Source organism: Pseudomonas sp. 14P_8.1_Bac3 (genome assembly GCF_025466085.1).
GTDB lineage: Bacteria > Pseudomonadota > Gammaproteobacteria > Pseudomonadales > Pseudomonadaceae > Aquipseudomonas.
The window spans coordinates 1-47642 of sequence record NZ_JANLOD010000073.1 but is presented as its reverse complement, the minus strand read 5'-3'; the positions used below and the strand labels follow the sequence as shown (position 1 = coordinate 47642).

At 60.7% G+C, this 47642-nt stretch carries 41 protein-coding genes, 4 tRNA genes and 1 pseudogene; 33 read left to right on the top strand and 13 right to left on the bottom strand.

Annotated elements, in window-relative coordinates:
• The 9 genes from NTD84_RS26605 to NTD84_RS26565 all read left to right on the top strand — a co-directional run.
• Nucleotides 1–706: electron transfer flavoprotein subunit alpha/FixB family protein (locus NTD84_RS26605; RefSeq protein WP_262171898.1), on the top strand; the 706-nt coding region annotated here is incomplete at its 5' end.
• Nucleotides 707–887: 181 nt separating this feature from the next.
• Nucleotides 888–1715: a substrate-binding periplasmic protein gene (locus NTD84_RS26600; RefSeq protein ID WP_262171896.1), complete on the top strand. Its 828-nt coding sequence runs from the start codon at nucleotides 888–890 to the stop codon at nucleotides 1713–1715.
• Between the two features lie 9 nt (nucleotides 1716–1724).
• Nucleotides 1725–2081 carry a DUF4398 domain-containing protein gene (locus NTD84_RS26595; protein WP_262171893.1) on the top strand — a complete coding sequence of 119 codons (357 nt, stop codon included), beginning with the start codon at nucleotides 1725–1727 and terminating at the stop codon, nucleotides 2079–2081.
• On the top strand, nucleotides 2078–2890 hold the full coding sequence (locus tag NTD84_RS26590; RefSeq protein WP_262171890.1) for an OmpA family protein: 813 nt from the start codon (nucleotides 2078–2080) through the stop codon (nucleotides 2888–2890). The genes NTD84_RS26595 and NTD84_RS26590 overlap by 4 nt, the downstream gene beginning before the upstream one ends.
• 212 nt (nucleotides 2891–3102) lie before the next feature.
• On the top strand, nucleotides 3103–4542 hold the full coding sequence (locus tag NTD84_RS26585; RefSeq protein WP_262171887.1) for a PLP-dependent aminotransferase family protein: 1440 nt from the start codon (nucleotides 3103–3105) through the stop codon (nucleotides 4540–4542).
• Nucleotides 4543–4640: 98 nt separating this feature from the next.
• Complete coding sequence (locus NTD84_RS26580) at nucleotides 4641–5111, top strand: translation initiation factor 2 (protein ID WP_262171885.1); 471 nt, start codon at nucleotides 4641–4643, stop codon at nucleotides 5109–5111.
• 164 nt (nucleotides 5112–5275) lie between these two features.
• Nucleotides 5276–5530, top strand: coding sequence for a YkgJ family cysteine cluster protein (locus tag NTD84_RS26575; protein ID WP_262171883.1), 255 nt, complete (start codon nucleotides 5276–5278; stop codon nucleotides 5528–5530).
• A 41-nt stretch (nucleotides 5531–5571) separates the two neighbouring features.
• Entirely contained in the window at nucleotides 5572–6177 is a 606-nt protein-coding gene (locus NTD84_RS26570; RefSeq protein ID WP_262171881.1) for an START domain-containing protein, read from the top strand.
• 337 nt (nucleotides 6178–6514) lie between these two features.
• On the top strand, nucleotides 6515–8608 hold the full coding sequence (locus NTD84_RS26565) for an LTA synthase family protein (protein ID WP_262171878.1): 2094 nt from the start codon (nucleotides 6515–6517) through the stop codon (nucleotides 8606–8608).
• Between the two features lie 58 nt (nucleotides 8609–8666).
• On the opposite strand, the gene NTD84_RS26560 is transcribed toward NTD84_RS26565, so the two are convergent.
• On the bottom strand, nucleotides 8667–8825 hold the full coding sequence (locus tag NTD84_RS26560; RefSeq protein WP_174602692.1) for a DUF3309 family protein: 159 nt from the start codon (nucleotides 8823–8825) through the stop codon (nucleotides 8667–8669).
• Nucleotides 8826–9104: 279 nt separating this feature from the next.
• On the opposite strand from NTD84_RS26560, the gene NTD84_RS26555 reads away from it, so the two are divergent.
• The 3 genes from NTD84_RS26555 to csrA all read left to right on the top strand — a co-directional run bounded on the left by NTD84_RS26555 (nucleotide 9105) and on the right by csrA (nucleotide 10647).
• On the top strand, nucleotides 9105–9920 hold the full coding sequence (locus NTD84_RS26555; RefSeq protein WP_262171875.1) for an SDR family oxidoreductase: 816 nt from the start codon (nucleotides 9105–9107) through the stop codon (nucleotides 9918–9920).
• A 65-nt stretch (nucleotides 9921–9985) separates the two neighbouring features.
• Entirely contained in the window at nucleotides 9986–10318 is a 333-nt protein-coding gene (locus NTD84_RS26550; RefSeq protein WP_262171872.1) for a YnfA family protein, read from the top strand.
• A gap of 143 nt (nucleotides 10319–10461) precedes the next feature.
• Nucleotides 10462–10647 (top strand): carbon storage regulator CsrA, encoded by a 186-nt coding sequence (csrA, locus tag NTD84_RS26545; protein WP_262171869.1) that lies wholly within the window; start codon nucleotides 10462–10464, stop codon nucleotides 10645–10647.
• Between the two features lie 5 nt (nucleotides 10648–10652).
• Here the strand turns inward: csrA and NTD84_RS26540 are convergent, their stop codons facing one another.
• The 4 genes from NTD84_RS26540 to NTD84_RS26525 all read right to left on the bottom strand — a co-directional run bounded on the left by NTD84_RS26540 (nucleotide 10653) and on the right by NTD84_RS26525 (nucleotide 15960).
• Nucleotides 10653–10880, bottom strand: a complete 228-nt coding sequence (locus tag NTD84_RS26540) for a YheU family protein (RefSeq protein ID WP_010461751.1) — start codon at nucleotides 10878–10880, stop codon at nucleotides 10653–10655.
• Nucleotides 10881–11085: 205 nt separating this feature from the next.
• Nucleotides 11086–12276, bottom strand: coding sequence for an osmoprotectant NAGGN system M42 family peptidase (locus NTD84_RS26535; RefSeq protein WP_084323728.1), 1191 nt, complete (start codon nucleotides 12274–12276; stop codon nucleotides 11086–11088).
• Between the two features lie 159 nt (nucleotides 12277–12435).
• On the bottom strand, nucleotides 12436–14184 hold the full coding sequence (gene ngg / locus NTD84_RS26530) for an N-acetylglutaminylglutamine synthetase (protein WP_262171862.1): 1749 nt from the start codon (nucleotides 14182–14184) through the stop codon (nucleotides 12436–12438).
• 3 nt (nucleotides 14185–14187) lie between these two features.
• Nucleotides 14188–15960: an N-acetylglutaminylglutamine amidotransferase gene (locus NTD84_RS26525; protein ID WP_262171860.1), complete on the bottom strand. Its 1773-nt coding sequence runs from the start codon at nucleotides 15958–15960 to the stop codon at nucleotides 14188–14190.
• A gap of 296 nt (nucleotides 15961–16256) precedes the next feature.
• Between NTD84_RS26525 and NTD84_RS26520 the strand changes: the two genes are divergently transcribed.
• The gene (locus NTD84_RS26520; protein WP_262171857.1) at nucleotides 16257–21080 is read left to right on the top strand and encodes an NEL-type E3 ubiquitin ligase domain-containing protein; all 4824 of its coding nucleotides are present in this window, start codon (nucleotides 16257–16259) and stop codon (nucleotides 21078–21080) included.
• 150 nt (nucleotides 21081–21230) lie between these two features.
• Here NTD84_RS26520 and mnmC read toward each other — a convergent pair whose 3' ends face one another.
• Nucleotides 21231–23213: a bifunctional tRNA (5-methylaminomethyl-2-thiouridine)(34)-methyltransferase MnmD/FAD-dependent 5-carboxymethylaminomethyl-2-thiouridine(34) oxidoreductase MnmC gene (gene mnmC, locus NTD84_RS26515; protein ID WP_262171854.1), complete on the bottom strand. Its 1983-nt coding sequence runs from the start codon at nucleotides 23211–23213 to the stop codon at nucleotides 21231–21233.
• 285 nt (nucleotides 23214–23498) lie between these two features.
• Between mnmC and pap the strand changes: the two genes are divergently transcribed.
• Both pap and NTD84_RS26505 read left to right on the top strand, forming a co-directional pair.
• A complete protein-coding gene (pap, locus tag NTD84_RS26510) occupies nucleotides 23499–25022 on the top strand; it encodes a polyphosphate:AMP phosphotransferase (RefSeq protein WP_262171851.1) in 1524 nt (507 codons plus the stop codon).
• 101 nt (nucleotides 25023–25123) lie between these two features.
• A complete protein-coding gene (locus NTD84_RS26505; RefSeq protein ID WP_262171848.1) occupies nucleotides 25124–26308 on the top strand; it encodes a thiolase family protein in 1185 nt (394 codons plus the stop codon).
• Nucleotides 26309–26418: 110 nt separating this feature from the next.
• On the opposite strand, the gene NTD84_RS26500 is transcribed toward NTD84_RS26505, so the two are convergent.
• Nucleotides 26419–26613, bottom strand: a complete 195-nt coding sequence (locus tag NTD84_RS26500; RefSeq protein ID WP_262171845.1) for a DUF6316 family protein — start codon at nucleotides 26611–26613, stop codon at nucleotides 26419–26421.
• A 201-nt stretch (nucleotides 26614–26814) separates the two neighbouring features.
• On the opposite strand from NTD84_RS26500, the gene NTD84_RS26495 reads away from it, so the two are divergent.
• A complete protein-coding gene (locus tag NTD84_RS26495) occupies nucleotides 26815–27774 on the top strand; it encodes a DMT family transporter (protein ID WP_262171842.1) in 960 nt (319 codons plus the stop codon).
• 122 nt (nucleotides 27775–27896) lie between these two features.
• On the opposite strand, the gene NTD84_RS26490 is transcribed toward NTD84_RS26495, so the two are convergent.
• Nucleotides 27897–29291, bottom strand: a complete 1395-nt coding sequence (locus NTD84_RS26490; protein ID WP_262171839.1) for a class II fumarate hydratase — start codon at nucleotides 29289–29291, stop codon at nucleotides 27897–27899.
• A 192-nt stretch (nucleotides 29292–29483) separates the two neighbouring features.
• Here NTD84_RS26490 and NTD84_RS26485 point away from each other — a divergent pair, with 192 nt between their 5' ends.
• The 7 genes from NTD84_RS26485 to NTD84_RS26455 all read left to right on the top strand — a co-directional run bounded on the left by NTD84_RS26485 (nucleotide 29484) and on the right by NTD84_RS26455 (nucleotide 37243).
• The gene (locus tag NTD84_RS26485) at nucleotides 29484–30014 is read left to right on the top strand and encodes a DUF2059 domain-containing protein (RefSeq protein ID WP_262171837.1); all 531 of its coding nucleotides are present in this window, start codon (nucleotides 29484–29486) and stop codon (nucleotides 30012–30014) included.
• A gap of 12 nt (nucleotides 30015–30026) precedes the next feature.
• Entirely contained in the window at nucleotides 30027–30326 is a 300-nt protein-coding gene (locus tag NTD84_RS26480; protein ID WP_262171834.1) for a BolA family protein, read from the top strand.
• Nucleotides 30327–30428: 102 nt separating this feature from the next.
• Nucleotides 30429–31370, top strand: coding sequence for a rhodanese-related sulfurtransferase (locus NTD84_RS26475; RefSeq protein WP_262171831.1), 942 nt, complete (start codon nucleotides 30429–30431; stop codon nucleotides 31368–31370).
• Between the two features lie 3 nt (nucleotides 31371–31373).
• On the top strand, nucleotides 31374–32012 hold the full coding sequence (locus NTD84_RS26470) for a DsbA family protein (protein ID WP_262171828.1): 639 nt from the start codon (nucleotides 31374–31376) through the stop codon (nucleotides 32010–32012).
• Complete coding sequence (locus NTD84_RS26465; protein ID WP_262171825.1) at nucleotides 32005–33822, top strand: ABC transporter ATP-binding protein; 1818 nt, start codon at nucleotides 32005–32007, stop codon at nucleotides 33820–33822. The genes NTD84_RS26470 and NTD84_RS26465 overlap by 8 nt, the downstream gene beginning before the upstream one ends.
• A 121-nt stretch (nucleotides 33823–33943) precedes the next feature.
• Complete coding sequence (locus NTD84_RS26460; RefSeq protein WP_262171822.1) at nucleotides 33944–36403, top strand: EAL domain-containing protein; 2460 nt, start codon at nucleotides 33944–33946, stop codon at nucleotides 36401–36403.
• 78 nt (nucleotides 36404–36481) lie between these two features.
• Nucleotides 36482–37243 carry a TenA family transcriptional regulator gene (locus NTD84_RS26455; protein ID WP_410017381.1) on the top strand — a complete coding sequence of 254 codons (762 nt, stop codon included), beginning with the start codon at nucleotides 36482–36484 and terminating at the stop codon, nucleotides 37241–37243.
• An 83-nt stretch (nucleotides 37244–37326) separates the two neighbouring features.
• On the opposite strand, the gene sugE is transcribed toward NTD84_RS26455, so the two are convergent.
• The 3 genes from sugE to rdgC all read right to left on the bottom strand — a co-directional run bounded on the left by sugE (nucleotide 37327) and on the right by rdgC (nucleotide 39795).
• Entirely contained in the window at nucleotides 37327–37641 is a 315-nt protein-coding gene (gene sugE, locus NTD84_RS26450) for a quaternary ammonium compound efflux SMR transporter SugE (protein ID WP_262171817.1), read from the bottom strand.
• A gap of 118 nt (nucleotides 37642–37759) precedes the next feature.
• A complete protein-coding gene (locus tag NTD84_RS26445; protein WP_262171815.1) occupies nucleotides 37760–38725 on the bottom strand; it encodes a bile acid:sodium symporter family protein in 966 nt (321 codons plus the stop codon).
• Between the two features lie 149 nt (nucleotides 38726–38874).
• A complete protein-coding gene (rdgC, locus tag NTD84_RS26440) occupies nucleotides 38875–39795 on the bottom strand; it encodes a recombination-associated protein RdgC (RefSeq protein WP_262171812.1) in 921 nt (306 codons plus the stop codon).
• Nucleotides 39796–39955: 160 nt separating this feature from the next.
• Between rdgC and NTD84_RS26435 the strand changes: the two genes are divergently transcribed.
• The 4 genes from NTD84_RS26435 (at nucleotide 39956) to NTD84_RS26420 (ending at nucleotide 40485) form a co-directional block, all read left to right on the top strand.
• Nucleotides 39956–40031: transfer RNA gene (locus tag NTD84_RS26435), tRNA-Val, on the top strand.
• 19 nt (nucleotides 40032–40050) lie between these two features.
• Nucleotides 40051–40127 (top strand) — tRNA-Asp (locus NTD84_RS26430).
• Between the two features lie 186 nt (nucleotides 40128–40313).
• Nucleotides 40314–40389 (top strand) — tRNA-Val (locus NTD84_RS26425).
• A gap of 19 nt (nucleotides 40390–40408) precedes the next feature.
• Nucleotides 40409–40485 (top strand) — tRNA-Asp (locus tag NTD84_RS26420).
• 225 nt (nucleotides 40486–40710) lie between these two features.
• On the opposite strand, the gene NTD84_RS26415 is transcribed toward NTD84_RS26420, so the two are convergent.
• Both NTD84_RS26415 and NTD84_RS26410 read right to left on the bottom strand, forming a co-directional pair.
• On the bottom strand, nucleotides 40711–41847 hold the full coding sequence (locus NTD84_RS26415; RefSeq protein ID WP_262171901.1) for a catalase family protein: 1137 nt from the start codon (nucleotides 41845–41847) through the stop codon (nucleotides 40711–40713).
• Nucleotides 41848–41876: 29 nt separating this feature from the next.
• Nucleotides 41877–43685 (bottom strand): cytochrome c, encoded by a 1809-nt coding sequence (locus NTD84_RS26410; RefSeq protein ID WP_262171810.1) that lies wholly within the window; start codon nucleotides 43683–43685, stop codon nucleotides 41877–41879.
• A 269-nt stretch (nucleotides 43686–43954) separates the two neighbouring features.
• On the opposite strand from NTD84_RS26410, the gene NTD84_RS26405 reads away from it, so the two are divergent.
• From NTD84_RS26405 to NTD84_RS26380, 6 genes and pseudogenes are all read left to right on the top strand, one after another.
• Complete coding sequence (locus tag NTD84_RS26405) at nucleotides 43955–44671, top strand: FKBP-type peptidyl-prolyl cis-trans isomerase (RefSeq protein WP_262171808.1); 717 nt, start codon at nucleotides 43955–43957, stop codon at nucleotides 44669–44671.
• 291 nt (nucleotides 44672–44962) lie between these two features.
• A complete protein-coding gene (locus NTD84_RS26400; protein ID WP_262171806.1) occupies nucleotides 44963–45418 on the top strand; it encodes a YkvA family protein in 456 nt (151 codons plus the stop codon).
• A 112-nt stretch (nucleotides 45419–45530) separates the two neighbouring features.
• Nucleotides 45531–45872 carry a helix-turn-helix domain-containing protein gene (locus NTD84_RS26395; RefSeq protein ID WP_262171803.1) on the top strand — a complete coding sequence of 114 codons (342 nt, stop codon included), beginning with the start codon at nucleotides 45531–45533 and terminating at the stop codon, nucleotides 45870–45872.
• The gene (locus tag NTD84_RS26390; protein ID WP_003223109.1) at nucleotides 45869–46240 is read left to right on the top strand and encodes a hypothetical protein; all 372 of its coding nucleotides are present in this window, start codon (nucleotides 45869–45871) and stop codon (nucleotides 46238–46240) included. The genes NTD84_RS26395 and NTD84_RS26390 overlap by 4 nt, the downstream gene beginning before the upstream one ends.
• Nucleotides 46241–46645, top strand: a complete 405-nt coding sequence (locus NTD84_RS26385; protein WP_262171800.1) for a sel1 repeat family protein — start codon at nucleotides 46241–46243, stop codon at nucleotides 46643–46645.
• A 240-nt stretch (nucleotides 46646–46885) separates the two neighbouring features.
• Nucleotides 46886–47642: pseudogene (locus NTD84_RS26380) on the top strand (type IV secretion protein Rhs); the annotation flags it as partial.

Here is a 47642-nt window from a genome sequence, read left to right as displayed (position 1 = left end):
CCTGGTCGCCGAGCTCGGAAAGGGCTACAGCCACATCCTGGCTGCCGCCACTTCCAACGGCAAAAACATCCTGCCGCGCGTTGCCGCTCAGCTGGACGTTGACCAGATCTCCGAGATCATCTCGGTAGAAAGCGCCGACACCTTCAAGCGCCCGATCTATGCCGGTAACGCCATCGCTACCGTTCAATCGAACGCTGCAGTCAAAGTGATCACCGTGCGTGCCACCGGTTTCGATCCGGTTGCCGCTGAAGGGGGTTCGGCTGCCGTTGAAGCGGTCGCTGCTGCTCACGATGCTGCCATTTCCAGCTTCGTCGGCGAAGAACTGGCCAAGTCCGATCGTCCGGAACTGACCGCTGCCAAGATCGTCGTTTCCGGCGGGCGCGGCATGCAGAACGGCGACAACTTCAAACACCTGTACGCCCTGGCCGACAAGCTGGGCGCTGCCGTCGGTGCTTCCCGCGCCGCGGTCGACGCAGGTTTCGTACCCAACGACATGCAGGTCGGTCAGACCGGCAAGATCGTTGCGCCACAGCTGTACATCGCGGTCGGTATCTCCGGCGCGATCCAGCACCTGGCCGGCATGAAAGACTCCAAGGTGATCGTCGCGATCAACAAGGACGAAGAAGCGCCGATCTTCCAGGTGGCCGATTACGGTCTGGTGGCGGACCTGTTCGAAGCCATCCCAGAGCTCGAGAAGCTGGTCTAATCCAGTCGCTTGACCTATAAAGAGCCCGGCCTTATGGCCGGGTTTTTTTTCGCTTTGCTTCCTGTAGGAGCGAGCTCGCTCGCGATGGACGTCAACGATGACGGGAGCTTGGATGAGCGCGGTGCATCTGAAACCATCGCGAGCGAGCTCGCTCCTACAGGGACACAACCGGAGTATTGCCATGGACCTGCGATTTGTCTGGATCCTGCTTGGTTTGACGATGTTGCCGGCGCTTACCCATGCAACCGGCAAGTGCGAACGTTTGGTCGTCACCGGCAGTCCGGATGCGCCGCCATACCTGTGGCAAGACCCGCAAAACCCCAGGCACCTGATCGGTGCCAGTGCCGATTTGTTGCAGCAAGTGGCGGGGCAGTTGGGGATCAAAGTAGAGTTGCTCTTCGCCGGCAAACGCTCCCAGGCCCTGGAGGAAGTGCGCAGCGGACGCATGGACATGCTGGCGGATGCGCCGTTGACGGTCAGCGAGCTGGAAACCCTCGATTACATTCATCCGCCACTGCTGGAAAACGATTACCTCGTTTGGACCCGAAAGGACTCGCCACTGATCTACAACGATGCCCTGGACCTCCATGGTCACCCCGGCGCCGTGTCGGAAAAATCTCGAATGACCGCGGCGTTTGGCCTGTTCGCCGAGCAGCAATTGACCCTCACGCGTACGCCAAACCTGACCCAGGCCTTTCAGAAGTTGATGCTGGGCGAAGTGGAATTCGTGCTCGCCGGACGTTATTCAGGCCTGGCCACCGCACAGACGCTGAGCATGGCCAACGACCTGGTGGCACGTTCGCAACCAATTGATAAACCTGGCCTGTTCCTCGCGGTTTCCCATAACTCCGCCTGCAACGATCCGTGGTTGCGCGGACAGCTGGCCAAAAAGATGACAGAATTGCCAGCGTCCGGACTGACGGAAGCCGTGCTGCAACGCAACATCGAGCGCTGGAAAGCGCAACAAATGCAGGCGCCGCAACAACCCGCCAGTACCCCAAAACAGTAGGGATTTTTAGTGAGTATTCGACCTCTTTTCGCTGCCCTGGCCGTTTTGGCTCTGGCGGGTTGTGCAGCCGATCCGGCGCCGAATGAACAGATACGCCTGACCGAACAGGCACTGATCCAAGCCAAAGCCGTCGGCGCCACCGCCGACGAAGTGCCGGAATTGAAACTGGCCGAAGACAAGTTCAGCCGCGCCCAGGGCGATATGGCCGATCAATCCTACAAGCATGCGCGGATGCGGGCTGAACAGGCCGAGCTGGATGCGCGTCTGGCCGAAGCCAAGGTGCTGACCCTCAAGAGCGAGGAACAGCTGAACGTGCTCAACACCCGCATCACGCGATTGCGCAAGCAACTGGGGGATGCCCAATGAGCCTCAAGTCCAGGATCGTTGGCGGCTTGATCCTCGCCGGTTGTGCCAGCCTCTACGGCTGCGCTGGCCAGCACAGCGAGTCCGCATTGCAAGATGCCAGTGCCGACTTCCAGAAGGTCAAGGAAGATTCCAACGTGCTGCGTATCGCGCCGAAAGACGTGATCCGCGCCGGCGAATCTCTGGCCCGTGCCGATCGACTGTCCACGTATTGGGGGAGCGGATCGGATGTGGTGCATTACGCCTACCTGAGCCAGCGTTACAGCGAAATCGCCCGGGAACACACCAGCCAGGTGCTCAATGAAGAGCGCGCGGCAAAGCTCGAGCTGGAGCGTCAACGCCTGCAACTGGCCTTGCGCGAATCCAAGTTGCTCAGCGTGCAACAGCAAGGCAAGTGGCTTGAAGAACAGATTCTCGCGCTCGCGACGATCCAGACCGACCGCGGCCTGGTCATGACCCTGGGTGATGTGCTGTTCGATACCGGTGAAGCGGAATTGAAAAGTTCGGCCAACCGCGTCGTGCTGAAAATCGTGCAGTTCCTGCAGCTCAACCCCAAGCGCGTCGTGCGCATCGAGGGGTATGCCGACAGTACCGGCGGCAAGCAGGAAAATCTCAAACTGTCCCGCGACCGTGCGCAATCGGTGGCGGATGTGCTGATGGACCTTGGCATTGACGACAAACGCATCCAGGTTGAAGGCTACGGCGACGAATACCCGGTAGACGCGAACGCCTCCGAACGTGGCCGAGCACAGAACCGTCGGGTGGAAATTGTGTTTTCCGACGAGAAAGGCCAACTCGGCGCCGCCCGCTAAGGATGGCGTCACTGGAAAACCCGGCCTGCCTGTCAGCGCCGGGTTTTTTTGTGCCTGCCAACGGCCTCACGTTCTTCAACAAAAGCAGTACAGTTTTTGCTGACACCGCACTGTACCGTCGACTATTGTGGCAACTGTCCCCGTACACTTCTAAACTGTTCCGGTATTGTTTTACACAAGAATAAAATGCCCGTGAAATCGAGTGCTGCGTCATGACCAATCTCCTGCTCTACCAGCGTATTGCCCAGCAACTGGCCGAGGACATCCGTCGCGGTGTCTATCAGCCGGGCGAGCGCGTGCCTTCGGTGCGCAAGATGAGTTCGCAGCTCAACGTCAGCCATGCCACGGTATTGCAGGCCTACGCCAACCTCGAGGATCAGGGGCTGATCCGCGCCCGGCCGCAGTCGGGTTATTACGTGCACCAGACGCCAGCGCTGACAGCACCGACTCCGGACATCGCCCGGGTCGAGCGTCCTGGCCTGGTCACCCGCAGCAGCATCATCCAACAAGTGCTGGTGGAATCCCGCCGCGAGGGCGTGTTTCCCTTGGGCGCGGCGGTGCCGAGCGTCGACTATTTGCCGGTGCGGGCGCTGCATCAGCAATTGGCCAAGGTCACCCGATTCCACAGCCCGCGGGCGTTCAGCTACATGTTCAGCCCCGGTTTCGAGCCGTTGCGCCGCCAGGTGGCGATTCGCATGCGCGATGCCGGCGTGGTGGTCGATCCGTCCGAAGTGGTGATCACCCACGGTTGCGTCGATGCCTTGCAGATGTCCCTGCGGGTATTGACCCGGCCGGGGGATCTGATCGCCGCCGAGTCGCCGACCTACTACGGTTTACTGCAACTGGCCGACCTGCTGGGCCTGAAAGTCATCGAGATCCCCAGCGACCCGGCCACCGGCATGAGCCTGGAAGCCCTGCAACTGGCGGCCAACCAATGGTCGATCAAGGCGCTGGTGCTGACTACGCGCCTGAGCAATCCGCTGGGCGGCACCATGCCCGAAGAGCGGCAGAAACAGTTGCTGCGCCTGGCCTCGGATTTCGATATTCAGATCATCGAAGACGATATCTACGGCGAACTGATGTTCGAACAGGGCCGCACCAAGGCACTCAAGGCCTACGACCGGCTGGATCGCGTGATCTACTGCTCGAGTTTTTCCAAAACCCTGTCCCCCGGTGTGCGGATCGGCTGGATGATCGCTGGCAAGTACCAGCAGGAAATCCAGCGGTTGCAGACCTTCAGCACGCATTCCGCCTGTAGCGTGACGCAGATGGGGATCGCGGCCTATCTGGAAAACGGCGGTTACGACCGGCATTTGCGCTTCATTCGTCAGGAATACCGCAAGAACCTCAGCGCCTTCCAGCTTGCGGTGCAGCAGTATTTCCCGGAAGGCACGCAGATGACCCGGCCCACCGGCGGCTTCATTCTATGGGTGAGCTTGCCAGGTCGGGTCAACACCCAGGAGTTGCACGTGCGCGCGTTGCAACAGGGCATCAGCATCGCGCCGGGGCTGATTTTCAGTAATACCGAGCAATTCAATCATTGCATCCGGCTCAATTGCGGTACGCCGTGGAACCGTGAAGCCGAGCGCGCCTTGATGACCCTGGGCATGCTCGCTACGCAACTTTGCCAGGAGATGGCAGGCGGCTTCTGATGGCACGGGCGGGTAATTCCTGCCCGAGCTTGTCATGTTGCGTCCAACAGGCGAGCATATGGCCCTCTGCCGATAGCGCCGTTAGCTCCGTTGGGTCCATGAAACCGATTTTTTCCTGTGTCTGGCTGTCGATCTGCCTGTTGATGACCTTTCAGGCGGAAAGCATCATGGCGGCTTCCGTTCAGGAAAAGCCCGCCGCGAGCACGACCGCGAAACAGACTGCTCCGGTCAAGAAAGCCGCGCCGAGCAAAAAGAACGTGGCCAAGACGAAAAAACGCCCGCCCATTGCCTCCAAGTCGAAACCCGCCAGTGAGGTCGTGAAGACCCAACTGCCTTCCGCCGATCTGGATTTGAGCCTGCCCCAGGGCATGGCCGAGGAATTGAAGCCGGTCGGTACAGTTCCGCTGCCGCGCCACGACGCAGTGTTGCCGCAAATGTTCGGCGACAAGGGCAGCTCGCCATTCCAGCTCAACGGGCGCCTGATCAGCAACGAAATGAAGCTGCAGCTGCGTAACGAGGAGCGCCGTGAAGTGGACGGCGCCGCACTGGAATTCGAATTCAAACGGTAACACCCGGCCATCGGTGACCCGCCCGCCAGACGCTTTGTCGGAGACTGCTCGGTCACGTTCGTTTCAACGTAAAAACCTGTCACCCGGTAATTTAAAACAACTGTTTTAGCGGTTACTCTGTGCCCCGTCTTTCATACATCGCCCGTCGCGAGGAGCTCGTCGTCATGAAGTGCCGTGAAGGCTGTGGCGCCTGTTGCATTGCCCCTTCCATCAGTTCGCCGATTCCCGGCATGCCCCACGGCAAAGCCGCCGGAGAACGTTGCGTACAACTCTCTGTCGAAAACCTGTGCAGCATTTTCGGCCAACCGGAACGTCCAGCCGTGTGTTCGGCGTTCGAGGCCGATGTCGACGTCTGCGGAAGCAGCAGCGACGAAGCGATCAGGTTGCTGGGCTGGTGGGAGCAAATGACCGCTGCGTGATGTGTTCAACGAACGGAACTTCAACAATAAGGAATAAGACTATGGGTTCGCTGCATCGTATGGCTGTGTTGTGTGGGTTGACGGTGGTGCTGGCGACGTCCGCCGCACAGGCCGAAGACTGGAAAGTGGCCAAGAATGAAGACGGCATCAAGGTGTCCTTGAGCGAAGTGGCCGGCTCTGACTACAAGGCTTATCAGGGCGTGACCCTGATGAAAACCACCATGGCCAAATTGCGCGCGCTCCAGGAAGACGTGGCCGGGGCTTGCAGCTGGATTCACGAGTGCAAGCTGCAAAAGCTGCTCAAGCACGAAGGCGATCAGAGCTGGACCTACACCCAGTTCAACACCCCATGGCCGGTGACGCCGCGTGATTCGGTGCTGCACGTCACCACGACCGAAGGTGCCGACGGTAGTCTGACCCGTAAACTTGAAGGTGTGCCGAAGTACGTGCCTGAAGAAAAGGGTTTCGTGCGGGTGGCCAAGGTTGAAGGGTTCTGGAAGTTCGTGCCCAAGGGTGACCAGATTGAAGTGACTTATCAGGTTCACACGGAGCCGGGTGGCAGCGTACCGTCGATGATTGCCAACAAGTTTGTGGTGGATGCGCCGTTCAATACGTTGAAAGCCCTGAAAGAACGCGCTGAGAAGTAGGCAGCCTGTTCGTCCGTTAGAAAACCCCGACGTGTTCGGGGTTTTTGCTATTCGGCGTTTGATTGATTCAGGTGCAATGTCAGGAACCGGGAACCACGCATAACCCCCATTCCAGGCTCTTTATTGTGTTTCCAGATATACGTTGCACAAAATTTTCACAAAGCCTCCAAGACAATTCGCCCGCGCCAGCCGTGCAGGTCACTAATCAATGGCAATGCCGCGATTGATCGTGCAACATTTGCGCACCGCGCAAACCCCGGGGCCGAGTATTGGCCGACAGAGGGCAGGGCGCAGCTGCATTTTTGAAACTTCAACCTCCAATGGGTCCTAAAACGACATGGCAATCCCGGACGCCCTGAATCAGCAGCGAGCTTCTAGTCGCCTGCTGCAACCGACCGTCAAATCGCATCTGGCCTACACGCTGTTGTGTGCCCTGGTCATGATGGTCATGTTCAGCCTGCTGCGCCTGGCGCTGCTGGTCTACAACCGCGAGATGATCCTCGACACGCCGGCCTCGACCTTTGTCGAAGCGTTCGCCAACGGCCTGCGCTTCGACTTGCGCCTGGTGGTCTACCTCAGCATTCCGCTGTTGTTGGCCCTGTTCAGCGCCCGGGCCATGGCTGCCCGCGGGTTCTTCCGTTTGTGGCTGACCATCGCCTCGAGCATCGCGCTGTTCCTCGGCCTGATGGAAATGGACTTCTACCGCGAATTCCACCAGCGCCTCAACGGCCTGGTCTTCCAGTACGTGAAGGAAGACCCGAAAACCGTGATGAGCATGCTCTGGTACGGTTTCCCGGTGGTGCGCTACCTGCTGGCGTGGGCCGTGGGCACCGTGATCCTGGCGTTTGCGTTCAAGGGCGCCGACCGTGCGACCCGTCCTCGCGGTCCGTTCAGCGGCGGCAGCATCAGCACGCGCCAGATCGCCCCGTGGTACGCGCGCATCGCGGTGTTCGTGGTCTGCCTGCTGATCTGCGTGGTCGCCGCGCGCGGCACCCTGCGTCAAGGCCCGCCACTGCGCTGGGGTGACGTCTACACCACCGATTCGAACTTCGCTAACCAGCTCGGCCTCAACGGCACCTTGTCGCTGATCGCCGCAGCGAAGAGCCGGATGTCCGAAGAACGCGACAACATCTGGAAAGCCACCCTCGCGCAACCGTTGGCCCAGCAGACCGTACGCGACATGCTGCTGACGCCGAGCGACAAACTGGTCGACCCGGAAACCGCCGCCGTTCGCCGCAACTACACCCCGAATGCCGACAAGACCCTGCCGATCAAGAATGTCGTCGTGATCCTGATGGAAAGCTTCGCCGGTCACTCGGTGGGCGCGCTGGGCCGTCCGGGCAACATCACGCCTGCTTTCGATAAATTGGCGAAGGAAGGCCTGTTGTTCGACCGTTTCTTCTCCAACGGCACCCACACCCACCAGGGCATGTTCGCCACGATGGCCTGCTTCCCGAACCTGCCAGGTTTCGAATACCTGATGCAGACCCCGGAAGGCAGCCACAAACTGTCCGGCCTGCCGCAATTGCTCAGCGCCCGTGACTACGACAACGTGTATGTCTACAACGGCGATTTCGCCTGGGACAACCAGTCGGGTTTCTTCAGCAACCAGGGCATGACCAACTTCATCGGGCGTAACGACTTCGTTAACCCGGTGTTCTCCGACCCGACCTGGGGCGTGTCCGACCAGGACATGTTCAACCGCGGCCTGGAAGAGTTGAAAGCCCGCGACGGCAAGGACAAGAAGCCGTTCTATGCCTTGTTGCAAACCCTGTCGAACCACACGCCGTACGCCTTGCCGACGCCATTGCCGGTCGAGCGCGTGACCGACCGTGGCAGCCTCAACGAACACTTGACCGCCATGCGTTACTCCGACTGGGCGCTGGGTCAATTCTTCGAGAAGGCGCGTAAAGAGCCGTACTTCAAGGAAACCCTGTTCGTGGTCGTCGGCGACCACGGCTTTGGCAACGAGCAGCAGATCACCGAAATGGACCTGGGCCGCTTCAACGTACCGATGCTGCTGATTGGGCCGGGCGTCCAGGACAAGTTCGGCCAGGTCGACCACACCGTGGGCACCCAGATCGACATCGTGCCGACCATCATGGGCCGGATCGGTGGCGACGTGGTTCACCAGTGCTGGGGCCGTGACTTGCTGAACCTGCCGGAAGGCGACAAGGGTTTCGGCGTGATCAAGCCTTCGGGCAGCGATCAGACCGTTGCGTTGCTGACGGCCGACCGCGTACTGGTGCTGCCGAAAGAGATGCCGCCAAAACTGTACCAATACGAACTGGGCGCGAATCCGAAAGGTGAAGTGATCCCGGAGTCGGCGGACGAAGCGGCCCTCAAGCAGAAACTTGAGTCGTTCATCCAGACCGCGACCAAGAGCCTGATCGACAACACCGCCGGTGTGGTTGACGGCAAGCCGGACTAAGTTTCGCGCAATAAAAAAGAGGCCCTTCAAGGGCCTCTTTTTTTTGCCTGTTATCGCGTTATATCTTGCCGAGTAACAGCAGGATCAACAGCACCACCAACACCACACCGATGATACCCGACGGACCATAACCCCAACTTCTAGAGTGTGGGAACACCGGCAGGCCGCCTACCAGCAGGAGGATCAGAATAATGATTAAGATTGTGCCCATGTCTATTTCCTTGTTGGAAGTGTTCTGAAATTACCTGGCCTTAACACTCAGCTGGAATGCAATAAACCCAAGCTGCTTACAAACTCCGACTCTCGCGACTGAAAGAAAATTCCATGTTTTTTTAACGTTTTTTGAAGACAGGCTTATTTCTTTTTTAATCGGATAAGTTGATGGAGGCGCGTCCGCGGTTTGTTCGGGCCATTCAGCAATCTGATGGAGCGTGGGTTGGGCGAGGTCCTTCGCTACACTCGGTGCATCTCTCCTGGAACCACAAGGCTGTTGGCTATGCAAAATCGCATGATGATCACTGGCGCAGGCTCGGGCCTGGGTCGCGAAATCGCGCTGCGCTGGGCGCGTGAAGGCTGGCAGTTGGCGTTGTCGGATGTCAGCGAACCCGGTCTGCAGGAAACCCTGAGACTGGTGCGCGAGGCCGGTGGTGACGGCTTTACCCAGCGTTGCGATGTGCGTGATTACAGTCAGCTGACGGCGTTCGCCCAGGCCTGTGAAGTGAAGCTCGGTGGCATCGATGTCATCGTCAATAACGCCGGCGTCGCGTCGGGCGGGTTCTTCAGCGAATTGTCCCTCGAGGACTGGGACTGGCAGATCGCGATCAACCTGATGGGCGTGGTCAAAGGGTGCAAGGCGTTCCTGCCGCTGCTGGAAAAAAGCAAAGGCAAGATCATCAACATCGCGTCGATGGCAGCGTTGATGCAAGGCCCGGCGATGAGCAACTACAACGTGGCCAAGGCCGGCGTGGTGGCGTTGTCCGAGAGCCTGCTGATCGAACTGGCGCAGCAGGAAGTGGGTGTGCACGTGGTGTGCCCGTCATTCTTCCAGACCAATCTGCTGGACTCTTTCCGTGGCCCGACCCCGGCCATGAAGGCTCAGGTCGGCAAACTGCTGGAAAGTTCGCCGATCACCGCCACTGACATTGCCGACTACATCTACCAGCAAGTGGCCGCCGGCGAATTCATGATTCTGCCTCACGAACAGGGGCGTATGGCCTGGGCTCTGAAGCAGAAGAACCCACAGTTGCTCTACAACGAAATGACCCTCATGGCCGATAAAATGCGCGCCAAGGCCAAGCAGACCGCAGGCTGAACTTGCCCGAAGGCAAACTCGTCGTTAGGGTGGCCGCCATCGGTCATCCTTGCGAGACGTCTGGCATGCTCAATTACCTGTGGTTCTTCCTCGCCGCGCTGTTCGAAATCGCCGGCTGCTTTGCCTTCTGGATGTGGCTGCGCCAGGGCAAAAGCGCCTGGTGGGTGGTGCCGGCGCTGCTCAGCCTGACCGTGTTCGCGCTGTTGCTGACCCGCGTTGAAGCGACTTACGCCGGACGCGCCTACGCCGCCTACGGTGGCATCTACATCATTGCGTCGATTGGCTGGCTGGCGGTGGTCGAGCGGATTCGTCCGCTGGGCTCGGACTGGATCGGCGTCGCGTTGTGCGTGATTGGCGCGAGCGTCATCCTGTTCGGACCACGTTTTTCCGCTTCCTGAGCCGTCGTGACTCTGGTTGTGGGACGTTTCCTAAGGGGTGTTCGTTTAGTGCTGTAGGGCGAGACTGTTTTGCTCGCGCCGCATTGAAGGCCTGTCACGCACCGGGCATCTTCAGGGTTCGATAACCCTGAAGGACGAATGCCATGCTAGTACTCAGCCGCGTTGTAGGTGAAATGATCTCCATCGGCGACACCATTTCCGTGCGCGTTATGAACGTCAACGGAAACACCGTGCGCTTCGGCATCGAGGCGCCACGCGCCATCGATGTGCACCGTGCCGAGGTCTATGAGCGCATCCAGGTCCAGCTGGAAAAAGCCAGGAAGGGTTGAAGGCGTCAGTCGAACAGATGCTTGGGCACGTCGTGCTTGAGCATCAACTGGCATTGCTCGCTGTCCGGATCGAAAACGATCAGCGCCTGGCCCTTGGTCAACGCCTGGCGTACCCGTAACACGCGGGTTTCCAGCGGCGTATCGTCGCCGTTGTCCGTGCCATCGCGGGTGACGAAATCTTCGATCAGGCGGGTGAGGGTGTCGACTTCAAGTTGGTCGTAGGGAATGAGCATAGGCACCTCGGGTAAACAATGGCGCGATGCTACGGCGAATGAGGGATTGCGGCTAGCCTTTGGGTTTTGGGTTGCCTGAGCGGACGCCTTCGCGGGCGAGCCCGCTCCAGGGTTTGGTGGCGCACACATAATTTGTGGACAACACCAAACCTGTGGGAGCGGGCTTGCCCGCGAAGGCGCCAGACAAGGCACCGTAAGCCCCGGATCAACTCTCCGACCGCTGCCCCACCAGGCTGTCCACCGACGGCACCCGCGTATCGCTTTCCATCTGCGTGTCATGTTCGATCTGGTGACTGAACCGGTCCAGTGAACCCTTGGCCGGTTGCGCATCGCTGGCGAACACCGGAGGGCTGAGGATGTAGGCACCGAGCAAGCGGCTCAGGGCCGCGAGGCTGTCGATGTGCGTGCGTTCGTAGCCGTGGGTCGCGTCGCAGCCGAAGGCGAGCAGGGCGGTGCGGATGTCGTGGCCGGCGGTCACCGCCGAATGTGCATCACTGAAGTAATAGCGGAACAGGTCGCGACGCACCGGCAGCTCGTTATCGCTGGCCAGCCGTAACAGGTGGCGGGACAAGTGATAGTCATAGGGCCCGCCCGAATCCTGCATCGCCACGCTGACCGCATGCTCACTGGAATGCTGGCCGGGGGCGACCGGCGCGATGTCGATACCGACGAATTCGCTGACGTCCCAAGGCAGGGCCGCCGCCGCGCCGCTGCCGGTTTCCTCGGTGATGGTGAACAGCGGATGACAGTCGATCATCAGTTCTTCGCCGCTGTCGACGATCGCTTTGAGCGCCGCCAGCAACGCCGCGACGCCGGCCTTGTCATCAAGGTGACGAGCGCTGATGTGGCCGCTTTCAGTGAACTCCGGCAGCGGATCGAAGGCGACGAAATCGCCGACGCTGATGCCCAGCGAATCGCAATCGGCGCGGGTCGCGCAGTAGGCATCGAGGCGCAGTTCGATGTGGTCCCAACTGATCGGCATCTCGTCCACGGCGGTGTTGAACGCATGCCCGGACGCCATCAGCGGCAATACGCTGCCACGGATCACGCCATTGTCGGTAAACAGGCTGACGCGGCTGCCTTCGGCAAAACGGCTTGACCAGCAGCCGACGGGAGCCAGGGTCAGGCGGCCATTGTCTTTCACGGCGCGCACGGCGGCACCGATGGTGTCGAGGTGGGCGGAGACGGCGCGGTCGGGGCTGTTTTTCTTGCCCTTGAGCGTGGCGCGAATCGTGCCGCGGCGGGTCATTTCAAACGGAATGCCCAGCTCTTCAAGTCGCTCGGCGACGTAGCGCACGATGGTGTCGGTGAAACCGGTCGGGCTGGGGATAGCGAGCATTTCCAGCAGGACTTTTTGCAGGTAATTGAGGTCCGGTTCGGGGATTTTACTGGTCATGGAAACTCCTGATGAGTTGAGCGCATCGATGGTTTCGATGAGGAGAATTGAGGGCTGCCTGTGAGGCCGCCATCGCGAGCAGGCTTGCTCCCACAGGGGAACGCAGTCATCTGTGGGAGCGAGCCCGCTCGCGAAGCGGTCAGTCCAGACACCACGTCATTAACAGCTCACTGCCTGACTGTGCGGAAACAGCAAATCCACAAACCGCTCCGCCGTCGGCTGCGGCTCATGATTGGCCAGACCGGCACGTTCATTGGCTTCGATAAACACATACTCCGGCTGATCCGCCGCCGACACCATCAGGTCGAGCCCGACCATCGGGATGTCCAGCGCCCGCGCCGCACGCACGGCAGCGTCTACCAGCGTCGGGTGCAGGATCGTCGTGACGTCTTCAAGAATGCCGCCGGTATGAAGATTCGCCGTACGCCTCACGAACAGGTGCTCGCCGGCCGGCAGAATGCTGTTGTAGTCGTAACCCGCCGCTTCCAGGGTTCGCTCGGTTTCAGGGTCCAGCGGGATCTTGCTTTCGCCGCCGGTAGCCGCTTGACGGCGTCGACTCTGGGCTTCGATCAGCGCGCGGATTGAATGTTGGCCATCGCCCACCACTTCCGCCGGCCGACGAATGGCCGCGGCGACCACTTCAAAACCGATCACCACAATCCGCAGGTCGAGGCCCTCGTGGAAGCTTTCGAGCAACACGCGGCTGTCGAACTGCCGGGCCGCTTCGATGGCGTGCTGCACCTCTTCGATGGTGCGCAAATCCACCGCGACGCCCTGACCCTGTTCGCCATCCAGCGGCTTGACCACCACCCGCTCGTGCTCGTCGAGAAACGCCAGATTGTCATCGGCATTCCCCGCCAGCTGCTGCGCGGGCAGGTTCAGGCCGGCATTTTTCAGCACCTTGTGCGTCAGGCTCTTGTCCTGGCACAAGGTCATGCTGATCGCGCTGGTCAGATCGCTCAGGGATTCGCGGCAGCGCACCCGTCGACTGCCATGCACCAAGGTGAACAGGCCGGCCTCGGCATCATCGACCTGCACTTCGATGCCACGCCGATGCGCCTCATCAACGATGATCCGCGCATACGGGTTGAATTCGGCTTCTGGACCAGGACCCAGGAACAGCGGCTGATTGATCCCGTTCTTGTGCTTGATCGCGAAGGTCGACAGGTTGCGAAAACCGAGCTTGGCGTAGAGGCTTTTCGCCTGGCGGTTGTCGTGCAGCACGGACAGATCGAGGTAGCTCAGCCCACGGCTCATGAAGTGCTCGATCAAATGCCGCACCAGCACTTCGCCGACACCGGGCCGCGAGCATTGAGGGTCGACGGCCAGGCACCAGAGGCTGCTGCCATTTTCCGGATCGTTGTAGGCCCTTTGGTGATTGAGGCCCATGACACTGCCGATGACCGCGCCGCTGTCCTCGTCCTCGGCCAGCCAATACACCGGACCGCCGAGATGACGCGGGGTCAGCAGGCTGGCGTCGATCGGCAACATGCCGCGCGCCTGGTACAGCTGATTGATCGCCCGCCAGTCCGCCTCGCTCTGCGCTCGCCGAATGCGAAAGCCGCGAAACACGCGGGTCGCTTGGCGGTAATCGCTGAACCACAGGCGCAAGGTGTCTGACGGATCGAGAAACAGCTGCGCCGGCTCCAGCCCCAACACTTGCTGGGGCGCGGCGACGTACAGGGCGATGTCGCGTTCGCCCGGCTGCTCGTTGAGCAATTCCCGGGCAAGGCTCGCCGGATCGGGGAACGTATGGCCGATCAGCAACCGGCCCCAGCCGCAGTGCACGGCAATCGGTGCGGGGCCCAGCTCGCTGCCGTCTTCGGCCAGACGCGCCTGCAAGCGTTCGTAGGAAGGTGCCTGACCGCGCAACAGGCGTTGGCTATACGCCGTGGCGTGAGTTTTCATCGATCAGATTCCTTGTTCACTGAGCCACAGGTTCAGGGCCGCCAGTTGCCACAGCTTGGAGCCGCGCAACGGGGTCAACTGGCCTTGTGGGTCGGTCAGCAGACGGTCGAGCATCGCCGGGTTGAACAGGCCACGGTCCTGGCTCGGATCCAGCAGCAGTTCGCGCACCCAGTTCAGCGTGTCACCTTGCAAATGCTTGAGGCCCGGCACCGGGAAGTACCCTTTCTTACGGTCGATGACCTCACTCGGAATCACCAGCCGCGCCGCTTCTTTCAACACTTGCTTGCCGCCGTCCGGCAATTTGAATTTGCCCGGCACACGGGCCGACAATTCCACCAGGCGATAGTCGAGAAACGGCGTACGCGCTTCCAGGCCCCAGGCCATGGTCATGTTGTCGACGCGTTTGACCGGGTCGTCCACCAGCATCACCGTGCTGTCCAGGCGCAGGGCCTTGTCCACGGCTGCATCGGCACCGGGCTGGGCGAAATGTTCTTTGACGAAGTCGCCGGCGGCGTCATTCGCCGTCAGCCATTTCGGCTGCACGGTGGCCGCGTAGTCCTCGTAGCTGCGGTCAAAAAACGCCTCGCGGTAAGCCGCGTACGGATCGGCTGCGCCATCGACCTGCGGGTACCAGTGATAACCGGCAAACAACTCGTCCGCACCCTGTCCGCTTTGCACCACTTTGCAATGCTTGGCCACTTCGCGGGACAACAGATAAAACGCGATGCAGTCATGGCTGACCATCGGTTCGCTCATGGCGCGGAACGCCGCCGGCAGTTGCTCGATGATTTCTTTTTCGTCGATACGCAACTGATGGTGCTGGGTGCCGTAGTGCTTGGCGATCAGGTCCGAATACTGGAACTCGTCGCCGCGCTCGCCGCCGGCGTCCTGGAAACCGATGGAGAAGGTCGACAGATTTTCCACGCCGACTTCGCGCAACAAACCGACCAGCAGACTCGAATCGACACCGCCGGAAAGCAGCACACCGACGTCCACCGCCGCCCGTTGGCGAATCGCCACGGCATCGCGGGTGCTGTCGAGCACGCGGTCGCGCCAGTCTTCGAGGGTCAGGTTGATTTCGTCGGCGTGAGGGCCGTAGGGCAGGGTCCACCAGGTTTTCTGCTCGGTGCTGCCGTCCGCTTCGATGCGCATCCAGGTCGCCGGCGGCAGTTTTTCAATGCCCGCCAGCAAGGTGCGCGGTGCCGGCACCACGGCGTGGAAATTCAGGTAGTGATTCAACGCCACCGGATCGAGGATCGGGTTGATGTCGCCACCCTTGAGCAACGCCGGCAGCGCCGAGGCAAAGCGCAAGCGCTGGCCGGTACGCGACAGGTACAGCGGTTTCACGCCGAGACGGTCGCGGGCGATGAACAGCCGTTTGGCGTCGCGCTCCCAGATGGCGAAGGCGAACATGCCGTTGAGCTTGGGCAGCAGCGCCTCGCCCCAGGCGTGATAGCCCTTGAGCAGCACTTCGGTGTCGCCGCCGGAATAGAAGGCATAGCCGAGGCCTTCCAGCTCGGTGCGCAGTTCCGGGAAGTTGTAGATCGCGCCGTTGAAAGCCAGGGACAGGCCCAGCTGGTTGTCGACCATCGGCTGCGCCGAGCCGTCCGACAGGTCCATGATTTTCAGGCGACGATGGCCCAGGGCAATCGGCCCCTGGCTGTGAAAGCCCCACGCGTCAGGGCCGCGTGGTGCCAGGTGATGGGTGATTCGTTCAACGGCTGCAAGGTCCGCAGGTTGATGATCAAAGCGTAACTCGCCAGCTAATCCGCACATAAAATCCTTACCGGTTTTTCCGTTGGGGAGGGTCAATCGGTATCCGCCAAAACGGCGGGTACTCAGAAACTGACCTGTGCAGATTTCAGGAGTTTTAGATCGATAAGTAATAAGCGGCAGTTGCCGGACGAGCGGTGCCGCTGCCAGAGAGGCCTTTCGGCGGGGTGGTAAATAGTGCTGGAACCCATGCGGGTAGTTGTTCAATTACCCGCCGATTCGACTCGATATTCGAATTATCCTTTTGCCGGGGCGGTCCCGTAGTCTGGCAGCACCTGAACGCAATAAGGACATTGCTCATGCCATCAACCCCCAATACGACGCCTGTCGTCGCGACTTTTACTGCTGCCCACCGCCTGGAAGCGTTGCTGGAACACACCGCCGACCTGGACAAGGCGCAAACCCTGCAAGCCGCCATTCCCGAGTGGTTGGCCAGCGCTGATCTGCCGGTGGTACAGGCGCTCAGAGCCGCGTTTCAGCAGAGTGACCTCGCTCACCGCAAGGCCGCTCAAGTGCTGGGCAGGCTCAAACCGCTGGACGTCTTCTGCAAAGAACAACTGACCCGGGTGCTCAAGGACAAGTGGGCGATCAATGTCGATGTCGAGCGCGACACACTCGAGATCGTCCGAAGATCGCTGCCGTCAACCACGGTGCCGCATGCCATCGGGACTATCGGTTTTGTAAACACCAGTTCGCGCAGTCTGCTCCACGCCGCCATGGAGAATTTCACCGAGGACGAAGCGCTTCCGGGAGGCCTTCCAGAAAGCTCCACGATAAAAATCAAAGAACAAGCGCAAAAAGGCAGCGTCATCACGGCGGCCCATTTCGCCAAGCTCGCTCGTGAGCTTGACCTTGGAGCGCTTTATCAACGGCATATCGACGAGGTATTTGCCTTGCCGGCCAAGCCCGGCGCTGGCGCGACCGTCGGTGATCGGGCCACCGCCGCTGATATCCGGCGACTGAAGTTGATCAATATGGAAGTCGCTGCGCACATCGCCTATCTGAAAAAAGACCTCAGTGACGCTGGGTACAAAATGTTGCTGAGTGTCATCGCGCAAGATTTGCCGGCTGCGCAAACCAAAGGCGCGGTGTTCGATGGCTCACCCGTGATGTGGCAAGGCTTGACGATCCATGACGCCTGCATCTGCGGCGCGCTGATATTCACCAAGACCTCCATCGATACCGCGCCTAAGGCGAAATGCGTGGTTTATCTGCCGAACGACCCCCGGCGTCCAGTGTATGAATACGCCTCGCTGGACGAGTTCAAGCTTTACCTGACGCTCAAGCTGCAATCCAAAAGTTACCGGGCCTTTTTCGCCAGGCAATTCCTTCACGGTCACGACAAGGCCGATTTTTTCGCCGAGTTCGATAAAGACAAGACCCTCGGTACGCTCACCGCCACCCCGGCCACTTGCCTGTCCGACTTCTTCTTCAGCGCCTTTGTCAGCAAGGCTCAGGAAGAGGCGCGCATCCTGGCGGTCCCGACCGAAGAGGTCGATGAAGAACAGCGGTTCAAGACTGTTCAACAGTTGTTCGACGGTGCCCTTATGCTATTGAACGTCGCCTCTTTTTTCGTGCCGGTGCTCGGGCTGGTGATGACGGCGGCAGCGGTGGTCGACATGGCCGGCGAGGTCTATGAAGGCGTGGAAGACTGGGCTCATGGCGAGCGAACCAAAGCGGTGTCGCATCTGTTGAATGTGGTTGAAAACGTGGCGCAGATGGCGGCGTTTGCAGTGGGCGGCAAGGTCGTGTCCAGAGCCTGGCGCCAAAGCCTGCAAGAGCACACGGCGTTTTTTGACGACTTCGAGGCGGTGACCCGCGCCGGTGGCAAACGACGGTTATGGAAGCCTGATCTTCAAGCGTACCGGCAGGCATCGCCTTTACCGAAAGGCTTGCGGCCCGATTCGAACGGTCTCTATAAACAGGGTGAGCGTACGTCGATCGTCATGGACGGCGCGGTTCATCAGGTGGTCCGGAACGAGGCGAACCAGAGGTGGCAGATCAAACATGCGCAGCGCCAGGATGCCTATGAGCCTGCTGTCGAACGCAACGTCGAAGGGGGCTGGCGTCATGTCCATGAGCATGCACATGAGTGGCCCGACAGTGCCTACGCGCTAAAGCGAACGGCGCCGCGCCTGAATAGCCTGACGCACAACGAATTGACGCAGCTCGCCGATATCACTGGCATGACTTGCGCAGAGCTTTACCGATTGCACGAAGGCGGTCTCCCGTTGCCGCCACGCCTGAGCGATTGCGCCGAGCGCATCGGCATGAACCGCAACATCACGGCGCTGGTGGCGGCGATCCAGCGGGATGACCTGGCCAGCACGGCGTTTTTACCGGAACAACTGCACGCATTGCCACAGCTGCCGGGCTGGCCGGAAAAACGTTTCATTGAAGTGCGCGATGCTCAAGACAAGGTCGTTGCGCGCTTCCCGCAGACGGCGCCGCTCAATGACGATGTCAACAGCGTCCATGTTTCCCAAGCGCAAATGAGCGCGGGGAAACTGCTTGACACCGTCATCAGCGGTCTCTATCCCCATGAGGTTGAACGCCTCATCGGCCCCGCGACGACGGGGTCAAAATCAAGGCTGCTGCTGAAAAAAATCGCCGCGTGGCTCCAGGCCGATCGCCGGCCATTGCTCGACGCACTCTACGAAAACTACGACGGCGCCGCGGCCGGGGAGTCGGCAACGTTGCACGAGCAGGCGCCCGATCTTCCAGTCAGAGTGAACGAGGCGTTGCTGGCCGATGCGTCGGCCAGGGACCGTCACTTGCTTCGCGAAAGCAAGATCCTCGGCGTGGACCTGGCCCGGCAGGTTGCGCAAGCACGGTTCGAGATCCGCCAGGACCGCGCGGTCACCGGTTTGTATGCCCCTGAAGTGGCCACCGCCGACACCGACACCTTGACCCTCGGGTTGATGGGTCGCGTCCAGGCCTGGGACGACGGCTACCGGCTGGAGCTACGGCAGGGATCATCGACAGGCGCCTTGCTGAACAGTGCGGGCAAAACGGATGCGCCGGCGCGCGGGATCATAGTCAAGACATCCAGAGGCTACGAGGTGACCCAGGGCAGCGGCAATGTGTCGTCCACCCTGGTGAGCGAAACGCTGCTCGGCTCGATACTGGATGTGTTGCCGGCCACCCAGCGCACCCGCATGGGGCTCGCGGGCGACGATGCGCTGGACGCCGTGACGCTGCGATCACGTCTCGCGCGTGCCGGCACCAGCGATCTGGAGCAGGCCGGGCGGGTGCTGCGGGGCGAGCGCAGCGAAGTAGCGAAACACCTTTCCGCTTGTGTCCAGGCAGACCCGCCGGTGGCGCATCCCTATGCACGAAGTCTGATTCGTAAAGTCCGCAAACTTTATCCGCTGTTCAGCGATGCCCAGGTGTCGTCGTTTCTCGACGAAGCGGGCAGCACCCAGATGATGCGGGTCAATCGCCTCAAGGAGCTCGGACAGCAACTGAAAAAACTGCAAGCGGTGCTGCTGGCCTGGCGCGAGGATGAGGCGGCGATGCGCAAGCTGCCGGGGCAGATCAACGATATTCGTATCAGTCGCCGGCAGGTCGCGGCGACCCTCGAAAAGTGCTGGCGCCGGGTCGCACCGCCACGTTGGCCGCAGAACCAGCCGTTCACCTCGCTGAGACTGGAGCGTAACCCGGTGGGCCCGCTGCCGACCTTGGCCGAGCACGATGTCGCCCATGTCCGCCACCTGTCCATCAAGGACATGCAGGCTGGCGATGAGCTGGCGTACTTCCTCAAACCCTTTAAAGGGCTGGTGAACCTGGAGTTGGACCGCAACCGCCTGACACGCTTGCCGGAAGTGCTATCGCACATGCCCGACCTTCGGCATTTGAGCCTGAACGACAATCAACTGGTCCTGACCGAACACACGTTACGCAAGCTGGCCGACCTGCGCGAATTGCGTACGTTGGGACTCAGCGGTAACCGGCTCGGCGCCTCGCCGGACGTCAGCAAGATGTCCCATTTGCAATCGTTGTTCCTGGCCAATACCTACGCCACGGAGTTGCCGGTGGGCCTGTCACGCCTGGGAGAACTGGACAGGGTGGACCTGCGCGGCAACCACATTCGTGATTTGCCGAGCTGGTTGTTCGACCTTCCGCGTCGCTTCGCCGACACGATCAACCTGCGGCATAACCCGTTGTCGGTGTCGAGCCTGGTGGCGCTGGGTAACTACCGTGGACGCACGGGCGCCGGCATGGGCTTTCTGGAAAACGATAATCGTGTGATCAACGAACAGGTTGCGCGCGACCTGTGGATGGACAACCCGGCTGAGGCCACCTACGCCGCTCGCAATCGCACCTGGCTCGCGCTGAAGAACGAACCGCACGCCACCGGCTTCTTTCAATTGCTGGCGGAGGTGGGAAGCTCGGCGGACAGTCACTATGTGCGGGAGGACATGACGCGCCGGGTGTGGCAGGTGATCGAGGCGACTCAATCCGATGCGGCGTTGCGCGATCAGTTGTTTTCAATGGCGGTGAAATCCAACTGCGCGGATTCGGCGGCGACGATTTTCAGTAATCTGGAGGTGGCGGTGAACATCGATGCGGTGGTTCGCCAGTCTGCCCACGCGCATGACCAGGCTGATCGACTGTTAAGCCTGGGGCGGCGGTTGTTCCGTCAGGATTACCTGGCCAAGATTGCTCGAGAGCGGGCGACCGCCGATCCAAAACTCGATCCGGTGGAAGTGGAGCTGGCCTACCGCGTCAATCTGGCCGAGCGGCTTGATCTGGTCGGGCAACCCAGGCACATGCGTTATTCATCGGCCAGCGGCGTGACGGTCAACGACCTCGAGGCGGCCTACAACCGGGTCGTCACTGCCGAGGTCTCCCCCGAACTGCTCAATTACCTGAGTCAGCGCACCTTCTGGATCGACTTTCTACGCCAGCACCACGGCAAGCAATTCATCGATCTTGCCGAGCCCTTTCACACGCGGATGGAGACAGCGTTCGACAATCAGGCCACCCTCGGCACGGACTACCGCGCGCAAGTCGATGGCATCGCCACCGAGCTGCAACAGGGCGAATCCCGCCTGCTGAAACGCTTGACCGAAGAGGCCATGAAGGCCGAGGAACTGAAGACCTGCTTTGTCCTGGACTGAGGCTGAGCCGGCATCACACAAACCCTGTAGGAGCCAGCTTGCTTGGCGATGCACGCGAGGGCGCCGCGTTTATCCAGGCCGCACGCGTCATCGTTAACAACCATCGCCAGCAACCTGGCTCCTGCAACCGTGTCACGCTGTCGGTTTGCCTCAGGCCTTGCCGCGAATCAATCGGCGTAGGACAAAACGGTTCGGGTGACAGGCTTCGGCTACCGACCTGGGCAGTGGCAGTGGCTCGCCCTCGAGCCAGGCGGCCAGCAACTCGCCGGACACCGGCGCGGTGATCAGTCCGCGTGAGCCGTGGCCGCTGTTGACGTGCAAACCGTCGAGCCAGGGACAGGGGATGTCCGGAATCTGTCGGGCGTCCTTGCTCAAGGCGCTGTAGGCGTCGACGAACGCCTCGGCGTCGGCCAGCGGGCCGACAATCGGCAGGTAATCCGGGCTGGTGCAGCGAAACGCCGCGCGACCTTCGAGGGTTTCCGGGTGCAACGTATCGACCCGCAGCCGGGTCACCAGGTCCGGCGAAATCTCTTCGAGCATCTGCAGATTGCCCGCGTGTTCCGCCGCTGTCGGGGTCAAATCTTCATTGTTGAAATCGAAACTGGCGCCGAGGGTGTGTTCACCCAGGCGTGCCGGGGCGACGTAGCCTTCTGCGCATACCACGGTGTTCAATGCCTGGCTTTCAATGGTTTGCGGCAGGCGGGTGATCTGGCCGCGAATGCGTTTCAGCGGCAGCTCGCTGCTGTAGGGGAAACGCTTGATCTCGGCGGCGCCGGCCAGGACCACCACGGGCGCATCGGCCAACAGCTTCTCGCCATCCCACGCCTGCCAGTGGTCGTCGGCTCGACGCAGTTCCAGCACATCGTGATGGAGCAGAATCCGGATGTGCGGGTGCGCCGCTTGCCATTGGCACAATGCCGGCGGATGCACCCAGCCGCCTTCGGGATAAAACAGCCCACCCGATGGCAACTCGATACCGGCACGGGCCTCGGCCTGGTCTTTATCGAGCGAATGCAGCAAGTCTTCGGTAAACGCCTGCGCCAGTTGCGCCTGACGCTCGGCTTCCTTGGCGTTGAAGGCCAGTTGCAGCACACCGCAACTGTCCCAGTCGACGCCGCGATGCAGGTGTTCCAGCACGCGTCGGGTGTAACCGAAACCGCTGACGATCAACTGCGACAACGCCGTGCCGTGGGCCGACAGCTTGAGGTAAAGCACGCCCTGAGGATTACCCGAAGCTTCCTGCGCCAGCGCGGCATGACGCTCCAGCAGACTGACCTGCCAACCCCGCGCGGCAAGGCTGGCGGCGGTGGCGCAACCGGCCAGGCCGGCGCCGATTACCAACGCATGGCGCTCGCCGGTCAGCGGCGCTGGACGGGCAAACCACGGTTTCGCCGTCGCGGGCGCCGGCGTTGCTTCTGGCCAGCCAAGGAAGGTGCCGCGCAGGATTTCCCATTTGTGGCCGATGCCCGGCGTGCGCTTCATCTTGAAGCCCGCGGCGTTCAGCAGGCGGCGCACCCAACCGGTGCTGGTAAACGTGCTGATGGTCGAACCGGGCGCGGCAAGACGGGCGAGTTCGGCGAACAGCTCTGCGGTCCACATGTCCGGGTTTTTCGCCGGGGCAAACCCGTCGAGAAACCAGGCGTCGACCTGCGCGTCCAGTTGCGGCAACTGTTCCAGCGCATCGCCGATCAACAGGGTCAGCGTCACACGACCGTGATCCAGCACCAGCCGCTGGAAGCCTGGGTGGATGGCCACGTACTGCGCCAGCAATTGATCTGAAAACGTCCTGAGCTCGGGCCATAACGCCAGCGCCCGTTGCAGGTCCGGCGCACTCAGCGGGTACTTTTCGACGCTGACAAAATGCAACCGCGCACCCGCCACCGCGTGCTGTTCGAACAACTGCCAGGCACAGAGGAAATTCAACCCGGTGCCAAAACCGGTCTCGCCAATCACCAGCCGGCCACCGTCCGGCAATGCGGCGAAGCGCTCACGCAGCGCGTTCTGTTCGAGGAAGACGTAGCGGGTTTCATCCAGCCCGGACAGGTCGGAAAAATACACATCGTCGAACACCCGCGAACGCGGGAGCCCTTGGTCGTCCCAGTCGAGCTGGGCGTGGGGCGTTACAGGTTTCATGGCAGGCTCGGCAACGGCAAGGCGGGCATTCTAGCTGATGGATGCCTGATCTACTGTAGGCGCGAGCTGGCTCGCCATGGATGTCAACGAAAACGCGGGCTGCCTGAATGCTCGCGTTGATCTTTCGTTCTTCGCGAGCAGGCTCGCTCCTACAGGGACGCGTTGTTCTTGCGTGCTTCGCATGTGTGCTCGTTCCCGAGGGGAGCGTGGCAGCGCTGGGGAATTTTCTCCGCCGACTCACTGCCCAATCCGCTAGTCTTGCTCAATCTGCAAAGGGAGCGCTCCATGTTCGAATCTGCCGAAATCGGTCACGTCATCGACAAAGAAACCTATGAAGCCGAAGTGCCGGCGCTGCGCGAAGCGTTGCTCGAAGCGCAGTTCGAACTTCAGCAGCAGAAGCGCTTCCCGGTGATCATTTTGATCAACGGCATCGAAGGCGCCGGCAAGGGCGAGACGGTGAAGCTGCTCAACGAATGGATGGACCCGCGGCTGATCGAGGTGCGCACGTTCGACCAGCAGACCGACGAAGAGCTGGCGCGCCCACCGGCCTGGCGATACTGGCGGATGCTCCCGGCCACGGGCCGCATGGGCATTTTCTTCGGTAACTGGTACAGCCAGATGTTGCAGGGCCGGGTCCACGGCGTGTTCAAGGATCCGCGGCTCGACCAGGGCATCAACGCGGCCGAACGCCTGGAGAAAATGCTCTGCGACGAAGGCGCGCTGATCTTCAAGTTCTGGTTCCACCTGTCCAAGAAACAGATGAAGGCGCGCCTCAAGGCCCTGGCCGACGACCCGCTGCACAGTTGGCGCATCAGCCCGCTGGACTGGCAGCAATCGAAGACCTACGACAAGTTCGTCAAATACGGCGAACGCATTCTGCGCCGCACCAGCCGCGACTATGCGCCGTGGCATGTGATCGCCGGCATGGACCCGCATTACCGCAGCCTGGCAGTTGGCAAGATTCTGCTCGAAGGCCTGCAGGCCGCGTTGCAACGACCGAAGATTCATCCGGATAAAGTCAGCGCTGCGCCCTTGGCCAGCAGCGTCGACCTGGTGAACCTGCTCGACAGCCTCGACCTTACCCTGCGCCTGGACAAGGACGATTATGAAGAACAGCTGATCACCGAACAGGCGCGATTCTCCGGGTTGATGCGCGACAAACGCATGCGCCGGCACGCCCTGATCGCCGTGTTCGAAGGCAACGACGCGGCGGGCAAGGGCGGAGCGATTCGCCGGGTGGCCGCGGCGCTCGATCCTCGGCAGTACAGCATCGTGCCGATCGCGGCCCCCACCGAAGAGGAGCGGGCACATCCGTACCTGTGGCGTTTCTGGCGACATATTCCGGCGCGGGGAAAATTCACCGTGTTCGACCGTTCCTGGTATGGCCGGGTGCTAGTGGAGCGGATCGAAGGCTTTTGCAGCCCGGCCGACTGGCTGCGCGCTTACGGTGAGATCAACGACTTCGAAGAGCAGCTCGCCGATGCCGGGGTGATCGTGGTCAAGTTCTGGCTGGCCATCGACAAGCAAACGCAAATGGAGCGCTTCGAGGCCCGCGAAGAGATCCCCTTCAAACGCTTCAAGATCACTGAAGATGACTGGCGCAATCGCGAAAAATGGGATGACTACCGCGCGGCGGTCGGCGACATGGTCGATCGCACCAGTACCGAAGTGTCGCCCTGGACGCTGGTGGAGGCCAACGACAAGCGCTGGGCGCGGGTCAAGGTGTTGCGCACGCTCAACGAAGCGCTGGAAGCGGCTTTCGAAAAGTCCGACAAACACGAGAAGAAGCTGAAAAAACTGAAGAGGTGAATCGATGGTGACGCATACGCCGGGTGAATGATTGTCGCGGTCGGGAAGGGCCGGACTTATGCTCGGTCCACTCTCAACCGACAACAATAATGAGGTATGCCATGCGTGAAGTGGTGATCGTCGACAGCGTGCGGACCGGCCTGGCCAAGTCCTTCCGCGGCAAGTTCAACCAGACCCGTCCGGACGACATGGCGGCCCATTGCGTCAATGCGCTGCTGACGCGCAACGGCATCGACCCGGCCAGCGTCGAGGATTGCATCGTCGGCGCCGGCTCCAACGAAGGCGCCCAGGGCTACAACATCGGGCGCAACGTCGCGGTGCTGTCGCAGCTGGGCACCGGCACCGCGGGCATGACCCTCAACCGGTTCTGCTCGTCGGGCTTGCAGGCCATTGCGATCGCCGCCAACCAGATCGCCTCCGGGTGCAGCGACATTATTGTGGCCGGTGGCGTCGAGTCCATCAGCCTGACGATGAAAAGCGTCAACACCGACAACCTGATCAACCCGCTGCTCAAAGAGCAGGTGCCAGGCATCTACTTTCCCATGGGCCAGACGGCCGAAATCGTCGCGCGTCGCTACAACGTCAGCCGCGAGGAACAGGACCTGTACGCCCTGCAAAGTCAGCAGCGCACCGCTCAAGCCCAGGCGGCCGGGTTGTTCGACGACGAAATCGTGCCGATGGCGGTGAAGTACCGCGTGGAAGACAAGGCGACCGGGCAAGTGCAGATCCTTGACGGCGTGGTCGACCGCGACGACTGCAATCGCCCGGACACCACCCTGGAAAGCCTGGCGGGGTTGAAACCGGTGTTCGCCGAAGACGGGTCGGTGACGGCGGGCAACTCATCGCAGTTGTCCGACGGTGCGTCGATGACCCTGGTGATGAGCCTGGAAAAAGCCCTGGAACTGGGCTTGAAGCCGAAGGCGTTTTTCCGGGGATTCACCGTCGCCGGTTGCGAGCCGGATGAAATGGGCATCGGCCCGGTGTTCTCGGTGCCGAAGTTGCTCAAGGCTAAGGGCTTGCAGGTGGCCGACATCGACTTGTGGGAGCTCAATGAGGCGTTCGCTTCGCAATGCCTGTACAGCCGCAACCGCTTGGGGATCGACAACGAGAAGTACAACGTCAATGGCGGCTCGATTTCCATTGGCCACCCGTTTGGCATGACGGGGTCGCGTCAGGTCGGGCATCTGGTGCGGGAGTTGCAGCGGCGGAATGTGCGTTACGGCATTGTCACGATGTGTGTGGGGGGCGGGATGGGGGCTACCGGGTTGTTTGAGGCGGTGCGTTAAGCCTCGGGATTTTTGGTGATTGTTACATCGTCTTCGCGAGCAAGCCCGCTCCCACAGGTCAGCACGATTCATTGTGGGAGCGAGCCTGCTCGCGATGGCAGCGCCGCGGTCTAATGCCCGGCACTCAACCGCTGCATCCGCTCGATATACGCTTCAATCTCCTTTACAGCCTTCTCCATGCTGTCAAACGGCCCCTCCAGGGTGTTTTCCCGGGTGCTGAAATACAACTCCCCGTTTACCCGGCACATCCGGTCGCTGCGAAAGTGGGTGGCGGGGGCGTTGTCCTGGGCGCGCATGCCATACATGGCGGGTCTCCTGAAGGTGGCGGGTCCGATGAGCTTATGCAAGAAGCGCTTACGGCGCCTGGCCAACCGATCGACGGCTGATCGCCAATTTCCTGCTGCGACCCGCACAGTTTCATTTGCGTCCGGTCGCCAACTGTCCCTGTGTGCCACGCGCCGCTGCGCCTAGAATGGCCACTCTTGCCATCTGGCCTTGGGGTTCGTATGCACATTTCATCCGGTCGCTGGGTTTACGGTCTGTTCCTGGCCTTGTTGACCGCGCTGTTGTGGGGAATCCTGCCGATCAAACTCAAGCAAGTGCTGCTGGTGATGGACCCGGTGACAGTGACCTGGTTTCGGCTGATGGTGTCCGGCAGTTGCCTGTTCATTTACCTCGCCGCGACCAAGCGCCTGCCAAGCCGTAAGGTGCTCGGGCCGCGTGGTGGCTGGCTGGTGCTGATGGCGGTGCTTGGCCTGGTCGGCAACTACGTGCTGTACCTGATGGGCCTGACCCTGCTCAGCCCCGGCACCGCGCAACTGGTGGTGCAGATGGGGCCGATCATGTTGCTGATCGCCAGTCTGTTTGTGTTCAAGGAGCGGTTCAGCATCGGGCAGGGGATTGGCCTGCTGGTGCTGTTGATCGGCTTCGGGCTGTTCTTCAATCAGCGCCTGGCCGAACTGCTCACCTCGCTGACCGACTACACCGCGGGCGTGCTGATGGTGTTGCTGGCGTCGACGGTGTGGACTTTCTATGCCTTGGGGCAGAAGCAACTGCTGACGGTATGGAATTCTTTGCAGGTGATGATGGTGATCTATTTGTCCTGCGGGTTGTTGCTGACGCCCTGGGTACATCCGCTGGAAGCGCTGCAGCTGAGTCCATTGCAGGGCTGGCTGTTGCTGGCGTGTTGCATGAATACCCTGATTGCCTATGGCGCGTTTGCAGAAGCGCTGGCCCATTGGGAAGCCTCGCGAGTGAGCGCAACCCTGGCGATCACGCCGTTGGTGACGTTTGCCGCGGTGGCCCTGGCGGCCTGGTGGTGGCCGGAGTATGTGCACGCCGAGACAATCAACGGCCTGGGTTATGGCGGTGCGGTGCTGGTGGTGCTCGGTTCGGCGCTGGTGGCACTGGGGCCGTCGTTGATTGCCGGGCTCAGGGCGCGGCGGGTGCGGGTGGCGGCGGGTTAGACCGCATTAGCGTTCATCGCGAGCAAGCTCGCTCCTACAGGTTTTTCGTCGACCACCGGGTCGACACATAACCTGCAGGAGCGAGCTTGCTCGCGATAGCGGACGGTCAGACGCTAAAAACGTCAGCCCTTGGCCCCAGCCTCCAACATATTCTCCGGCCGTACCCACGCATCGAACTGTTCATCCGTCAGATACCCTAGCTGCAACGCCGCCTCCCGCAAGGTCAGCCCTTCGGCATAGGCCTTCTTGGCGATCTCCGCCGATTTGTCGTAGCCGATATGCGGGTTCAGCGCCGTCACCAGCATCAACCCGCGTTCCAGGTGTTCAGCCATTTTCTCGGCATCCGGCTCCAGGCCGGCGATGCAATGTTGCTGGAAGTTGCTGCAGCCATCGCCCAGCAGGCGAATCGATTGCAGCAGGTTATGGATGATTACCGGTTTGAACACGTTCAGTTGCAGATGGCCCTGACTCGCCGCGAAACCGATGGCCACGTCGTTGCCCAGCACCTGGCACGCCAGCATCGACAGGGCTTCGCACTGGGTCGGGTTGACCTTGCCGGGCATGATCGAACTGCCCGGTTCGTTGGCCGGCAGTTTCACTTCGGCGAAACCGGCACGGGGCCCGGAGCCCAGCAAGCGCAGGTCATTGGCGATCTTCATCAGGGTCACGGCCAGGGTTTTCAGTGCGCCGGACAGCGTGGTCAAAGGCTCATGCCCCGCCAGTGCGGCGAACTTGTTGGGCGCGGTGACAAACGGCAGGCCGGACAGCGCGGCCAGCTCGGAAGCAATGGCTTCGCCGAAACCGTGTGGCGAATTCAGTCCGGTGCCGACCGCGGTGCCGCCCTGGGCCAGCTCACACACGGCCGGCAGGGCGCTGCGGATCGCCCGCTCGGCATAATCCAGCTGCGCAATGAACGCCGAGAGTTCCTGGCCGAAGGTGATCGGCGTTGCGTCCATCATGTGCGTACGGCCGGTCTTGACCAGCTTCATGTGGCGCGCCGACAACTCGGCCAGCCCGCCGGACAGTTCGCTGATCGCCGGCAGCAAATGTTGCTGCACCGCCTGCGCGGCCGCGATGTGCATGGCCGTTGGAAAGCAGTCGTTGGAGCTCTGGGAGCGGTTGACGTGGTCGTTGGGGTGCACTGGCGTCTTGCCGCCACGGGGGTTGCCGGCCAGTTCGTTGGCGCGCCCGGCGATCACTTCGTTGACGTTCATGTTGCTCTGGGTGCCGCTGCCGGTCTGCCAGACCACCAGCGGGAACTGGTCGTCGTGGCTGCCGTCGAGCACTTCGTCGGCGGCCTGTTCGATCAGTCGGGCGATGTCCGCGGGCAGGTCGCCGTTGCGGTCGTTGACCCGCGCCGCGGCTTTTTTGATCAGCGCCAGGGCATGCAATACCGCCAGCGGCATGCGCTCATTGCCGATGGCGAAGTTGATCAGCGAGCGTTGCGTCTGAGCGCCCCAGTAGGCTTCATCCGGGACTTCAACCTGGCCAAGGCTGTCGGTTTCGATACGGCTCATCGTGCACACTCCTGTAGGTCTGATTGCGCAGTTTAGGCCGTGATCGCCGGCCGTGGTTCCATCGGTCTGGATATTGACCATTCAACCCCTCTAAATCAGGCCCGACAAGGGTTGGGGTTGAGTGACACACTTTTTTAGGCGCAGAATGGACGCCCTTGGGGTTTTACCTCGCCTGCTAGAAAAGGAAACTCGATGACTCGTCTTCGTGCCATCTGTACCGCGGTTGCACTGGTTTGCGCCAGCGGCCCTGTTTTTGCCGATACCGCCAGCCATAACGCCAGTGCCGAAGCTTTCCTGACCCTGGCGCACGCTGACAAATTGGGCACCCCGGTGTACATGCAAGTGCAGCAAATGTTCGCTCAGCGCTTTGAACAGACCAAAGCCCCCGAGTCGAAGAAAGCCTTGCTGGAAACCTACCAAGCCAAAGCCAACGCAGCGCTGGACGCCGCCATTGGCTGGAACAAGCTCAAGCCTGACATGGTCAAGCTCTACACCACCAACTTCAGCGAATCCGAGCTGAAAGACCTGGTTGCGTTCTATCAGTCGCCACTGGGCAAGAAAGTCCTGGAGAAAATGCCGCAGCTGACCCAGCAATCGGCCCAGATGACCCAAGCCAAACTGGAAAGTGCGGTGCCTGTGGTCAACAAGCTGCTGGCTGACATGACCAACGAGCTGGATCCTAAAGCCAACGCTGCTGCACCTGCCGCAAAGAAAAAGCCTTAAGCGGAGCCCGGTATGACCATGCAACAACGCATCGAATCGACACTGGGCCTGTTACAGCCCGAGCACCTGCAGGTGCTGGATGAAAGCCATATGCACAGTCGTGGGTTGCAGACCCATTACAAGGCGGTGATCGTCAGCCAGCAGTTCGAAGGGCTTAACCGCGTCAAGCGTCACCAGAAGGTCTACGGCACGCTCGGCGAACTGATGGGCGAGTTCCATGCGTTGGCGCTGCATACCTACACGCCTGAGGAATGGGCACAGATCGACGCGGCTCCGGCCTCGCCGACCTGCGCTGGCGGCAGCAAGCATTAACCCTCGGTTTTTTGCTAGAATCCGCAACGCGCCGCTCACCCGGCGCGTTTTTTTTTGAATCCGGTTCACCCCTTACGAGGGTAGCCACCTGGAGAATCACCCATGACACAACAGATTGTCGTGGCGGCACTGTATAAGTTCGTCACCCTGGAAAACTACGTCGACCTGCGTGAGCCGCTGCTGCAGGCCATGGTCGACAACGGCATCAAAGGCACGCTGCTGATCGCCGAGGAAGGCATCAACGGCACCGTCTCCGGCACCCGCGAAGGCATTGACGGGCTGATGGCCTGGCTCAAGAACGACCCGCGCATGGACGACATCGACCACAAAGAGTCGTATTGCGACGAGCAGCCGTTCTATCGCACCAAAGTCAAACTCAAGAAAGAAATCGTCACCTTGGGCGTCGACGGCGTGGACCCGAACAAACAGGTCGGCACCTACGTCGATCCGCAAAACTGGAACGCGCTGATCAGCGATCCAGAGGTGCTGCTGATCGACACCCGCAACGACTACGAAGTCTCGATCGGCACCTTCGAAGGCGCCATCGACCCGGAGACCACCAGTTTTCGCGAATTCCCCGACTACATCAAAGCCCACTTCGACCCGGCCGTGCACAAGAAAGTCGCGATGTTCTGCACCGGCGGCATTCGCTGTGAAAAAGCTTCGAGCTACATGCTCAGCCAGGGCTTCGACGAGGTCTATCATCTCAAGGGCGGCATCCTGAAGTACCTCGAGGAAGTGCCGCAGGAAGAAACCAAGTGGCAGGGCGACTGCTTCGTATTCGACAACCGCGTGACCGTGCGTCATGACCTCAGCGAAGGTGACTACGATCAGTGCCATGCCTGCCGCACACCGGTGAGCGTCGAAGACCGCGCGTCCGAGCACTATGTGGCCGGCATCAGCTGCCCGCATTGCTGGGATACCCTGAGCGAGAAGACCCGTCGCAGCGCCACCGATCGGCAGAAGCAGATCGAACTGGCCAAGGCGCGCAACATGCCTCACCCGATCGGCTACAACTACAAGCAAACACCTTCCGAGGCTTGAATCATGTCTGCTCGCCGCCTGCTCTATGTGATGGACCCGATGTGTTCCTGGTGCTGGGGTTTTGCTCCGGTGGCCACTGCGCTGGTCGAGCAGGCGCAGGCGGCGGGGGTGGATGTGCATCTGGTGGTGGGCGGTTTGCGTACCGGCAGCGGCTCGGCGCTGGAGCCGACCACCCGGCGCTATATCCTTGAGCATTGGCAAGCGGTCACCGAGGCCACGGGCCAACCGTTCAAGACCGAAGGCGCGTTGCCCGAGGGTTTTGTCTACGACACAGAGCCGGCCTGCCGCGCGCTGGTCACCGCGCGCAGCCTGGCGCCGGATTGCGCGTGGAAACTGCTGGGCCTGATCCAGCGTGCGTTTTACGCCGAAGGTCGTGACGTCACCCACGCCAGTGTGCTGGTGGAGCTGGCAGAGCAGGCCGGGGTGCCGCGTATCGAGTTCGCGGCGGCGTACGACCGCGCCGACATGCATGTCGCGACCGCCGCCGATTTCACCTGGGTACAAGATCTGGGCATTGCCGGTTTTCCGACGCTGCTGGCCGAGCGTGACGGGCAACTGGCCTTGCTGACCAATGGCTATCAGCCCCTGAACGTATTGTCTCCGCTGCTCGGCCGCTGGCTGGAGCGTGCTGCCTGTGCATGATCTGCCTGATGATGCACCTGTTCCCAAGCGTGTCGATCGTCTGAGCTGGGCGGAAATCCGTCGCCTGGCACTGCAACACAAGAAAGCCCTGTGGATCGCCAATGGCGTGGCCGTACTGGCGACGTTGTGCAGCGTGCCGATTCCTTTGCTCCTGCCGTTGCTGGTGGACGAAGTGCTGCTCGGCCATGGCGACTCCGCCCTCAAAGTCATGAATCATGCGCTGCCACAAGGCTGGCAGAAAGCGGCGGGCTACATTGGCCTGATGCTGCTGGTGACCCTGTCGCTGCGCTGCGGTGCCCTGTTGTTCAACGTGGTGCAGGCCAAGCTGTTCGCGGCACTGGCCAAAGACATCGTGTACCGCATTCGCATCCGCCTGATCGAGCGGCTCAAGCGCATCTCGCTGGGCGAATACGAAAGCCTGGGCAGCGGCACGGTCACCACGCACCTGGTGACCGACCTCGATACCCTGGACAAATTCGTCGGTGAAACCCTCAGCCGTTTTCTGGTGGCCATGCTGACCCTGGTCGGCACCGCGAGCATCCTGATCTGGATGCACTGGAAGCTGGCGCTGCTGATCATGCTGTTCAACCCGCTGGTGATCTACGCCACGGTGCTGTTGGGCAAGCGGGTCAAGCACCTGAAGAAACTCGAGAACGACAGCACTTCGCGCTTTACCCAGGCGTTGACCGAAACCCTCGATGCCATCCAGGAAGTGCGGGCCGGCAACCGCCAGGGCTTCTTCCTCGGGCGGCTCGGCCAGCGCGCGCGGGAGGTACGCGATTACGCCGTGACGTCGCAGTGGAAAACCGATGCTTCCAACCGGGCCAGCGGCTTGCTGTTCCAGTTCGGCATCGATATTTTTCGCGCCGCCGCCATGCTCACGGTGTTGTTCTCCGACCTGTCCATCGGCCAGATGCTCGCGGTGTTCAGCTACCTGTGGTTCATGATCGGTCCGGTGGAACAACTGCTTAACCTGCAATACGCCTACTACGCCGCCGGTGGCGCGCTGTCGCGGATCAATGAGCTGCTGGCGCGGGCCGATGAGCCGGAGTATCCGGGCGGGGTCGACCCGTTCATTGGTCGCGACACCGTGGGCATCGAAGTTCAGGGGTTGAGTTTCGGCTACGGTGACGAGCTGGTGTTGGACCAGATGAACCTGTCGATCGCTCCCGGTGAAAAAGTCGCGATCGTCGGTGCCAGCGGTGGCGGTAAAAGTACGCTGGTGCAGTTGCTGTTGGGCTTGTACACGCCGTTGGCCGGGACGATTCGCTTTGGCGGTTCGACGCAGCAAGACATCGGCCTGGAAACGGTCCGGGAAAACGTCGCCGTGGTCCTGCAGCACCCGGCGCTGTTCAACGACACCGTTCGCGCCAACCTGACCATGGGCCGCGAACGCAGTGAAGAGGCCTGTTGGCAGGCGCTGGAAATCGCGCAGTTGCACGCAACGATCCGCGAATTGCCCAATGGCCTCGACAGCATCGTCGGTCGTTCCGGGGTGCGCTTGTCCGGCGGCCAACGTCAAAGGCTGGCGATCGCGCGGATGGTCCTGGCCGAACCGAAGGTGGTGATTCTCGACGAAGCCACCTCGGCCCTGGACGCGGCCACCGAATACAATCTTCACCAGGCACTGGCGCGGTTCCTGAGCCAGCGCACCACGCTGATCATTGCTCACCGCCTGTCCGCGGTAAAACAGGCCGATCGGGTACTGGTGTTCGACGGCGGGCAGATTGCCGAGGATGGCGATCATCAGCAACTGATTGCCGAGGGTGGTTTATACGCCAAGCTTTATGGGCATTTGCAGCAGCACTGATTTTTTACATGGCACTTGCTGGCGCCGACAGGTTCTTACTTGCAGGGACTTGGAACGCACCCTAGTCTAGGGTAGCGATTTCGTCCGGACGACGATCAGCAGTGCTTAAGCAAGGGACCTCATGAATCAAACGCGGACTCTCGGAACGCCACGGTTGTTGGGCATCGTATGGCCCTTCATTGCCGTTGTGTTGTTTCAGGCGATGCTGGGCGGCGTTAGCCTGTACGTGCTGTCGGCGGTGCGCGGCTATGTGGCCGGCGAAAGCCTTTGGTCCAAGGGCCAGAAAGACGCCATCTATTACCTCAATCTCTACGCGGACAGCCGCGACGAAGTCATCTTTCGCAAATACCAGAATGCCATCGCCGTACCCCAGGGCGGGCATGAATTGCGCGTGGCGCTGGACCGGCAACCGCCGAACATCGAGGCGGCACGACTGGCAATCCTCAAGGGTGGCAATCACCCGGACGACGTATCCAGCCTGATCTGGTTGTATCTGAATTTCCGTCACTTCACTTACCTGGAAAAAGCCATCGACCTCTGGACCGTGGGTGACGGGTATCTGGTCAAGCTCGATGACGTTGCCCGGGAGATGCACCAGCACATCGCTACCAGCCGGGCTTCCAATGCGGATGTTCAGCGCTGGAAGGCACAGATTTTCGCGATCAACGATGAGGTCACACCCGCAGCGAAGGCCTTCAGCGATGCACTGGGTGAGGGGTCGCGGGTCATTCTCCGGCTGCTGCTGGTGACCAACCTCGCCACCGCCCTGGGCCTGATTGCCCTGGCGTTGATGCGCACGCACAAACTGCTTAAACAACGCCACGCGTTCGCTGATGCCCTGCAACTGGAAAAGGACCGGGCGCAGATCACCCTGCAATCGATCGGCGATGGAGTCATCACCACCGACGTGACAGGCGCCATTGCCTACATGAACCCGGCGGCCGAGGCGTTGACCCACTGGAAAGCCGAACAAGCGGCCGGTTTGCCTTTGGCAGCGCTGTTCAATCTGCTGGACGAAAACGCCCAGACGGAAGGGTTTACCCTGATCGAACATATCCTGAGCGGCCAACTCACCGGTGGCAGCGAGCATTCCAAACTGATTCAACGCCTGGACGGCAGCACGGTCTCGGTCACGCTTGTGGGTGCGCCGATCCGCAACGCCGGCAAGGTCAGCGGCACCGTGCTGGTCCTGCACGACATGACCCAGGAGCGGCAATACATCGCCAATCTGTCCTGGCAGGCGACCCACGACGCCCTCACCGGTCTCGCCAATCGCCGCGAATTCGAATACCGCCTGGAACAGGTGCTGCATAACCTGACGCGGCAGCCGGGGCGCCATGCGCTGATGTTCCTCGACCTGGATCAGTTCAAGCTGGTCAATGACACCTGTGGCCACGCCGCGGGGGACGAGTTGCTCAGGCATATTTGCGCGTTGCTGCAATCGGGTCTGCGCGAGGGCGACACCCTGGCACGGCTTGGCGGCGACGAGTTCGGCATCCTGCTGGAGAACTGTTCCCCGGAAGCCGCGGAAAAAATCGCCGAAGGCCTGCGCCAGACCGTACAGAACCTGCACTTCGTCTGGAAAGGCCGGCCATTCGTCACCACCGTGAGCATCGGCCTGGTGCACGTCACCCAACAGCCGACCACCCTCGAAACGTCGCTGCGTGCTGCCGACATGGCGTGCTACATGGCCAAGGAAAAAGGTCGAAACCGGGTTCAGGTCTATCACGCCGACGATTCGGAGCTGTCCCTGCGGTTCGGCGAGATGGCCTGGGTGCAGCGTTTGCACATGGCGCTGGAAGAAGACCGTTTCTGCCTGTACGCCCAGGAGATCGCGGCCCTGGGTCATGTCGAGAAGGGCGGCGGGCATATCGAAATCCTGCTGCGCCTGCATGACGAAGCCGGGCGCATGATTCTGCCCGACAGTTTTATTCCCGCCGCGGAACGTTACGGTTTGATGACGTCCCTCGATCGTTGGGTCGTGGAGAACGTATTCAAAATCATTGCCCAATGCATCACCGAGAAACGCAAAGGGCCGCTGGCCATGTGTGCGATTAATCTGTCAGGCACGACCATCGGCGATGAGGCATTCCTCGACTTCCTCCGCGAACAGTTCGTAACATATTCGATACCGCCTGAAATGATTTGTTTTGAAATCACTGAAACCAGCGCAATTTCAAATTTGGGCAGCGCAATCAGATTTATTAATGAGCTCAAAGGCTTAGGCTGCCATTTTTCGCTGGACGACTTTTGCGCCGGAATGTCCTCATTCGCGTACTTGAAACATTTGCCTGTAGACTTCTTGAAGATCGACGGGAGTTTCGTAAAGGATATGCTGGACGACCCAATTAACCGCGCCATGGTCGAGGTGATCAATCACATCGGCCATGTCATGGGTAAGCGTACGATTGCAGAGTTTGTTGAAACGCCTCAGATCGAGCAGGCATTGCTGGAGATTGGGGTGGATTACGCTCAAGGGTATGTTATTGAGCGCCCGCATCTGTTTACCTGTGATAGCTTGCAAAGTCGTCCTGCCAGGCCTCAACCCTTGCTGTTCAAGGCGCCTGGCACGTTCCGTTGAAATCTCTTGCTGATCCTTACAATCACAATCAAAAGGAACCCGACAGTGATCGACTCATTCAACCGAACCGGACCCCTCATGGAAGCTGCGAGTTACCCCGCCTGGGCTCAGAAACTGATCCAGGACTGCAGCGAGAGTAAACGCCGGGTAGTCGAACATGAACTGTACAGGCGCATGCGAGATAACAAGCTCAGCGCCAGGACCATGCGTCAGTACCTCATTGGTGGCTGGCCGGTGGTCGAACAGTTCGCGTTGTATATGGCACAGAACCTGACCAAGACCCGTTTTGCCCGCCATCCCGGCGAGGACATGGCGCGGCGCTGGTTGATGCGCAACATTCGTGTGGAGCTGAACCACGCCGATTACTGGGTGCACTGGAGTCGCGCACACGGTGTCAGCCTGGAAGATCTGCAGGCGCAACAGGTGCCCCCTGAACTTCATGCGTTGAGCCACTGGTGCTGGCACACCAGTTCGGCGGATTCGCTGATCGTCGCCATCGCCGCCACCAACTACGCCATTGAAGGCGCGACCGGGGAATGGTCCGCGGTGGTCTGCTCCACGGGGGTCTACGCGGCCGCGTTCCCCGAGGAAGATCGCAAGCGCGCCATGAAGTGGCTGAAGATGCACGCCCAGTACGACGACGCCCACCCGTGGGAAGCGTTGGAAATCATCTGCACGCTGGCCGGGATGAACCCGAGCAAGGCTCTGCAGACAGAGTTGCGCCAGGCGGTGTGCAAAAGCTACGACTACATGTTCCTGTTCCTGGAACGCTGCATGCAACTTGAACATGCGGAGAAGACCCTGGTAGCCCGCGAGCGGATGGCGCTGGCTGAAAGCTGATTGGCTGCTGTACACCATCCATGAAAAAGCCCGCCCCTCTCGCTGAAACGCTAGAGGGGCGGGCTTTTTTGTTGCGGCTTCGGTCAGGTGCTGATTTTCAGCCCGATCAGGCCGACGATGATCAGCGCGACGCTGGCGAGCCTGAACAGCGCCATGGATTCACCAAACAGGATGATCCCGGCGATCACCGTGCCGACGGCGCCCACGCCTGTCCAGATCGCATAGGCGGTGCCGAGTGGCAACTCCTTCATGGCCAGGCCCAGCAGACCCAGGCTGATGGCCATGGCGGCAACGGTCAGAGCGGTGGGGAGAGGGCGACTGAAACCATCGGTGTACTTCAGTCCGACAGCCCAACCCACTTCAAACAGACCGGCGAAAAACAGAATGATCCAGGACATGGAAGACCTCCATCGATTGACGGGGTCGTCCCCAGAATAATGACTCGATCGAGCCGCGAGGTCGTCCTCGCGTTGCGCAATAGAGTGCCCATCATCAAGCCGGGGATCAAGTTGGAGGTCAGTCAGCCGCCTGTTGCGCCGCCGCTTCCCGATCGGCCTTTTCGCTCATCCGCCGGAAATACGTCGATAGCAGTGCCCCGGAAATGTTGTGCCAGACGCTGAACAATGCGCTGGGCACCGCGGCCAGTGGCGAGAAATGCGCGCTGGCCAGCGCAGCACCCAGCCCGGAATTCTGCATGCCGACTTCCAGCGCCAGGGATTTGCGCTGGGCCAGCGGCAACTTGAACAGGCGGCCGGTGAAGTAGCCCAGCAGGTAGCCGAAGCTGTTGTGCAGCATCACCACGGCCATGATCAGCAGGCCGGATTCGGCGATTTTCGCCTGGCTGGCGGCAACGACCGCCGTGACGATGATCACGATGCTGACCACCGACACCAGCGGCAACACATCTACCGCGTGGCGCACCCGGTCACCGAGCAGGCGCTGGGCGACCACGCCAAGGATGATCGGCAACAGCACCACTTGCAGGATCGACCAGAACAGCTCCATGAACGATACCGGCAGCCAGGCTGAGGCCAGCAACCAGATCAGCGCCGGGGTCAGCAGCGGAGCGAGGAGGGTGGTGACGGCGGCGATGGCCACCGATAACGCCAGATCCCCGCGCGCTAGCCAGGTCATCACGTTCGAGGAAGTGCCGCTTGGGCAGCAGCCGACCAGAATCACGCCAACGGCAATCTCCGGCGGCAAGTGGAACGCCTGGCAGAGCAACCACGCCACGCCGGGCATGATCACGAAATGTGCAACAACGCCGAGGGCCACACGCCACGGATGGCGCGCCACTTCGGCGAAGTCCTCAAGTTTGAGGGTCAGGCCCATGCCGAACATCACCAGCCCCAGCAGCGGGACGATGGCGCCTTTGAGGCCGATGAACCACGCCGGTTGCAGAAAGGCCACGACGGCGAAAATCAGGACCCAGTAAGCGAAGGTGTTGCCGACGAAGCGGCTTAATGCTGCCAGTGCGCGCATGGTCTGATCCTTATTATTCGTTTTTGGTTACACCGCAAATCCCTTGTGGGAGCGGGCTTGCTCGCGAAAGCGGAGCGTCAGTCAATACATGTGTCGACTGGCACTCCGCTTTCGCGAGCAAGCCCGCTCCCACTGAAGATCAACTGCGTTTAGATCCCCTGCGGCATCTCTTCCCCACCCAACGCTTCAACCAGCGCCGGCAGGTAATCACCGAAGGTCAGCATCATCAGGGTAAAGCTCGCGTCCAACTGGCCGAGGGCTTCTTCGCCACCGTCCTGTTCCGCCTGGTCTTGCAACAGGTCTTCGAACTTCAGGCGCTTGACCACCATTTTGTCGTCGAGGACGAAAGACAGTTTGTCCTGCCACGCCAGCGACAGCTGAGTGACCACTTTGCCGGTGCTCAGGTGCAGCTGGATTTCTTCGCTGGTCAGGTCCTGACGCTTGCAGCGCACGATGCCGCCGTCTTCGTGGGTGTCGCGCAGTTCGCACTCGTCCAGGACGAAGAAATCGTCCGCGGCCTTCTGAGTAGTGACCCACTCGGTCATGGTGGCAGTCGGGGACATTTTCACGGTCAGCGGACGTACCGGCAGGGTGCCGATGACTTCACGCAAGGTGGAGAGCAGGTCTTCGGCACGCTTCGGGCTGGCCGAGTTGACCAGGATCAGCCCCTGTTTCGGAGCGATTGCAGCGAAGGTCGACGAACGACGGATAAAGGCGCGAGGCAGGAAGGCCTGGACGATCTCATCCTTGATCTGGTCGCGTTCCTTTTTGTAGACCTTGCGCATTTGTTCGGCTTCGATCTCTTCGACCTTTTCCTTCACCGCGTCACGCACGACGCTGCCCGGCAGAATGCGCTCTTCCTTGCGGGCGGAAATCAGCAGGAAGTCGCCGCTGACATGCACCAGAGGCGCATCGTCGCCTTTGCCGAATGGCGCGACGAAACCGTAGGTGGTCAACTCCTGGCTTGCACAGGGACGCGCCAGTTTGGTGGCCAGTGCAGTTTCCAACGCCTCGGCATCAAAAGGCAGATCTTGGGTCAGGCGATAGATAAGCAGGTTTTTGAACCACATGGGGCGAGTCTCTCCTTTATACAAAGTGGGGCATTATTCTCTTCGTGGCGCCATAGGCCAACCCTTCTCTAAGCCTTTGGAAGGCCTGAAAAAATTATTTAAAAAAGTGCTTGCCAGAGGGGAGGTCGCTCCGTAGAATGCGCGCCACACCGAAAGTGAAGGGTGATTAGCTCAGCTGGGAGAGCGTCTGCCTTACAAGCAGAATGTCGGCGGTTCGATCCCGTCATCACCCACCATTCGCTTCCAGTGTTACGCGCAGCGGTAGTTCAGTCGGTTAGAATACCGGCCTGTCACGCCGGGGGTCGCGGGTTCGAGTCCCGTCCGCTGCGCCATATTCGGTCACCTGGAACGCTGAACGCCAGGTCACCACGGAAAAGCCCGCTAACGCGGGCTTTTTTCTGCCTGAAGTTCTTGCAGGTGTATCGTTTCACTGGTTTTCAGATTTTTTGAATTATTTTTCAATTAAATCAACATGTTATGAAAATCTGTGGCACAATGCGCCCCGCAACGAAGGTAAAGGGTGATTAGCTCAGCTGGGAGAGCGTCTGCCTTACAAGCAGAATGTCGGCGGTTCGATCCCGTCATCACCCACCACTTGCTTTCAACGCTACGCGCAGCGGTAGTTCAGTCGGTTAGAATACCGGCCTGTCACGCCGGGGGTCGCGGGTTCGAGTCCCGTCCGCTGCGCCATATTCGGTCACCTGGAACACTGAACGCCAGGTCATCACGGAAAAAGCCCGCTCATTGAGCGGGCTTTTTGCTGTCTGGGGTTTAACACGCAGATGGCGCCATCTCCTGTGGGGGCGAGCCTGCTCGCGATGGGCTGCCAGACAGCACGGGCATTCAGGCTGCCCCGTTCGAATCCATCGCGAGCAGGTTCGCTCCCACAGTGGTTTCGCGGTACCTGAGGCGCGATTACTGCCTGGCGTTCTGGCTGTGTCGATAATCGCTGACCGCTTCGTACACGGCCTTGCGTAACCGATTGATCCCGCCAATCGGTCGATGCGCCTCCAGGCCGAACCACGGGTTGAACGACAGGTTGTCGCATTGCAGATTCAGCGCCGGGGTGTCGAAATCCTGAGGGGGCAGGGTGATCCGGGCCACGGTTTCGAAGGGGGCATCCTGCTCGCGCCATTCGATGCTGGTGTCTTCGATCGGCATGAACCTGTTCGCATCCTGACGCTGGATCTGCAGGGCAAAACACGCCGGCACCCGGTCCGTGGACAGCTGCTGGGTCAGGGCGCTGCGCAGGAAGTTCGGCAGGTCGTGGTTCTGTCGGGGCAGGGTGTAGGCCGGGCAGTTGTCCGGATCAGGCATCACTCTGAACTTGGCGTTGGTTTCGCCGAATTTGTACGGTGACACCGAAAAATAAGTGGTCTGCGTCGGGCTGTCCGGCGGCGGCGACAGTGTCGCGAGGGCGATGAACAGATGTCGGACCTGCCAGCTCCGGGGATCCCAGCCCGGAAAAAACGCCATGACCTTTTTTCCATCCGCCTGCGCCGCGACATTCTGACGGTACTCGGCGACGTTGCTGACGAAAAAGTTCGGATGGCTGAACATCACGAAGTCCTGCTCGTGCTGCCCTTCGCGGTCGCCGAGCAACTGTTTGCCCGGCACATCGAGCAGTTTGATCGCCATACCGCGGGCATCACGCATGCTGTCGAACTGCGGATACGCGTTGCCGTTGGACAGGCGCAGGGTGGCCTGCCAGCGTTTGCCCGGTTCACTGAAGACACCTTGGCGCAAGTCCTGCGCGAGTTCCGGCAACACCTGCACTTCGGCCTTCACGCAGCCATGGGCCTTGGCGTGGGCATCGCGCAGGTAGCGGGTGCTTTCGCGGTGCTGATCGACAATGCGCACCGCGGTCTGGATCACGTCTTGGGTCATGGCGGCTTCGCCGTCCGGGATCTGCTCCAGCGCCGAGACCGGGCCGCGGTGTTGCCAGGCAAACCACGCCGTGGCCAGCGCCCAGCCGAGCAGGCCGATACCCAGCAGAATCAGCAGGGTCTTGCCGAGCAGGCGACCCAGCCACAGCCAGAACCGGGCCAGCATCGGTAAATCCTTTTTGAAGGTGGTCATGATCATGGCAGTTGTTTCTCCAGCGGGCCGCCCAGCACTTTCAGGTATTCCAGCAACGCCCAGCGCTCCTCGGGTTGCAGCAGCCGGCCGATGACCCCGTTGCCGCGCTCACCGGCACGGAATTCATGGCCACTGTTGTGGTTGCCGGTAATGCGTGTATCGAACAGGAAACCGTTACTGAAGGCTTCGGTGCGGTAGCCCAGGTGCCGCGGGTCGTATTCGAACGTGCCTTTGTAGAAGGTGGTCGCGCGTTCATCCTGAGGCGAAAGCAACTGAAAGATGCTCGGCACCGAGCCGTTGTGCAGGAAGGGCGCCGTTGCCCATACGCCCGCCAGCGGCCGGGCTTTATAGGCGACTTTTTCCCGTACGCCGATCGGCAGGCCGAAGCCATCCATCTGCGGTTTCTCCGCCGTGGTCACCTTGGCCTCACGGTAAGCGCGGTTCTCGACGAATGCGGTGACGTAGGCCAGACCCTTGGCCACCGACAGCTGGCTCAGATCCAGCGGTTCAGTGGGTTCCGGGTGCAGCTTCACCTCCATTTGCTTCAACTCCGCCGGGTCCCATTGCAGGGCGGTCAAATCGAAACGGTGGTTGGCGATGTTGTTCGCTGCCGTCGGGTCGGTGCCGATGACGTCTACGGGCAGCATGTGCAGATGCTGAACCCAGCGCTCGCCTTCCTGGGTGACGCGCGGCACATGGCAACCGGCGCAGTTTTCGGCGAACAGCGCGCGACCCTTGGCTGCCAGCGGTTTATCGACAGCGCCCAACAGATCTTCTGGCCAGGCCGGGGGTTTGAGTCGCTGCAGGGTCTCCTCGATGAGATGCAGATCGCGCACCCGGACGCTTGAGGGGTAGCGATCTTCTCCCCTGAGTGGCTGCCCGTTGCTGTCGAAGAAGTTAAGCGTGGCCCCCACACCCAGAGCTTCGCCGATATTGCGCGCCATCGGCTGCTGCGCCGAGCCGTTCCACTGCACCCAGTCGAAGGTCCACATGTCCCACAGTTGCGGATAGTCGACCGGCGCGTTGGCGACCCGGTAGTTGGCCGGTGAAATGGCGTCGCCGAAACTGGCGTTGGCGATACGCCCGAACGCATCCGTACGGCCAGGGCCTTCCTCGGTCGGGTAGAGCCCGCGGTGAGTGTCAATCCAGGCGACTTTCAGGAAGGTATCGAGGGATGCCTTGAAGTTTTTGCGCAGTTGTTCATTTCGGGCGTCGTAGTCCTGGCCCAGCACGTTGCGGGCGAAGCGTTCGAATTTCCAGGGGTTGTAGTAAGTCGACGCGAGACTGGCGACCAGTGCCTGTCCGAAACTGCCACCGCGCAATGTAGGAACACTGGACGGCAAGACATGCTGCGCCGAACCACCATCGATACGGATCGCCTGGCCGTTGAAGCGCAACTCGCCGGTGTGGCAGGCGGCGCAGGTGATGTCCAGGAACTGGTCCGGGCTGCCGGGGTTTTGATGCCGGGCGAAACCTACCGGCAGGTTGCCCGGATTGTCTGGCGTGGCTTTCTGACCCGGATCGACCAGGAAACCGAAGCGCGCCAGGTATTCCGGAGCGGCAAATCGCTGCTGCGAAAAAGGCAGCTCGAGCGCATTGAACCAGTCGTAGCGCAAGCCTTTGACTTGCGTGCCCTGGGGCGTGAAGTAGTAGGTCTGGCGGTCAGCCGAGCTCCATTGTTCCAGGTAATGCACCTGTTTTGCAGGAGTCCACGGCGGCAGCTTCGGATTGGCGACGTAGTACAGAACCACTGCCAGGGCCACGCCCAGCAGCGCAATGATCAGAACCAGCAAGCGATAAAAGAGGCGCAAGATAAACATCCTTGTCGATTTGTCGCTCTCTTATGCCTGAGCCGCAAACGTGCGGCAAGTGGCCATTACGCCAGAGTGTGTGGGATGGGTCAGCTGTGTCCGTGGGGCGAAGATGACAGAAGCTTCATCAGCCGATTCCGGAAATGCGTTACAACACCTGAACTTATCGGAGGTTTCCTGCTCTCATGCCGGTAGCCATTGGTCGTGGCCGCCTGATAAGCTCGCGGCTTTACTCGATTGCCCTTTAGGCGCATGAACAAGGAAATAGCATGAAACAGCATCGGTTGGCGGCGGCGGTGGCCCTGGTTAGCCTGGTACTTGCGGGTTGTGACTCGCAGACCAGCGTAGAGCTGAAAACCCCGGCGCAAAAAGCTTCCTACGGGATTGGCCTGAACATGGGCAAGAGCCTCGCCCAAGAAGGCATGGATGACCTGGACTCCAAAGCCGTAGCCCAAGGCATCGAAGATGCCGTCGGCAAGAAAGAACAGAAGCTGAAAGACGAAGAACTGGTCGAAGCCTTCGCCGCACTGCAAAAGCGTGCTGAAGAACGCATGGCCAAAATGAGTGAAGAGTCGGCAGCCGCTGGCAAGAAATTCCTCGAAGACAATGCCAAGAAAGCCGGTGTCACCACCACTGCTTCTGGCCTGCAGTATGAAGTAGTCAAGAAAGCCGACGGCCCACAGCCCAAGCCGACTGACGTAGTGACTGTTCACTACACCGGTAAGCTGACCAACGGTACCGTGTTCGACAGCTCCGTCGAGCGCGGCAGCCCGATCGATCTGCCGGTCAGCGGTGTGATCCCGGGTTGGGTCGAAGGCCTGCAATTGATGCATGTTGGCGAGAAGTACAAACTGTACATCCCTAGCGAACTGGCTTACGGCGCACAAAGCCCAAGCCCGGCGATTCCAGCCAACTCGGTGCTGGTATTCGACCTGGAACTGCTGGCCATCAAGGATCCAGCCAAGCAAGACGACGCCGCGAAGTAATCAGCGTCCGGTCTGCCAACAACGCCTCGCTTATGCGGGGCGTTGTTGCATCTGGGGTTCAGTGCGGGTAAACAAAGCGAACGGATGTTGCAGGATGCAGTCATAGCATTGAAGACGCCTCGCTAGCCGCGCATGAGCGCCAAGTCAATGAAATCTTGGGTTTTTTTATGTGAGTAAAAAACGCCCGATCTGAGTCTGGCCCTTATGAAACGGGGCTTTCAGCTGTGAAATGCGGCTCTGTTCACAAGGTTATCCACAATTTGTGTGGATAACATTTCAGCGGGAGGAATGATGAAAGCACCTTGGAATTTCGCTCGTTTCCTGCCGCTGGCTGGACGCCTGCTTGCCCGCGGCCGTTTGCCGACCCTGCTGTTTGCAGTGGCCAGCAAAGGTGCCAGCCAGGGAGCCCGTCTGGGCAAGATGAAAGACGATCTGCGTTTGTTGCAGGCATTGTGCCTGGCGTACTGGCGTGGCGAATACCGGGCCATCAGCCCGAAAGCGCTAGTCTCGGTGGTGGCCGGCCTGATGTATTTCCTGAGCCCCGTGGATGCGATTCCAGACTTCATCCCGGTATTCGGCATGCTCGATGACATTGCCGTGCTCGCCTGGCTGATGAAAGTCCTCGATGACGAGCTCAACGCATTCCGCGCCTGGCGCAAACGCCAATTGCCGGAGAAGCTGGCGGTGGTCGAGCGGCTGCCCGATACCCCGGAACAACTTCAACTTCAGGGGCCGAAAAAAACCTGAGCCATTCAGGATCCTCCCTATATTCATACCCCCGCGACCTTGGCCGCTGTTAGGATTACACTTCTAGGGAAAAGCGCCGACTCGCTAAGTGTCGTTGTCCTACGGGGAAGTCATGGATATTCAGATAATCACACGCGAAGGCGAGCCCGAATATGCGGTTCTGCCGTGGGCTCAGTATCAGGCTCTACTGAAAGCAGCAGGTATCGATCCATCACCCCCGCGAGAGGCCACAGTGCGTCACGCGGCAGCGCCAGGCCAGATTCTTCCAGGCCTGGATCAACTACGCAGTTTGCGCGAAGGAAAGGGCATCGCCATTGAGGCGCTCGCCCGCACGGTAGGCATCAGCCCGTCTTATCTGGCCTTGATCGAAAGTGGCGAGCGTCAACCCGACGCTGCGATTCGCCGCAGCCTGGCCTGGGAATTGACGGTGCCAGGATGGAGGGATGAATCGTGAGCGTACGCATCAGTCGTCAACATTGGGACGGGTTGCTGGGCGAGCTGGATCAGGCACGCCGCCAGCGACATTTGCTGACCTACCGTGCGTTGCTGGAGCGACTGCAACTGCCGACGCCGGCCATGCAAACCTTGACCGCCGCGCTTGAGCATTTGGCCGCGCTGGACGCCAAAGCCGAACAGCCGTTGCGCAGTTCGCTGGTGATCAGCCAGGGCGCCAGTCGCCTGCCACGCACCGGCTTCTTCGAATGTGTCGAGCGTCTGGGGCGATTTTCCGGACCATCCGACGGTGTCGCCGCCGCATCCTGGCATGCCTCGGAAGTGGTGCGCGTGTTCGAGTACGAATACCCCGAATCGGCCGAGGCCTGAATGTTTTTGCGGCTCAAGGCGCGGGCCGGCTACTGGCTGGCCCGTCGGCTGTTTCATTGGTCGTGGTTTGTGCGCCAGCCCCGTGGCTGGCATTGGCTTGAAGGCCAGTTCGCGCGCATGGCCAATCTGGGGGACATCGACGCTCAAAGCTTCTATGGCCACATCCTGACCTTTCGCGGCGTTGGCCTCGGGGCTCGTGAGGAAGGTGTCCGGTTGCTGCGCCTGGCGGCTCTGGCAGGCGATGGCAAAGCAGCGTATCAGGTGGGGGTGATCAGTCTGGCGGGAACGCCGAGTAAGGCGCCGGATCCGGCTGAAGCGGCTCGGTTTTGGGCGATCGCTGCGAAGGCGGGGCATCCGTTGGCTGAGATCAAGCTGAAAGAGCTGTCCACTGACGGCCCCGCCTGATACCTCCGCGATCGTCCCATCAACCAACGTGGCGTGTGGGAAACCTGACGCCACGTTTGCATTTCTGCCGGTCCGCGGTTCGGCGATCGGTGTTTAGAGACATGCCCTACAGTCATATCCTACTTTCCTGACTCCATTCTCGATTAATCCCCAGCAGAGTTTCGCGCACCCTTTTTTGCGCGAGAGCTTGCTCATGATCGACCCGATTTTTCAGCTCACTTCGCGCCTTGCGGTGCGTTGATGGACTCCATCGAACGCATCGAGCAGCAGCTCGACGGTTTCCAAGACACGCTGCGTTTATATCGAGAGCAACTTCAGGGCTTTTTGAACCGCAGCACCAACACGGTCAGCCACGCGCTGGACATGCCCTCGCTGATGGGCATGGAGCGGCAGATCAAACTGGGTGATATCACCACGTCGGTGAGCAGTGACGATGACACCTTTTTCTCCAGTGTTGCGCAGTGTCCGAAGAGCGGAATTCTGCAGATCGAGAGCAAGTTCGAGTCGGTCCATGACATTCCCCTGGGAAATATTCAGGTTGATGTGATCGCTGTTGATGGAGGCGAAAAGACCCGCGTCTTGCTCGATCAACACGGTAAAGGCCAGTTCAAGGGCACGCCGGGCAAGTTTTATCGCCTTCATGTGCAGAGTGAGGTGACCCCGGAGCAGGTGAGTGCGCTCTTCGCTTCCTACGACGATCTGACCGAACAACTTCAAGCCTGGCTGCGCAGCGAGTGGCAAGGGTTCAAACCGCAGTGGTCGCAGTCGGCGTTCGCCGCGACGGGCAACGGCCTGCTTGCGGGAACCTGGACGGCGATCAGCGGCGTGTGGGGCCGGATCGAGCTGCTCTCGGACATCCTGCAAGACCCCGGACAATTTGCTGATCGCCTGGGCAGTGCTGCCGCGCAGCTGACCCAGCTCGCAACGACCGCGCCGCAGGCCATGGAAAAAGTCCAGCTGCTGGCCAGCGATGAAGCGGTACTGTGTTTGTTGATGC

What these genes read in the sequence shown, in the direction of transcription:
- NTD84_RS26600 (WP_262171896.1), top strand. Translation starts at nt 888, where the DNA reads ATGGACCTGCGATTTGTCTGGATCCTGCTTGGTTTGACGATGTTGCCG.
- NTD84_RS26590 (WP_262171890.1), top strand. Translation starts at nt 2,078, where the DNA reads ATGAGCCTCAAGTCCAGGATCGTTGGCGGCTTGATCCTCGCCGGTTGT.
- NTD84_RS26585 (WP_262171887.1), top strand. Translation starts at nt 3,103, where the DNA reads ATGACCAATCTCCTGCTCTACCAGCGTATTGCCCAGCAACTGGCCGAG.
- NTD84_RS26580 (WP_262171885.1), top strand. Translation starts at nt 4,641, where the DNA reads ATGAAACCGATTTTTTCCTGTGTCTGGCTGTCGATCTGCCTGTTGATG.
- NTD84_RS26575 (WP_262171883.1), top strand. Translation starts at nt 5,276, where the DNA reads ATGAAGTGCCGTGAAGGCTGTGGCGCCTGTTGCATTGCCCCTTCCATC.
- NTD84_RS26570 (WP_262171881.1), top strand. Translation starts at nt 5,572, where the DNA reads ATGGGTTCGCTGCATCGTATGGCTGTGTTGTGTGGGTTGACGGTGGTG.
- NTD84_RS26565 (WP_262171878.1), top strand. Translation starts at nt 6,515, where the DNA reads ATGGCAATCCCGGACGCCCTGAATCAGCAGCGAGCTTCTAGTCGCCTG.
- NTD84_RS26555 (WP_262171875.1), top strand. Translation starts at nt 9,105, where the DNA reads ATGCAAAATCGCATGATGATCACTGGCGCAGGCTCGGGCCTGGGTCGC.
- NTD84_RS26550 (WP_262171872.1), top strand. Translation starts at nt 9,986, where the DNA reads ATGCTCAATTACCTGTGGTTCTTCCTCGCCGCGCTGTTCGAAATCGCC.
- csrA (WP_262171869.1), top strand. Translation starts at nt 10,462, where the DNA reads ATGCTAGTACTCAGCCGCGTTGTAGGTGAAATGATCTCCATCGGCGAC.
- NTD84_RS26540 (WP_010461751.1), bottom strand. Translation starts at nt 10,880, where the DNA reads ATGCTCATTCCCTACGACCAACTTGAAGTCGACACCCTCACCCGCCTG.
- NTD84_RS26535 (WP_084323728.1), bottom strand. Translation starts at nt 12,276, where the DNA reads ATGACCAGTAAAATCCCCGAACCGGACCTCAATTACCTGCAAAAAGTC.
- ngg (WP_262171862.1), bottom strand. Translation starts at nt 14,184, where the DNA reads ATGAAAACTCACGCCACGGCGTATAGCCAACGCCTGTTGCGCGGTCAG.
- NTD84_RS26525 (WP_262171860.1), bottom strand. Translation starts at nt 15,960, where the DNA reads ATGTGCGGATTAGCTGGCGAGTTACGCTTTGATCATCAACCTGCGGAC.
- NTD84_RS26520 (WP_262171857.1), top strand. Translation starts at nt 16,257, where the DNA reads ATGCCATCAACCCCCAATACGACGCCTGTCGTCGCGACTTTTACTGCT.
- mnmC (WP_262171854.1), bottom strand. Translation starts at nt 23,213, where the DNA reads ATGAAACCTGTAACGCCCCACGCCCAGCTCGACTGGGACGACCAAGGG.
- pap (WP_262171851.1), top strand. Translation starts at nt 23,499, where the DNA reads ATGTTCGAATCTGCCGAAATCGGTCACGTCATCGACAAAGAAACCTAT.
- NTD84_RS26505 (WP_262171848.1), top strand. Translation starts at nt 25,124, where the DNA reads ATGCGTGAAGTGGTGATCGTCGACAGCGTGCGGACCGGCCTGGCCAAG.
- NTD84_RS26500 (WP_262171845.1), bottom strand. Translation starts at nt 26,613, where the DNA reads ATGTATGGCATGCGCGCCCAGGACAACGCCCCCGCCACCCACTTTCGC.
- NTD84_RS26495 (WP_262171842.1), top strand. Translation starts at nt 26,815, where the DNA reads ATGCACATTTCATCCGGTCGCTGGGTTTACGGTCTGTTCCTGGCCTTG.
- NTD84_RS26490 (WP_262171839.1), bottom strand. Translation starts at nt 29,291, where the DNA reads ATGAGCCGTATCGAAACCGACAGCCTTGGCCAGGTTGAAGTCCCGGAT.
- NTD84_RS26485 (WP_262171837.1), top strand. Translation starts at nt 29,484, where the DNA reads ATGACTCGTCTTCGTGCCATCTGTACCGCGGTTGCACTGGTTTGCGCC.
- NTD84_RS26480 (WP_262171834.1), top strand. Translation starts at nt 30,027, where the DNA reads ATGACCATGCAACAACGCATCGAATCGACACTGGGCCTGTTACAGCCC.
- NTD84_RS26475 (WP_262171831.1), top strand. Translation starts at nt 30,429, where the DNA reads ATGACACAACAGATTGTCGTGGCGGCACTGTATAAGTTCGTCACCCTG.
- NTD84_RS26470 (WP_262171828.1), top strand. Translation starts at nt 31,374, where the DNA reads ATGTCTGCTCGCCGCCTGCTCTATGTGATGGACCCGATGTGTTCCTGG.
- NTD84_RS26460 (WP_262171822.1), top strand. Translation starts at nt 33,944, where the DNA reads ATGAATCAAACGCGGACTCTCGGAACGCCACGGTTGTTGGGCATCGTA.
- NTD84_RS26455 (WP_410017381.1), top strand. Translation starts at nt 36,482, where the DNA reads ATGGAAGCTGCGAGTTACCCCGCCTGGGCTCAGAAACTGATCCAGGAC.
- sugE (WP_262171817.1), bottom strand. Translation starts at nt 37,641, where the DNA reads ATGTCCTGGATCATTCTGTTTTTCGCCGGTCTGTTTGAAGTGGGTTGG.
- NTD84_RS26445 (WP_262171815.1), bottom strand. Translation starts at nt 38,725, where the DNA reads ATGCGCGCACTGGCAGCATTAAGCCGCTTCGTCGGCAACACCTTCGCT.
- rdgC (WP_262171812.1), bottom strand. Translation starts at nt 39,795, where the DNA reads ATGTGGTTCAAAAACCTGCTTATCTATCGCCTGACCCAAGATCTGCCT.
- NTD84_RS26415 (WP_262171901.1), bottom strand. Translation starts at nt 41,847, where the DNA reads ATGCTGGCCCGGTTCTGGCTGTGGCTGGGTCGCCTGCTCGGCAAGACC.
- NTD84_RS26405 (WP_262171808.1), top strand. Translation starts at nt 43,955, where the DNA reads ATGAAACAGCATCGGTTGGCGGCGGCGGTGGCCCTGGTTAGCCTGGTA.
- NTD84_RS26400 (WP_262171806.1), top strand. Translation starts at nt 44,963, where the DNA reads ATGAAAGCACCTTGGAATTTCGCTCGTTTCCTGCCGCTGGCTGGACGC.
- NTD84_RS26395 (WP_262171803.1), top strand. Translation starts at nt 45,531, where the DNA reads ATGGATATTCAGATAATCACACGCGAAGGCGAGCCCGAATATGCGGTT.
- NTD84_RS26385 (WP_262171800.1), top strand. Translation starts at nt 46,241, where the DNA reads ATGTTTTTGCGGCTCAAGGCGCGGGCCGGCTACTGGCTGGCCCGTCGG.